Origin of the sequence: Micromonospora sp. NPDC047707 (assembly GCF_040704235.1) — a bacterium.
In the GTDB taxonomy this organism is placed as follows: Bacteria; Actinomycetota; Actinomycetes; order Mycobacteriales; family Micromonosporaceae; genus Micromonospora.
Map to the genome: position 1 here is coordinate 1 of NZ_JBEYSU010000020.1, position 56,867 is coordinate 56,867.

Below are 56,867 nucleotides of genomic sequence, written 5' to 3' on the forward strand. Positions count from 1 at the left end.
ACCGGGGCCGGGGGCCCTCGTGGTGCCGGGACCAGATGTAACGACCAGGCGGCCGCCATCATTCCGGGGCCGCTCACCCTGCCATCAAGGCGGGCCCTGCTCGATCGTCCAGGTGATGTAACGACCCCGCCCCCGCCACCATTCCACCCCCGGGATGCCGCCGACCACACCCCCAAACCAGACATTCGGCCTGACACGGCACAGGCCAGCCGGACATACCATCCAGCCAGCGCAGGTGACGCATCGAGATCATGGAAGAATTCGGCCCCTCCAGGGGGCCAAACCCTTCCAGATCTCGCCGCGACTCAGGTTCGGGGCCCTGTGTCAATGGGCGTTGGGTCCACCCAAGGGCGGAGCGGGTGCTGAGCGGCCCGGTCAGGCGGGTCGGTGGAACTCGGCGCGCCAGCGGCGTACGCCGGCGGGGTCTTCGAAGTCCTCGACCCGGACGGCGGTCAGGCCGCCCGCGGCGAACGCGTCGACCTCGGCCCGGGTGAACGGCCAGGGCGGTCCGGCCGGCGGATCCTCGTCCTCGGCGCGGCCGGCGGCGATCACGAGCAGCGTCCCGTCCGGGGCGACCAGGTCGCCGACGGCGCGGATCGCGGCGGCCCGGATCTCGGGTGGCAGCGCCTGCACGGTCATGCTCTCCACCACCAGGTCGAAGCCGTGCCGCCAGGCCGGGGGCGGGTCGAGCAGGTCGGCGCTGCGGTAGTCGACCGGCGATCCGGGGTGCCGCTGCCGGGCCGTTTCGACGGCGGTGGGGGAGATGTCGAAACCGATTGTGCGGTAGCCGAGGGGGGCGAGGTCCGCGTCGCGGCCGTAGCCGCAGCCGACCACGACGGCCGGGCCGCCGCGCCCTCGTGCGTCACCGGTGGCCTCCCGCGGGATCCGGCACCCCCGCCGGGGCGCGACCGCCGGTCAGCGTAGCGGGCCAGGCGGGTCCGCCGCGCTCCTCCCGCGGGGTTTCGCGACGTGGACCGACTGGGAAGGAGTGTCGCCTGGGTCACGGCCGGAATCACCCGGAGGCCGGGCCGGTTGCGCCGGTTGCGGCGGGTCGAGCGGGGCTCCCGGGCGTTGTCGGGGCCGGCGGCTAGGCTCGCTGCGGCGCGCCGCTTCCGGCCGATGCCCGCCGTCCGCGGCACCACACCGCCGAGACCTGGGAGTACGACCAGTTGACCGCAGAGCCTGAGACCCTGTACGGGGCCGACGACCTCACGCACCTCGAGGGGCTGGACGCTGTCCGCAAGCGTCCCGGCATGTACATCGGCTCGACCGACAGCCGTGGCGTGGGTCACCTCGTCAACGAGATCCTCGACAACTCCACCGACGAGGGCGTCGCCGGTCACGCGACGTCGATCGAGGTCACGCTGCACGCAGACGGTTCGGTCCAGGTCGACGACGACGGTCGGGGCATCCCCACCGACGTGCACGCGAAGTCCGGCATCTCGGGTGTCGAGCTGGTGCTCACCCGGCTGCACGCGGGCGGGAAGTTCGGCGGCTCGGGCTACAAGACGTCGGGCGGCCTGCACGGCGTCGGCGCCTCGGCGGTCAACGCGCTCTCGCGCCGGTTCGACGTGACGGTCCGTCGCGGCGGCAAGGTCCACGCGATGTCGTTCCGGCACGGTGTCCCCGGCGTCTTCGACGGCGACGGGCCGGACGCGCCCTTCACGGCGGGCCCGGGGCTCCAGGTGGTCGGCGGGATGAAGCGCGGCCAGCGCACCGGCACGTCGATCCGCTACTGGCACGACCCGCGCTACTTCGAGACCGGCGCGTCGCTGGACGGCGAGGCCGTGCGGATGAAGCTGCGCAACACGGCGTTCCTGGTGCCCGGCGTCCGCTACCTGCTGCGCGACCAGACCGGGGCGGAGTCGGTCGAGGAGCGGTTCCACTACCCCAACGGGCTGACCGACATGGTGGAGTTCCTCGCCCCGTCCGGTGACCGGCCGGTGTCCGGCACGCTGCTGGTGACGGGTGAGGGGACGTACCGGGAGAACGCGGCCGACGCCAACGGCGTCATGCAGTCCAACGTGCAGCGCCGCGCCGAGGTCGAGGTGGCGTTCCGCTGGGGCACCGGCTACGAGCGCACCGTGGAGTGCTTCACCAACACGATCCGCAACGCGCACGGCGGCACCCACCGGAAGGGCTTCGAGCGGGCGCTGGCGCGCGCCCTCGTCGACGCCGTCCGCAACGCCCGTGGCCTGCTCAAGGCCAAGGAGGAGCCGCCCACCCTGGACGACGTCCTCGAGGGCATGACCGCGGTGGTGCACGTGCGGATCCCGGAGCCGCAGTTCACCTCCCAGACCAAGGACGAGCTGTCCACGGCCGGCATCACGAAGGTGCTCCAGAGCCTCGTGGAGCAGCACCTCAAGGCCTGGCTGGAGGACCGGAAGACCAAGGCCGAGGCGCGCACGGTCCTGCAGAAGATCGTCGACGCGGCACGCGTCCGGCTCACCCAGAAGCAGCAGAAGGACGCGGCCCGCCGCAAGACGGCCCTGGAGGGCGCGTCGATGCCGGCGAAGCTGGTCGACTGCCGTTCGACCGGTGTGGACCGCAGCGAGCTGTTCATCGTCGAGGGGGACAGCGCCCTCGGCACGAGCCGGATGGCCCGCTCGTCGGAGTACCAGGCGTTGCTGCCGATCCGCGGCAAGATCCTCAACGTGCAGAAGGCGAACCTCCAGCAGGTTCTGGACAATGCCGAGTGCGCGGCGATCGTGCAGGTGCTGGGCGCCGGCTCAGGGCGGACGTTCGACCTGTCGGCGTTGCGGTACGGCCGGGTCCTGATCATGGCCGACGCGGACGTGGACGGCGCACACATCCGTACGCTGCTGATCACGCTCTTCGCCCGGTACATGCGACCGCTGATCGAGGCCGGTCGGCTGTACGCGGCGATGCCGCCCCTGCACAAGATCACCACCAAGGGGCGCAACCCGCAGACCATCTACACGTACACCCAGGCGGAGATGGAGTCGACGGTCCGCCGGCTGGAGAAGGCCGGCAAGCAGGTCGTCACCCCGATCCCGCGGTTCAAGGGTCTCGGTGAGATGGACGCCGACGAGCTGTGGGAGACCACGATGAACCCGGCCACCCGGGCGGTCCGCCGGATCACCCTGGAGGACGTCGAGGCGGCCGAGCAGATCCTGGAGCTGCTGATGGGTGAGAAGGTCGAGCCCCGCCGCAACTGGCTGATCGACTCGGCGGACCGGGTCGACCGGGAGGCGATCGACGCATGAGCGGGAACGCCGCGACCGCAGGCACGATCAGCGGGACAGTCCGAGGGGAAAGCTGAGTCATGGCACGCCGCAAGGAAACGAAGGTCGACCTCTCCGCGTTCGACCAGGCCGGCGCGCGGGTCTTCGACAACCCGCTGGTCACCGAGGTCTCCGACTCCTACCTGGAGTACGCGTTCTCGGTCATCCACTCCCGGGCCCTGCCGGACGCCCGGGACGGGCTGAAGCCGGTGCACCGGCGCATCCTCTGGTCAATGTACGAGCAGGGCCACCGCCCCGACCGAGGCCACGTCAAGTCGGCCCGGATCGTCGGCGACTGCTTTGTTGCAGGAACGCTGGTCTCGACGCCCGATGGTCTGAGGCCGATCGAGGATGTTGAAATTGGCGACTTCGTGTTGGACGGCGACGGGACCGCCGTCCCCGTGACTGCTGTTTATCAGAACCCGAATTCGGAGTTGGTCCGGGTCACCTGGAGCAACGGCCACACTATGACTGTGACCCCAGGGCAGCGGTTCCGTGTAATCGACGAGGACCTCTCGCTCCGCTGGGTTGAGGCGCGGGAACTTACCGGCCACCTCACCCTGGCCTACGGCAGCCGTCGCGGGACGGCTCTAGCGCCGGGCGGTGACGTCTATGACTACGTCCGCGGACTGGTCGTGGCAGAGGGCTTCGCCGTCGATCGGTCTCGTGAGGTTGACGGCCGCGTACGGCTGCACATGTGCGATGTTGAGCCGCTCGACGTCGCGCATGGTTGGGCGATCGCGAACGGGCTGAACGCCACCCGTGGCAAGCGTGAGCCGGCCAATCCCCGTCACCGGGCTCAACACATCCTCACGTTCGCTCGGCACGAGGGCCTGCTAGCGGCGGGTCAGCCGCTCAGCCACGCCAAGCATGTGCCGAACGACGTCATCGAGAGCCGTTCCGCGTGGGCGCCGTTCCTCGCTGGCTTCTTCGACGGTGACGGCTACGTTCGTAAGCGTTTCCGCGAGATCGTCTTCGTCAGCACCAGCGACATGCTGGTGCGGCAGATCTACTCCATGCTCGCCGATCTGGGTGTACACGGGCATCACTGGACCAGTAGGAGAACCGGGTATGAACCGCTTCTCGGTCTGTCGGTAAGCGGGCGCGATGCTGCTGTCCTCGCCGAGATGCTTCTGCCGTGGGTGCGGGTCGGTCATAAGAACGACGGCCTTCGCCGGGTAATGGAGTTGGCCTACCAGTACGGCGGCAAGCAGGGCAACGATCGGCTGCCATGCCGACCCGTGATCGGCGAATTCACGGCCGCTCACCGGGGCGGCGGATGGTTCCGGGATGAGGACGGCAACGCTTTCCGAGTGCCGCTGTCGGGTGACGGGGGCAAGGTCCGTTACGGTAAGGACCGCAACGGCGTGTCGCTGTCGGAGCGGTCATTCCCCCTTTGGCGCGCGGAGCGGGATGGCTGGGTTCGCAAACTCCGCCGTGTCGGCTCGCCTCTTGCCGGCCGGCTTGAGGCTCTGTCGGGTCGTTCGTTTCTTCGAGTCGTCTCGGTCGAGGCGGTCGCTGCCGCCACCACTTACGACATTCAGGTCAGCTCAGATGAGCACGCCTTCGTTGCCGAGGGCTACGTCGTCCACAACTGCATGGGTAAGTACCATCCGCACGGCGACACCGCGATCTATGACGCGATGGTCCGGCTCGCCCAAGATTTTTCGCTCAATGTGCCACTCATCGACGGGCATGGAAATTTTGGAAGCCCAGACGATGGACCGGCCGCGGCTCGTTACACCGAGGCCCGGATGTCCCGCGAGGCGATGCACCTCGTCGGCGAGCTCGGCGAGGACACGGTCGACCTGGAGCCCAACTACGACGGCTCGCTGACCCAGCCCACCGTGCTGCCGGCCGCCTTCCCGAACCTGCTGGTCAACGGCGCGTCCGGGATCGCCGTGGGGATGGCGACCAACATGATCCCGCACAACCTCGGCGAGGTCGTCTCGGCCGCCCGCTGGCTGATCAACCACCCGGACGCCACGCTGGACAAGCTCATGGAGTTCGTCCCGGGCCCCGACCTGCCCACCGGCGGGCTGCTGCTGGGCCTCGACGAGGTGCGCCGCGCGTACGAGAGCGGTCGCGGTGTGGTGCGGATGCGCGGCAAGGTGGAGATCGGCCCGGTGGAGGGCAGCCGCGGCCGGCAGGCGATCACCGTGGTCGAGTTGCCGTACGGCGTCGGCGCGGAGAAGGTCATCGCCGCCATCACCAACGAGGTGACGAAGACCAAGCGGCTCACCGGCATCGCCGACGTCAAGGACCTCACCGACCGGGAGAACGGCACCCGCCTGGTCATCGAGTGCAAGGTCGGGGTGAACCCGCAGGCACTGCTCGCCGACCTGTACCGGCTGACCCCGCTGGAGCAGTCGTTCGGCGTCAACAACCTGGTCCTGGTGGACGGGCAGCCGCAGACGCTGGGTCTGAAGGCGCTGCTGGAGGTCTTCCTGTCCCACCGGTACGAGGTGGTGACGCGGCGCAGCGCGTACCGCAAGCGCAAGCGTGAGGAACGGCTGCACCTGGTCGACGGCCTGCTGATCGCGCTGCTCGACATCGACCGGGTGGTCAAGCTGATCCGGGCCAGCGAGGACGCGCAGGCCGCGAAGGACGGCCTGATGCGGAGGTTCAAGCTGTCCGAGATCCAGGCCACGTACATCCTCGACACGCCGCTGCGCCGGCTCACGAAGTACGACCGGCTGGAGCTGGAGGCCGAGCAGGAGAAGCTGCGCGGCGAGATCGCCGAGCTGGCCCGCATCCTGGACGACCCGAAGGTGCTCCGGAAGGTCGTCTCCGACGAGTTGGCCGCGGTCGGGAAGCAGTTCGCCGCGCCGCGCCGCACCACGCTGGTCGACGGTGACCTGAAGGAGGTGCTGGCGGCGTCCGTGCCGGCCGGCCCGCTGGAGGTCGCCGACGACCCCTGCCAGGTGATCCTGTCGGCGACCGGCCTGGTCGCCCGCACCGCGGCCGAGTCGGAGGAGGCGGCCGAGGGGCGCCGGCGGCACGGCCGGGTGAAGCACGACGCGGTACGCGCCGTCGTCCACTCCACGGCCCGCGGCCGGGTCCTCCTGGTCACCAGCGCCGGCCGGGCCTTCAAGGTGGACGTGCTGCCGCTGCCGGTGCTGCCCGAGCAGTCCGGCACGGTCTCGCTGCGCGGCGGCATGTCCGCCGCCGAGCTGGTGCCGTTGGAGCCGGGGGAGACGGTGGTGGGCCTCGCGCCGCTCGGGTCGACCGCCGACGGGGCGCCGGGGCTGGCGCTGGGCACCCGGCAGGGTGTGGTGAAGGTCTGCGCGCCGGAGTGGCCGGTGCGTTCCGACGAGTTCGAGGTGATCAGCCTGCGGGACGGTGACGAGGTGGTCGGGGCGACCTGGCTGACCGACGGTGCCGAGGCGCTCGCCTTCGTCACGTCGGAGGCGTCGCTGCTGCGGTTCCCGGCCGGGCTGGTCCGTCCACAGGGGATCAAGGGTGGCGGCATGGCCGGCGTCACCCTGCCCGCCGGGGCGCGGGTGGTGTTCTTCGGCGCGGTGCGCACCGACGACCCGACCCACGGCGAGCCGATGGTGGTCACCTCGACCGGCGCCACGGTGAAGGTGACGCCGTTCGCGGCGTACCCCGCGAAGGGAAGGGCGACCGGCGGGGTGCGCGCCCAACGCTTCCTCAAGGGTGAGACCGACGTGGTCGTCGCCTGGGTGGGTCCGCGGCCGGTGGGATCGACGGCGAACGGCGAGCCGGTGGACCTGCCGGCGGCCGACCCGCGCCGCGACGGCAGCGGCTTCGCCGTGATGCTCGGCCCCACCGTGGTCGGCCACCAGGTCGACCGCGACTGACCGCGTACGGACGGCGGGGCCGGCGCCAGGCGCCGGCCCCCGCCGTCCGCGCTGGTCCGGCCGGACCGTCCTCGTCGATCATGAGGTTAGCGGGCTGGATCCGGGCATTTCTCCCCGCTAACTTCATGATCGAAGGGGGGTCGGGCGCCGACGGGCGGTCAGAGTTCGGGTTCGGGGGCTACCCGGGTTTGTGGGGTGGTGCCGCGGAGGCGGGCGACCAGGCGCATGCCGTGGTAGATGAGCAGGGCGGCGCCGGTGCCCAGGGCGATGCCGTTGAAGGACAGGTCGCCCGCGGTGAGGGTGTAGTTTGCGGCGCCGACGATCACCGCGACGGCGGCGGTCATCAGGTTGACCGGATCGTGGAAGTCGACGCGGTTCTCGATCCAGATCCGCGCGCCCAGGATGGCGATCAGCCCGTACAGGGCGGTGGTGGCGCCGCCCAGCACGCCCGCGGGCACGGTCAGGATCAGCGCGCCGAACTTCGGGCTCAGCCCCAGCAGCACCGCCGCCACGCCGGCGACCCAGTACGCGGCCGTCGAGTAGACCCGGGTCGCCGCCATCACGCCGATGTTCTCCGCGTACGTGGTGGTGCCGGAGCCGCCGCCGGAACCGGCGAGCACGGTCGCCAGGCCGTCACCGAAAAACGCCCGGCCCATGTCCCGGTCGAGGTTGCGGCCGGTCATCGCCGCGACCGCCTTGACGTGCCCGGCGTTCTCCGCGATCAGCACGAGGATCACCGGGATCACCAGCACGACGGCCCGCAGGCTGAAGCTCGGGGCGTGGAACTCCGGCAGGCCGATCCACGCCGCGTCCCGCAGCCCGTCGACGGCCTTCGGGTCGAGGTGCCCGAGCGCGGCGGCCAGCGCCCAGCCGACGGCGACGCCGAGCAGGATGGACAGCCGGGCGAGGAAGCCCCGGAAGGCGACCGTGGCGAGGAGGATCGCCACCAGCGTCACCACGCCGATCAGCGGTTGGGCTTTGACGCCGGTGCCGCTGCCGCCGCCGTCCCAGGCGACCGGCGCGAGGTTCAACCCGATCAGCGCCACGATCGCGCCGGTCACCACCGGGGGCATCAGCGCGTCGATCCACCGGGCGCCGGCGACGTGGACGACCACGCCGACCAGGGCCAGCGCCGCGCCGGCGACCACGATGCCGCCGAGCGCCGGGCCGATGTCCCCACCGGCCTTCGCCGCCAGCACCGGCGCGATGAAGGCGAACGACGAGCCGAGGTACGACGGCAGCCGGTTGCCGGTGATCAGCAGGAACAGCAGCGTGCCCAGCCCGGAGAAGAACAGCGTGGTGGCGGGCGGGAAACCGGTGATCAGCGGCACGGTGAAGGTGGCGCCGAACATGGCCACCACGTGCTGCACGCCGACCCCGGCCGTCCGCGGCCAGGACAGCCGCTCGCCGGGGTGCACCACGTCGCCGGGCCGCACCGACCGGCCGTCACCGTGCACGGACCACGGCGACCAGCGCGAGCGCGCCTCGGTGGGGGACTGGGTCATGGGGGTACCCCTTCGCGTCGTCGTCAGAAGGGGTTGATCGGACCCTGGACGTCGTTTCTAGCACGCCGGCGCGGCGCACCCGCCGCCGATCGGCGCACCTCGTGTCAGGCGACGTTGGTCGGGCGGAACTGGACGCTGACCCGGGGGCCGACCGGGCGCGCCGTCTTCGGGACGGCGTGCTCCCAGGTGCGCTGGCACGAGCCGCCCATCACGACCAGGTCGCCGTGGCCGAGCGGGAACCGCAGGCTCGCGCCGCCGCCACGGGGACGCAGCAGAAGCGCCCGGGGCGAGCCGAAGGAGACGATGGCGACCATCGTGTCGGTGTGGGCGCCCCGGCCGATGGTGTCGCCGTGCCAGGCGACGCTGTCGCGTCCGTCCCGGTAGAGGCACATGCCGGCGGTGACGAACGGCTCGCCCAACTCGGGCGCGTAGTGCCGGGTCAGCGCCGCCCGGGCGGCGGTGAGCACCGGGTGGGGCAGCGGGCGGCCGGCCGCGTACCAGCAGAGCAGGCGCGGCACGTCGACCTCCGCGTCGTACATCGTGCGGCGTTCGGCGCGCCAGGGCACCTCGTGCAGGAGATTGTCGAGCACCTGGTCGGAGCCGCGCACCCAGCCGGGCAGGTGGTCGACCCAGGCACCCCGGGTGAGCCGGTGCCGCGTGACCTGGCCGGCGAGCGGCCGGAGCGTCGGGCCGGCCTCGGCGAGATCCAGCATCGACGGCTGGTAGGCGACGTCCGGCACGGCCCCGAGCTTACCGCATCATCGAACAGACGTACGACTGGCTCTCGGTGCGGCACGCCGGTCACCGGACCGGCGGGTAAGGTCGCGGAGCGGTGCGGGCCGGCCGTCGGGCCGCCCACGACCCGAGAAGGAGAAGCCTGTGCAGGTGACCCCCACCGACCGGCCGGTACGCGCGGCGAGCCCCGCCGCACCGGGTCCGGGCGGCCGGCTGCCGTCGCTCACCGGGCTGCGGTGGATCGCCGCGCTGCTGGTCTTCGCCTTCCACGCCGCGACGATGGGCATCGTCGCCGAGCCGGCCTACAAGGGGGCCGTCGACCGGTTCTTCTCCCTCGGCCTGTCGGGCGTCCAGTTCTTCTTCATCCTCAGTGGATTCGTGCTGGTGTGGTCGGCCCGCCCCGGTGAGGCGAAGCGCACCTTCCTGCGCCGCCGCGTCGCGAAGATCTACCCGAACCACGTCGTCATGTTCGTGGCGGCGCTGCTGGTCGCGTACGCGTTCGCCGACCCGGTCCACCCCCGCGCCGCGCTGGAGAACCTGCTGCTGGTGCAGGCGTGGGACCCGACCCCCGGCATCTTCTACAGCGTCAACACGGTCAGCTGGTCGCTCTCCTGCGAGCTGTTCTTCTACGCCTGTCTGCCGTTCGCCCTGCCGCTCATCCACCGCATGCCGGCGGGCGCCCTGTGGGCCGTGGTCGTCGCCGTGCCGCTGCTCATCCTCGCGCTCTGGCCGGCCCAGGCCCTCGTACCGGAGGAGAGCCGCTGGTGGTTCACGCAGGTCTTCCCGGTGGTGCGCTCGCTGGAGTTCTGGCTCGGCGTGGCCGCTGCGGAACTGCTGCGCCGGGGCCGGTGGCGCGGCCCACGCCTGGGTGTGGCCAGCGTGGTCTTCGTGGTGACCTGGGTGGTGGCGAGCGCGTGGATCCGGGCCGAGCTGTGGGCGGCGCTGCTGTCGATCGCGTACGTCCTGGTCATCACGGCCGCCGCCGACGCGGACGTCCGGGGCCGGCGGACCCTGTGGGCCAGCCGCCCGATGGTCTGGCTCGGGGAGGTCTCGTTCGCCTTCTACCTGGTGCACGTCCTGGTCATGGTGAGCGTGCTCCGGCTCACCGGCCATCACGGCGTCGGGGTTCCCGGCTGGCGGGGGCCGGCCGCGGTGGTGGGCTTCCTGCTGGTCAACCTGGTGCTCGCGGCGCTGCTGCACCGCTACGTGGAGACGCCGATGATGCGGCGGCTCGGCCCACCCCGCCGGCCACGCCCGGCCGCGCCGGACGCCGGCGGCCGGGCGCACGCGGCGGCCGGGCCGGCGGGCCCGGGCGCCGTGCCGTCACCGCGGGTCGCCGAAGCGGACCACCCGAGGGAGTACGCGGGCGACCGCCGCTGACCCTGTCCACGCTGGCCGGTCCGGCGCGTCCCGGCGACGCGACACGCTGGTGACGGGTGCGGTCGGCCGACCGCGACGGTAGCGTGGCATCGTGCTTCCGGTCGCGCTCACCTGTCCGTTGTGGTGGGTCGCGCGCTGGGCTTCCCGGCTGCTCGCCGGTCTCGCGCTGACCGCCGGCCTCAGCGTCGGCGTCGCCGCTCCCGCCCACCCGGTCGGGACGGCCGAGGTGGCGGTGGCGTCGGCGGCCGGTGACTGCGTCGCGTTGCCCGCCCCGGGGGCGACGACCGGCACCGCGCCGGTGGCGCTCGACGCACCGGCGGCCGGGACCGCGCCGCAAGCCGCGCCGGCCTGGTCGGGGGCGGACGCCGCGCCGCCTGCCGCAGCCGTGCCCGGCGACGTCGAGCGGGTGACATCGGCGGCCACCGGCGAGTGCGGCTCCCTGGCCGGCCGGTTCCCCGCCGGTTCCGGCTCGCGGGCTCCGCCGCGCAACTGATCGACTCCCGGGCCGCGGCCCGCCGCGTGACGCTGGTGGCGCCCGCCTGAGCGGCCCCGTCCGTCGCCGTGTCTCTGCACCTGCCGCCGCCGGTGGTCCGCGCCCAGTTCGGGGCGGGCCGGCGTGTGTTGTCCCGTCGCGATCCGTTCCCCGTGAGGTTGCCGACATGAACACCGTCCTCCACGAGTTCCTCATCGACGTGCCCCGGGCGACCGCCATCTGGTCCGCGTTGCTCGTCCTCGCCCTGACCGCGCTCACCGTCGTCGCCGCGCGGCCCGAGCGGGACCAGCCGGCCGAGCCGCCGCCCGTCGACGAGACGGTCGACCTGCGCCGGTACGCCGAGGAGGTGGCGGTGGCGGCTGCCGGCGCGGCCCAGACCGCGCGTCGCCGGCGGGACGCCTGGCGCACGGCGCAGGAGGAGGCCGACCGTGCCTGGCGGGCGTACGACGAGGCCGAGAACGCCGCCCGCCGGCTCACCGCCGCCGCCGCGCTGCCCACCCCGCGCACGTCGCGTACGCCGGCCGAGTACGCGGCGCGGGAGCGGTGGTTGCACCGGGCCGCGGTGGCCGCCCACTGGCGGGGTGACCTGTCCGCCCGGCAGCTCGGCGACGTGTTCGGGCACCGGGACGGCTGGGACGCCCGGCTGCACCCGGTCGACCAGGAGATCGTCTTGACGCGGGCCGTACGCGACGGCAAGCTGGCCGCCTACCGGGCGGCGGCCGCCGCCGAGCGGGCCGCCTGGCGCGACGCGGAGGTGGCCGCCGAGGCGGCCCGTGCGCTCGCCGCCGAGGCGTACGCGGCGGCGGAGAGCCTGCGTCCGGCACTGCGGACGAAGCCTCGGACGGCGTGGACCGGACGGCCGGTCGCCGCCGCACGCTGGCGCCCCGCACGGGTCGGCTGACTTAATTCCGTGAGCCCGGTCACACCGACGTCGAACCGGTCAACATTCGCAGTCCGGTCGATTGTCTCCGCCGCTGCCGGGGTAATGTCCGCCGCTTGTCCCGTTGCCGCCCGGCCGCGTCGTTAGCACCTCCCGTCCCATTGAGCCGCGTCAGTGCGAAACTGCCCGCAAAATTGCTGCCATGATCGAGGTTTACGCAGCTCAGAGCGGGTTGGCAGGCCGGTTGACCGGCCAGTAGTGTCGGCGCGTCCGGTGCGGTAACCGATCGCAAGAGGCGACGCCGCGCCGACCCGCTCAATCGCCGCATGGCGAACCGGGGACCCAATCTGCACCTGGGGTGAATCCGCGATTGTCGCGGTAGGGCGTACTTCCCGCCCGAATCCGTCAGCTAACCCGGTAGGCGGCATCGGAAGGAGTCCCATCCTCGTGCAGTTCGAACCCAACCGTCGGTTCCATCGCCGCCTCCACGGCATCGCGGTGCCCGCGCCCGTCCGGCTCGCCGCCGGGCGCTGACCCACCGCCCTGCCCGGTCCCGCCGGGCTCGTCCCCTCGTGGCCACCTGCCGCCGGACCCGGTCCGGACGGCCGGCCCGCCGCTGCCCGCGGCCGGCCCGGTGCGCCGCCAGCCCCGACAGTCCGTGGAGGAAACCGTGAAGCAGCACCTCAAGCGTCAACTCCGTCGTCTCGCCACCGAGCGTCCGTACCAGGTGGCCGCCGCGTCCGCCGCCGTCCTCGTGCTGGCGACCGGCACCGGTGCCCTGGTCGCCGGCCCCGGCGACGCACCCGCGTCGGCGCAGACCCCGGCCGCCGTGGCAGAGCTGCGTGGCAACACCGCCGCCTCGCGCGGCGAGGCCCGTTCCGTGGCCGTCCCCCCGTCGAGCGCCGCCCCGTCCAGCGCCGCCCCGTCGAGCGGAGCCCCGTCCAGCTCACCGGCCGCGAAGGCCGCACCCGACCCGGACCTCACCAAGAAGCCCAAGCCCTCGAAGTCCAAGCTTCTGAAGTTCGACTACCAGGCTCAGATCAACTTCTACTACTGCGGCCCGGCCGCGGTCCGGAACGCCCTCAGCGCCACCGGCATCGAGCGGTCGCAGGACCACCTCGCCGGTCCGCTGGGCACCGACCAGTTCGGCACCGACTCGGCCGAGGACACCACCCGGGTGCTCAACGCCATGGTGAAGGGTGACCCGTACCGGACCCGGATGATCCCGGGCCGTGCCGCCACCCCGGCGCAGATGGACCGGCTCCAGGCCGACGTCGTCGACGCCATCACCGACGGGCGGGGCGTCGTCGTGAACATCGCCGGCTCCGCCACCGACACCAACGGCGGCTGGCACTCGTTCCCGGGCGGCCACTACATCGCCGTGACCGGGTACGACGACGAGGGCCGCCTGGTGCGGATCGCCGACTCGGCCAACCCCGCGACCGGGTCGTACTGGATGACCACGATCGCCCTGGCGAACTGGGCCGCGACCCGCGGCTACTCCGCCTGACCGACCCGCTCGCACGACGGGCGCCGGACCCCTTGGGGTCCGGCGCCCGTCGCCGTTCCGGCTGCCGGCGGGCCGAGAAGGGCTCACCGCTGCAGCCTCCGCTGCAAGATCCGCGCAACTTCACCGAAGATGCTGCCTCGGTTACGCCCGAGACGGCATTTTCCCCGAAGTTGCGCGGATCTTGTGCTGTCGGCCCGCCGGCGCGTGTCCCTTTTGCAGCACCGGATGTCACTGGCCGTTGTCGGCGTCCGCGTCACCCTTGTGCGGCCGCACGCCGGACGCACCACGGCCGACTCCCGTCACTGTTTCGACGGCTGTCGAGCTGCCCGCGTAGCTGGGGCAGGGCGATCGCCCCGAGATCGGCCGGTCGTGGACGGGCCGGACCCGGCCGACCGGACCCGGTCGCATGGATGGGCAGCTGGACAGCTCGGCGCGTGCGACAGCGAAGCGAAGCGCCCGCCCCCGGTACCGGGAGCGGGCGGCTTGTGTGTGTCTGCGGTTGGTCAGCCGCGCTCGGCGACCTGCGTGACGAAGGCCCGCCAGGCAGCGGGGGAGAAGGTCAGCGCCGGACCGGTCGGGTCCTTGGAGTCCCGGACGCCCACCACACCGGAAAGGTTGTCGGCGACCTCGACACAGGTGCCGCCGTTGGTGGACGAGCAGGAGGACTTCCGCCAGTGAGCGCCTGTCAGCTTGTCCATGTCTTTGCCGCTTCCTTGAGGATGTCGAGTGACTGCCCGAGCGGGAGAGCTTCGCCCCGAACCGCGTCCCACGACAAACCCAGACGAGTAACCGGGTCTGGCTGTCCCTTCGGTCTGCGATTTTAGTTGGTGGTCCACGCACCCGGCGCGCGAGCCGTCGGGCAGGTCAGCCAGGATGAACGCCCCGGCAAGTCCTGAGTAGATGCCAGCGGACAACGGCACGATGTGCAACTGAATATGGGGCTGTTCAGCGCACGTAAGCAGGTGTTCGAGTTGCTCGGCCATCACGTCACGGCCGCCGCACGCCCGCCGGACGACCATCTCATCCATCACGACGAAGAGCTGCGGACTCGGGTCGCGGGCGAGGACCGCTTGCCGCTCCATCCGCGCCGCGACGCGCTGGTCGAGCCCTGAGGCCGGTACGCGCGCTGCCCGGAATGTCGCGCGAGCGTATCCCTCGGTCTGTAGGAGCCCTGGCACGAAGGCGTGTTCGTACCAGCGCAGCGCCGTCGCTTCCCGCTCGATTTGTATCCACTCGCGCAGCCAGACCGGTGCGGCCTCACCCTTGACCAGCTCATCCCAGAGCGTCGCGAAGTGCCCGCCGGTGTTCAGCGCCTGGTCGACAGCGGTCAAGTAGGGCAGCGTCGGCGGTTTGGTCCCGGTCTCGATCGCGCTGACCTGAGAGTCCGAGCAGAAGACCAGCTCGCCGAGTTGGGCTTGAGTCAGCCCGGCGGCCGTGCGGCGTCGCCTCAGCTCACGGAGCAGGTACTCAGACGGCGAAATTCCCACGGCTTCCATACCCTTCCACGACTCTCCACATCGCTCCGCGCCGGTCCGGATTCGGCCGCTCCGTTCCGTGGTCGAGTGATGACTGTTCCGAGCGTAGGGGGTCACCGTCCAGGGTGAAAGGAGATGCGGCGCGAGCCGGTAGAGGACCCGAACTCGCCGGTGGCGCTGTTGGGGCCGCCCCCTTTAGGCAAGCGACCGGGGCGGCCCCCTTCCAACCCGTGAAGGAGGTTCCGCCGTGCGTCTCCGCTTCTGGCGCTGCAAGCCCACCGTGCCGTCGCTTCCCCGGCGAATCCGGGGCGCGAACCTGCCGGCCGCCCTGTTCGCACCCACCCGGCCGATCCCGACCGTCCAGCCGGGCCGCGCCGGGAGCTTGACCCGGGCGCAGGAGTACCGGGCGAACGGGGGCCGCTGGTGACGATCGCCGTCGGCCGCACGGTCCGGGTTCCCGAGGACGCCTACACGTTCGGCACCGGAACCCTGACCCTGTCCATCACCGATGTGATCAGCAGCGCGGTCGTCGACGGCGCGGTCTGGGTCCAGTTGAAGGGCCGCGAGGTCCGCCCGGACCGGTCGGTCGCTCCCCGCGAGCGGTACGCGGCGGTCCGGGTCGACGCCGTGACGGAGGTGGAGCCGGTGAGGGTCCGGTGACCCGACGCCGAGCCGAACACGTCCCGTCCCGGCCCACGTGGCGCTGCCGGGCGTGCGGGATCGCGTGGCCGTGCTCGCCCGCGAAGCTCCGCCTGCTCGGGGAGTACCGCGACGACCGGACGGCCCTGCTGGTCTACCTGGCGATGCTCCAGACCGAGGCCGCCGAACAACTCGCCGAATTGGACAGCACTCCACCGGCCGACCTGACCGAGCGTTTCATCGCCTGGGCCCGCGCCCGGTAGCCCTTCCGGCATCCCCCTGCCCGTGGTCTCTTGCGGTAACCGGGGAACTGTTGGAGAGTGAGCAGGTGGGAACCAGGAAGGAGATCAGCGAGTTGCCGCCGGAGGCCGACCTGGCCCGGGCCGACTCGCTGGCGCGCGAGATCTTCTCGGACGTCGCGAACAAGTGGGCGTTCCTGATCATCGAGTTCCTCGGGCAGCGCACCATGCGCTTCAGCGAGCTGCGCGACGAGGTCGGCGGGATCAGCCACAAGATGCTCACCCAGAACCTGCGCATGCTGGAGCGCAACGGCCTGGTCGAGCGGACCGTGCACCCCACCGTCCCGCCCCGCGTCGAGTACAACCTCACCGAGGCCGGCGAGGCCCTGCGCGGGGTCGTGGACGGCATGTGCGGCTGGACCCAGCGCTACCTGGGCCACATCGAGGCGTCCCGCAGCCGCTTCGGAGCTGCCCAGGGCGGGCCCTAGTCGAGGACGGCGGTCGCCTCGACCTCCACCAGGTGCTCGGGCATGTCCAGCGCCACGATGCCGAACAGCGACGCCGGCGCGGCCGGCGTCACCCCCAGCGTCGCCGCCGCCCGGGCGATCCCGTCCAGCAGTACGGGCATCCTCTCCGGCTTCCAGTCGACGACGTGGACGGTCAGCTTCACCACGTCGTCGAACGACGCCCCGACCCCGGCGAGCGCCGTCGCGACGTTGAGGTAGCACTGCTCGACCTGCGCGGCGAGATCCCCCTCGCCGACCGTCTTCCCGTCCGCGCCCCAGGCAACCTGCCCGGCGACGTGGACGATCTTCGACCCGGTCGCCACCGACACCTGCCGGTACACGTCGATCTCCGGCAGCCCGCTCGGGTTCACCAGTGTCACAGCCATGACGAAGTCCTCCTCCTACGCTCTCCAAAGGTTACTTAATAACCGTAGGAGACTGCCGCTGGCCTGGGAAGAAGGCACTTTTCCGAGACCCAGGCACCTTTGGGTGACCGTACCGGCGCGCGTCCATTCGATCAGGAATCGAGAAGCACCCGTGGTTACGGCAGGCCTAGCCTTCCCTCAGACGGCCGGGCAGCACGCCGGGCCTCGAACGGCGGAAAGGCAGCCAGAAATGACCGCGAAGAGTGCCAAGACCGAGTCCGACGGCTTCAGCGCCGAAGAGCGTGCCGCGATGAAGGAGCGCGCCGCCGAACTGCGCGCCGAGGGCAGGAAGGGCGCCAAGAAGGCCGACGGACTTCAGGCGGTCCTCGACCGGATCGCGCAGATGGCGCCCGAGGATCGCGAGCTCGCCGAGCGCGTACACGTGACCATCACCGCCACCGCTCCGGAGCTGACGGCGAAGACCTGGTACGGGATGCCCGCCTACGCGAACGAGGAAGGCAAGATCGTCGTCTTCTTCCAGGACGCGGGCAAGTTCAACTACCGGTACTCGACGCTGGGCTTCCAGGACACGGCCAACCTCGACGACGGGGACATGTGGCCGGCGTCGTACGCCCTCAAGGCGTGGAGCCCGGAGGTGGAGAAGAAGATCGCCGAGCTGGTGAAGGCCGCCGTCTCCTGACGATGCCACGCCAGCTCGGGCGGCGACCCCGGGTGGACCGGGGCTGCCGGCAGAGCGGTCTCGATTCAGCCGGGCGGCTCAGGGATCAGCCAGGTGTCGAAGGCCGATCCGAGAAGAACACCGAGGAAGCCGAGGGCGATGGAGGCGGCAATACCGATGAGGAACCCGGTCAGGCCGCGGTACCGGTTGTCCGTAGCCAGGCTCTGGCGAAGCCCCGGCGCGCCGCGACCCCGGGCGCTCGATGATCAGCCAGGTCGGCACGCCCAGTCCGAACGGAACTCCCGTACCGATCCAGAACCAGTACCATCGCGTACCCACGACCGGTGCCGGCCCGGCGATGAGGACGGCCAGACAGACCAGGCCGACGACCGCCGCCACATACCGGGAGCCGAGCTGCACGTCGGCGACGAGTGGCCGGCCGGAGTCGAGCACGGACGCCCTCACCTGCGCCCGGATCGACTCGGTCTGCTGGCCGAGTGGCTCGGAACTGTCCGCGAAGGAGGAGTGTTCGGGTGTTGCGGTGGGCCCGCCATCCAGCGCCGCGTAGTAGGTGCGGCCGTCATGGGTACGCCAGACGAACAGCGGGCCCTCGCGGCCCCAGGAGCGCAGCGTCGGCACAGTGCTCCCCCCCGGTCATTCGCCGCATGCTCCCAGGCGACGAATCGAACAGCAAGCGCCGGAGCCACGCGCAGGCCGGACGCCCACGGTCGCGGTAAGTTGAACCGTCATGGCCACGACCGCGGATGTCCGTCGCGAACTCGCCGGTCTCGCCGACCCCCGCCGGGCGGAGGGCGTGAGCCGGTACCTGCAGATGTTTCCGGGCGGGTACGGCGAGGGCGACCGGGCCATCGGCGTACCCGTGCCGGACCAGCGCAGGGTGGCCGGCCGGTACTGGCGTGACCTGTCCCTGGCCGACACGGCGACGCTGCTGACGAGTGATGTGCACGAAGAGCGGCTGACGTCGCTCCTCATCCTGGTCCGCAAGTTCGACAAGGGGGACGAGCGCGAGCGGGGCGACGTCTTCCGCCTGGTCCTGGCCAACACCGGCCGCATCGACAACTGGGATCTGGTGGACTCCTCCGCGCCCTACATCGTCGGCCCCTGGCTGATCGACAAGGACCGGAGCGTCCTGGACCGGTTGGCCGGATCGAGCCTGGTGTGGGACCGACGCATCGCCGTCATGGCGACGTTCGCCTTCATCAAGGTCGGTGACTTCCACTGGACCTTCCGGCTCGCCGAACGGCTCCTGCGCGACCCGCACGACCTCGTCCACAAGGCGGTGGGCTGGATGCTGCGCGAGGTGGGCAACCGGGACCGGACGGCGGAGGAGGAGTTCCTGGCCCGGCACCATCGGGCCATGCCACGGGTCATGCTGCGGTACGCGATCGAGAAGTTCGAACCACAGCGACGGCGGGCCTACCTGTCCGGCACGGTCTAGATGACCGATGCGCGCTCAGCGGGCCGGTCCGAACAGGTGGGCGTGCTCGACCGCCCAGTCGTCGAAGCGGCGCGGTGGACGGCCGATGATCTCGTGGACGGCGGGCCGTTGATCGAGGGTCCACCGGGTGAGTTCGGCGAGCCGCACGCCGTACTCCCGCAGGGCGTAGAGCGTCACATCGATGCCGCTGTCGGGCCAGCCGCGACGCCGCCAGGACGCGCGGCTGTCGTCGGGAGTCAGTTCGATGCCGTCGATGTCGCAGCCGATCGCCTTGGCGATGCCGGCCACGCGTGACCGGGTGCTGATCGGCAGCCCCACTGCCTCGAGCACGGTGCCGACGTAGCCGTCGGTTCGCATGGCCGCGGCCGCGACGGCGGCGAGGTCATCCTCGTGGATGAAGGGGTAGTGGCCGTCGTTGAGGAAGGCTTCCCGCACGACGCGCCCCTCCCTGACCGTGTCCGGCCAGTCCGACCCGGTGGCAGGATAGGTGCCCTCGATCACCGCCCCCATCACCGCCGACGGGCGAAGGTGCGTCCACTCCAGGCCCGAGCGTTCGACGGCGCGCTCGACAGCCAGCCAGAACCATGTCTCCGGTGGGTAGTCCTGCTCGTACTCCGGTCCGTGCGAGGACAGCACGACGACGCGGCCCGCACCCGCACGCTGGACGACCCGCAACGCGTCCTGCACTGTCGCCGGCACTGCGCCGGCCAGGAAGACATTGTCGACGCCGGCGAAGACCTCGGCGCGCTCCAGCGGCCGCGTGATCGACCCCTCGACAACCTCGGCACCGGCGGGCCAGCCGCTGAGCTGTCCACGTTCGGCGAGGACGCGAACCCGATCGCCCCCGTCGAGCAGTTGTCGCGCCAGACTCCGCCCGACAATTCCGGTCGGGCTGCTGCCCGCGTCCTTCCTGGCGGCTACGGCCGTCACCAGATGCAGGCGGGCTCGCGACGTGGTGATGGCGCTGTTGATTCCAGACATGGCAACCTCCCACGCGACAGGTGAGATCGTGCGCCGTCGCCGGTGGCCGGGCGAGGGTTGCGGATCCGGTTCGCCAAAAGTACCAGCCCGATGTGCCGCACGGGTCGACGCCGCTGTCGCCATGCTCGCCCGGGGGCCGGCACGGTGGCAGACTGCGCGCATGGTCGATGAGTCGGGTGACCGCGGTCCGGTGCTGGTGCTGCTGCACGGCATGGGTGGGACCGGCGAGGTGTGGCTGCCCTGGGCGCCGCTGCTGGAACGCCGGTGGGCCGGCCGCTGGCTGGCGCCCGACCTGGCGGGTCACGGCTGGTCCCCGCCGCTGCCGGCGTACTCGTTCGCCGGGCTGGCCGACCCGCTCGCCGCGACGCTGGCCCGCGAGGACCGGCTCGTCCTGCTGGGACACTCACTCGGCGGCGTGGTCGCGCTGGCGCTGGCGGCCCGGTCGGCCGGGCTGCCGGTCGACGCCGTGGTCGGGCTCGGCATCAAGGCGGTGTGGTCGCCCGCCGAGTTGGCGAAGGCGCAGGAGTTGGCTGCCCGGCCGGTGACCTGGTTCGCCAACCGGGACGAGGCCGCCCGGCGCTACCTGCGGGTCTCCGGCCTGGCCGGTCTGCTCGCACCCGACCATCCGGTGGTGGAGGCGGGCCTGCGGCAGGTCGACGGCCGTTGGCGGCTGGCCATGGATCCGGCCGTGTTCGGGGTGGGGGAGCCGAACCTCCCGGCCCTGCTGGCCGCCACCGACGTGCCGGTCCTGCTGGCCCGGGGCGAGCACGACCCGATGGTCTCCGACGCGCAGCTCAAGGAGTTGGGCGTGCCGGTGGCCACGTTGCCGGGCCTCGGCCACAACGCCCACGTGGAGGACCCGGCGGCGGTCCTGGCCCTGGTCGACGAGTACCTTCCGAGCCGTTGATCATGGGGTTAGCGGGTGGATTGATCTCTGAAGCACTCGCTAACCCCATGATCGACAGTGGCTTGGGGGTGGGCGCCCCGGCGGAGATCAGGCGGTAGCGGCCGGGCTGGCGGCGGGCTCGGCGTGGGGGGCCGGCACGGCCGCGTCGCCGTCCAGTTCCCGCCGGGCGGCGGCCAGGAAGCCCTCGGCGTACGACTCGGTGGGGAAGTCGCCGAGGTAGCGGGTCCGGGTGGCCCACCGGGTCTCGGCCAGCGGGTCGTCGCCCAGCAGCCGGTCCAGCACGTCGTCCACGTTGGACATGTCGCGTCGCAGCACGTACCCGGACGCCGCGAGGGGGAACTCCGCCGGGAACCGGGCACCCGCGTCCACCATGTCCGTCACCGCGTACGGCTTGCCGGAGTAGAGGTAGTCGGAGATGACCCCGGAGACGTCCGAAACCAGCGCGTCGGACCGGTTCACGCACTCGGTCAGGGTCAGCTCGCGGCTGGCCGCCGCCCCGAACACGTGCGCCCGCCCGGTGCGGGCCCGGTCGGCGGCGAGCAGGTCGTGCAGCCGCGCGAGCTGCCGCGCCGACGCCGGGTTCTGCGCGGTGTACGGGTGGGCCCGCAGGATCACCGTCGCGCCCCGCTCCAGCAGGCCGCGCAGCAGCGCCTCCCCGGCCGGCAGGGAGCAGTAGTTGGTGTCCGCGTGGTGCCCCGTCCAGGTCGGCGTGTAGAGAACGGTCGGCGTCGCGGCGGTCACCGGCCCCCGGCGTACCTCGATGCCCTCCACCTGCGGCCGGCCGACCACGACGAACTTCTCGGCGGGAATGTGGACGCCCGCGCGGGCGTACCGGTCGATCGCCGCCCGGCCGGCGACGAAGATCCGGTCGAAGATGCCGGAGACCGGGTTGGCGCTCGGCGCCTTGTCGCTGTCGCCGTGGTGCAGCTGCACGTGGGTGAGCTGGGTGTAGCGGATGCAGTGGCTGTTCTTCGCGCCGTGGTTGACGTAGAAGGCGACCCGCAGGCTCGGTGCCAGCGCCTCGTCCATCGCGCTGAGCGTCGGGCAGTAGACGACCGGTGCGGTGGTGGCCGCCGAGACGGTCGGCAGGAACTCCGGCTCGCGCAGCATGACCAGGAACGGCCGGCCGAGCCGCTCCAGGTACGGCAGCCACATGGTGACCTGGTACTCGGAGCCGGGCGGCGCGGAGAAGTAGAGCAGGAACTCGGGGCGGTGCCGGCGCAGCGCCCGGGCGACCGGTCCGCCTCCGGCGGCGGGGCGGAACCGCCGGCGGGCCAGGTCCAGCGCGACCGCACCGGCGACACCGCCGACCAGCAGGGCGGCGGCCAGGGCCACCCAGGCGGGCAGGGTCGCCGCGGCGGCCCCGGCGATCAGGGCGAGCAGCACGAGCAGGGCGACGGGCAGTTCGGCGGCGACCAGCGGGGTCCACCCGCGTACCGGCAGGTTGGCGGCGCGGATCTGGAGGTTGCCCGCCTGCCGCAGCGGGCCGACCAGCAGGGCCAGCCCGAGCACCACCAGCGCGGTGGCGGCCAGGGCGGGGTCGAAACCGTCGTCGAGACGCCGGGCGTACCCGGTCAGGATGCCCGCCGCGAGCAGGACGGTCTCCGCGACGCCGTCGGCCTGTGGCCGGACCCGGCGCTCCCAGCCGGCCGCGGCGAGCGCGGCCACCGCGAGCCCGAGCCCCCACGCCGTCGCGCCGGTGAGCGCCAGCACGACGAAGGCCAGCACCGCCAGGGCCGTGGCCAGGCCCCGGGCGATCAGCTTCCGGACGAGGTCACCACGCATTGCGGCCCGCTCCCACCTGGTCCGCCGGGCGCTCGTCGCGCTCCGGCCCGGCCGGTGCCGGCAGCACCGTCGACTCGGCGCCGGCCGCCGGCTCCGCGGCCTCGTCGCCGGAGCGGCGTACGTCGATCACCTGACCGGTGAGCCCGGACAGCAGCACGTCCAGCGACGCCCGGGCCACCGCGTCCGCCGAGAGCAGCGTGTGCGCCGGTTCCGCGCCGAACGCCCGGGTCCGCATCGGGGTCGCGGTCCGCTCCGGGTTCACGCAGTTGACCCGTACGCCGTCCTCCGCCCACTCGTCGGCGAGCGCCTGGGTGAGGTTGACCAGGGCGGCCTTGGTGGCGGAGTACAGCGCGTACCGGGCCCGGCCCCGGGTGTACGAGCTGGAGGTGTAGAGCAGCAGCTGGCCACGGGTCTGCCGCAGGTACGGCAGTGCCGCGCGGGCGACCGTCACCGGCCCGACGAAGTTGACCTGGAGCAGGCGGTCCATCGTGTCGGCGTCCATCTCGGCGAGCGCGCCCTTCTCCAGCAGCCCGGCGGTGACCACCACGTGGTCGATCCGCCCGGTCGCGTCGAAGGCGGACTTCAGGGCCGCCTCGACGTCCTCGGCGCGCTCGACGTGGGTGCCGGTGGCGGAGCGGCTGAACGGGAAGACCCGCGCGCCGAAGCGCCGGGCCAGGTCGGTCAGCTCCTGCCCGATGCCGTAGCTGCCGCCGAACACCACGATCGTGCGGCCGGTCAGCTCCTCGGTGTAGCCGCGGTGGTCGGCCAGCCGGTGCGCCTTGGCGGCGGCGAGCTGGAAGAGCTTGTCCGCCAGGTGCACGTCGACCGGGTGGGTGACCTTGATGTTCTCGTCCGCCCCGTCGATCACCTTGATCGGCGTGCCGGGCAGGTAGCGCAGCACCACGCCGCAGTCGTCGGTCGCAGCGAAGTCCGGGTCGCCCTCGGCCCGCCGGTACGCCTCCCGGATGGTGCCGGAGCGGAACGCCTGCGGGGTCTGGCCCCGGCGCAACCGGGAGCGGACGGGGATGTCGGTGATGCACTCGTCGTCGTCGACCTGGATGATCGTGTCCGCCGACGGGATGGCCACGTCGACGGCGGAGTACGTCCAGAGCGCGTTCACGCACTCGCGGATGATCCGGCCGCTGACCAGGGGACGCACCGCGTCGTGGAACAGGATGTTGCAGTCGCCGGCGCCGATCACGTCCAGCGCGAGGCGGGTGGTGGCGTTGCGGGTGTCACCGCCCTCGACGAGGGTCGTGACCTTGCGGAAGCCGGCCCGCTGGACGATCCGCTCGGCGTCGGGGACGTGCCCGGCGGCCATCATGACGACGATCTCGTCGATCTCCGGCGCGGCCTCGAAGACCGCGAGGGTGTGCTCGATGATGGGCTTGCCCGCGACCTTGAGCAGCTGCTTGGGGATGCCCAGGCCGAGCCGCGTGCCGGTGCCGCCGGCCAGGATCACCGCCACGGTCCGGGTGGGTCGCCACGGGCCTGGATCCGGCACGGTAGCCGGGTGCTGCGTCATGCGGGGCCTCACTGAAGTCGCGATCGTCGTCTGACTGTGCACGGAAGGCTCACCCGCCACCGGTGGCGGGAACACCCCCGGGCCGCACCGGCGAGGGCCGGGCGCCCGGGTCGTACGACCATAGCGCCCGGCCGGCCCGGCGGGCCCGGTCCGGACACCCCGCCGGGTGCGGGGTGTCCGGTCTCTACTTGGCGTTCGTGAACTCCTCGTACTGCGCGACGACCTCGCTGGTCGGCCCGTCGGCCCGGATCACGCCGGACTCCAGCCAGATGGTCCGCTCGCAGGTCTCCCGGATCGTGCTGATCTGGTGGCTGACCAGGAAGACCGTGCCGGCGCCCGCGCGCAGCTCGCGGACCCGCTGCTCGCTGCGCCGGCGGAAGCGCCGGTCACCGGTCGCGAGCGCCTCGTCGATGAGCAGCACGTCGTGGTTCTTCGCCGAGGAGATCGCGAAGCGCAGGCGGGCCGACATGCCCGAGGAGTACGTGCGCATCGGCAGCGAGGCGAAGTCACCCCGCTCGTTGATGCCCGAGAACTCGATGACCTCGGGCGTCTTCGCGCGTACCTCTTCCGGGGTGAAGCCCATCGCCAGCAGGCCGAGGGCCACGTTCCGCTCGCCGGAGAGGTCGTTGAGCAGGGCGGCGTTGACACCGAGCAGGGACGGCTGCCCCTGGGCGTAGACGGCGCCCTTGTTGACCGGCAGTAGCCCGGCGATCGTGCGCAGCAGGGTGGACTTGCCGGAACCGTTGCTGCCGATGAGGCCGATCGCCTCGCCCCGGTACGCGGTCAAGGTGACGCCCTTGACCGCGTGCACCTCCCGCACGGTGGGGGCCGGCATCCGGGTGACCAGCCGCTTCAGGGCGGTCACCGGCGAGGTGCCACCAGCCGGGCCGGCGCCGTGCACCCGGTAGATGACGTGCGCGTCGTCGACGATGACGGTGGGGATGCGCCGCCCGTCGGCCGTGGTGGTCGCCGAGCGGTCGAGGGTGGTGGGGTCAGCCACGGCCGTACTCCATTTCGCCGCGCCAGAAGTAGAGGAAGCCGCCGACGCCGATCACGACCGCCCAGATGGCGGCCATGAGCCACAGCTGGGGTGCCGGCGAGGTGAGCGGGGCGCCCTCCATCAGGGCGTGCCGGATGAGCTCGATGTAGATCAGCAGAGGGTTCGCGTGGACGATCTCGACCAGCACCGGGCTGGGCAGGTTCTCGGCGAACTTGTCGACGCTGTAGAGCACGCCGGAGCCGTACATCCAGGTCCGCAGGACGAACGGCATCAGCTGCTTGATGTCGGTGAGCTTCGCGCCCACCCGGGCCATCGCCATCGCCAGGCCGGCGTTGAAGAGCGACTGGAGCGCCACCGCCGGCACCACCAGCAGCCACTCGACGGTGATCGGCTCGCCGGTGGCGAGCACGATGCCGATCAGCACCACCATGGCGGTGATCAGGTGCTGGAGCTGGGTCAGGGTGACCGCCAGCGGAAGGCACCCGCGGGGGAAGTGCAGCGCCCGGACCAGGCCCAGGTTGCTGCTGATCGCCTGCACCCCGCCGGAGACCGCGGCCGAGGTGAAGTTGAAGACGAAGAGACCGACGCAGAGGTACGCGATGAAGTTCTCGACGCCGCCTCGAGTGCCCAGGATCACACCGAAGATGAAGAAGTAGACGGCCGCATTGGTCAGCGGTGTCAGCACCTGCCAGATCCGGCCGAGCCGGGTGGTGCTGAACGACGCCACCACCTTGGCGTTCGCGTACGCCGCGATGAAGTGTCGGTAGGACCACAGCTGCCGCATGTACGCGGCCAGAGTGGGCCTGTCCCCGGCGAAGCTCAGGCCGTACCGCGCGGCGAGCTGCGCCTGCGTCAGTCCTGAGTCGGGGTCGGCCACCGCCGTGTGGGCCATGGGTAGGCGCTCCGATCTTCTGGTGTGCGGGATGAGCGCGACAACGGACGGAGGGGCGGAAATGGACGCCCCGCCCGATCGCTGGACGCAAGGTAGTGCATGGTCGCGTCGGGACGCAACCGTTCCGTCCCTGCGCTACATTGTTCCACGTGACGACCGAGAAGAGGCGTGCTCCGGCTGGCGCGGCGGTGCTCCGGGACGACATCACCGCAGCCATCCGGGACGCCGTCATGCAGGAGCTCGCCGTCGTCGGCTACGCACGGTTGTCGATCGAGGCGGTGGCCCGGCGGGCCGGGGTGAGCAAGTCCGCCGTGTACCGACGCTGGAGTTCGAAGCTGGATCTGGTCCTGGAGATCGTCGGGTCGGTCGCCGGGCAGCGGTTCCTGCTTCCGGACACCGGCAGCCTCACCGGTGACCTCGAGCTGGTCTTCATGATCATGTCACGTGCCCTGCGCCACCCGCTGGCGTCCCAGATCATCCCGGACCTGCTGGCCGAGGCGGCCCGCAACCCGCAGATCGGGCAGACGTTGCAGGGTGCCCTGCGCACCTACCAGCAGGCGATGGGCGAACGCCTGATCAGCCGGGCGGTGGCCCGGGGTGAGCTGGCGGCGGGCGTCGACCACTCGGTCGCCACCGACCTGATCGTCGGCCCCCTCTACTGGCGGCTCGCGGTCGCCCGGGTGCCGCTGGAGCCCGCCGACGTGCCACGGCTCGCCGCGGCCGTCGTCGGCGCGCTGCGGGTCGCCGGCCAGCTCCCGGTGCCGAGCCAGAGCGAGTCGTCGTTGGCCCCCCAGCCACAGTGACTGGCTTCCCACTCGTCCCAGACGTACCGCATGTCCCATCCGAATCCGTACCGGTTAGCATCGCGGCCGGACGAGCTCCAACCGACAGGAGGCAGCCCATGCCCGGGCCTAATGCAGAGTTCATCCCCCCAGCCCGGCCGGTGATCGGCGAGGCCGAGATCGAGGCGGCTGTGCGGGTGCTGCGCAGCGGCATGGTGGTCCAGGGCCCTGAGGTGGCGGCCTTCGAGCAGGAGTTCGGCGACCTCGTCGCCGGCCGGCACTGCGTGGCCGTCAACTCCGGCACGTCGGCCCTGCAGCTCACCCTCATGGCGCTCGGCTTCGGCCCGGGTGACGAGGTCGTCGTGCCGTCGTTCTCCTTCGCCGCCAGCGCGAACGCCGTCCGCCTGGTTGGCGCGACGCCGGTCTTCGTCGACATCGAGCCCGGCAGCTTCTGCCTGGACCCCTCGGCCGTCGAGGCGGCCATCACGCCGCGCACGGTCGCCATCATGCCGGTCCACCTGTATGGCCACCCGGCCGCCATGGACCGCATCATGGCCATCGCCGAGCGGCACGGGCTGGCCGTCGTCGAGGACGCGGCCCAGGCGCACGGCGCCGCCCTGGGCGGTAGGCCGGTGGGCGCGTTCGGCACCGCCGGTTGCTTCAGCTTCTACCCCACGAAGAACATGCACAGCCTCGAGGGCGGCATGATCACCACCGCCGACGCCGGTCTCGCGCGCACCCTGCGCCTGCTCCGCAACCAGGGCATGGAGCAGCGGTACGCCAACGAGATCGTCGGTGCGAACATGCGGATGACCGACGTCGCCGCCGCGATCGGCCGGGTGCAGCTGCGCCAGCTGCCGGAGTGGACCGCGCAGCGCCAGGCGAACGCCAAGTTCCTCGACTCGAAGATCACCGGCATGGTGACCCCGCCGGTGGCCGACGGGGCGGTGCACGTGTACCACCAGTACACCGTCCGGGTTCGCGGTGACCGGGACGCGGCCCAGAAGCGCCTGACCGAGCTGGGCATCGGCAACGCCGTCTACTACCCGACGCCGATCCACCGGCTGCTGCCGTACCTCGACGAGAACGGCAAGCCCGGCCCGTGGGACCTGCCGGAGACCGAGCGGGCCGCCGCCGAGGTGGTCTCGCTGCCGGTGCACCCGTCGCTGAACCAGGACGACCTCGAGCGGATCGCCGAGGGCGCGAACCTCGCCGGGGGTGCCCGATGAGCGGCAAGCAGCTGCGCGCCGGCCTGATCGGCCTGGGCGCGATGGGGCGCAACCACGCCCGGGTGCTCTCCGGCCTCGACGGTGTGGACCTGGTCGGCATCGTCGACCCCGCCGGCGACCCGACCGGCCAGCTCCGCGCGCCGGTGCTGCCCACCCTGGACGAGCTGCTCGCCCTCGGCATCGACTACGCCGTGGTCGCCTGCCCCACCGCGCTGCACGAGCAGATCGGCCTGGAACTGGCCCGCAACGGCGTCAGCGCCCTGATCGAGAAGCCGCTGGCGCAGTCGGTCGAGGCGTCGGTCCGGCTGGTGGAGGCCTTCGAGTCGGCCGGGCTGGTCGCCGGCGTCGGCCACATCGAGCGGTACAACCCGGCCCTGCAGAACCTCCGGCTGCGGCTGGAGGCCGGCGAGTTGGGCGAGGTGTACCAGGTGGTCACCCGCCGGCAGGGCCCGTTCCCGCACCGCATCGCCGACGTCGGCGTGGTGATGGATCTGGCCACCCACGACATCGACCTCACCGGCTGGGTGACCGGGCGGGAGTACACCTCGGTGTCGGCCCGGACGGTGTCCCGCAGCGGCCGCCTGCACGAGGACATGGTCGCCGCGGTCGGGCAGCTGTCCGACGGCACGATGGTCAGCCACCTGGTGAACTGGCTGAGCCCCCTCAAGGAGCGCTCCACCGTGATCACCGGCGACCGGGGCTGCTTCATCGCCGACACGCTGACCGCCGACCTCACCTTCTACGCCAACGCGGCGATCGACATGGAGTGGGAGGCGCTGCGGACCTTCCGCGGCGTCGCGACGGGTGACATGATCCGCTACGCCATCCCGAAGCGGGAGCCACTGCTCGTCGAGCACGAGCGCTTCCGTGACGCCGTGGAGGGCAAGGAGAGCGACATCGTCACCCTGCGGCAGGGCCTGCGGACCGTCCAGGTCGCCGCAGCGCTGCTGGAGTCGGCGTCGGCGGGTGTGACCGTCTCGGTCGCGCCGGCGGACGACGCCGGCCCGCTGCAGGCCACCGTCACGTCCTGACGGCGGACGGTCGAGGAGACAGGGCAGCAGATGGAAGCTGGTAGCGCGCCGCGTCCGACCCGCGGCCGCGTCGTCATGCTCGTCGACAACGGGGTGCAGGGCGACTCGCGGGTGCAGAAGACGGCCCGTTCGGCCGCCGAGGCGGGCTGGGACGTAGTGCTGCTCGGCATCCTCGGCACGGGCGCGCAGGAGAGCTGGTCGATCGGGGACGCGCGGGTCCGGCTGATCCGCGTTCCCCGTCGGCTCGGTCAGCACCCCACCCAGTTGCACCGCTCGTTGCGGCGGCCGCTGGCGTACCCGCCGGGACGGCACGGCGGATACCGCATCGGGCGGATGAAGGCCTGGCAGGCGGCGATCGAGGAACGGCGGGTGGCCCTCGCGGTCGCCCGCCGCTCCGGCGAGGCGTCGCTGCCCCAGCGTCTCGGCGGCCTCGCCGCGCCCCCGGCCGCGCTCGCCGCCAAGGCGCTCGCCCGGTGGGCTCGGTTCCGGGGCGGCGAACTGCACCGCCTGCGGCTGCGCCAGCAGGATCCGAACGACCTCATCACCCGTACGTCGATCCGGTTCTGGCAGGCGGTACTGGGTCCGCGCAGCTGGCGCCGCCTGGACCGTGGTCTGTGGGACTACGAGCTGGCGTTCGGCCCGATGATCGACGAGCTGGAGCCGGACATCATCCACGCCAACGACTTCCGCATGATCGGAGTCGGCGCCCGGGCGACCCGGCGGGCCCGGGCGCGCGGCCGCGGAACCCGGCTCGTGTGGGACGCGCACGAATTCGTCGGCGGCGTCCTCGGTCGCGCCGACAACCCCCGCTGGCTGCCCGCCCAGGTCGCGCACGTGGAGGAGTACATCGGCGCCGCGGACGCCGTCATCACCGTGTCGGCGACCCTGGCCGACCTCCTCCAGCGCACGCACCGGCTCCCGGTCCGGCCCGACGTGGTGCTCAACGCCCCGCCCCGTCCGGTCCCGGGCGGGCTAGACGACGGCGACGTCCGCGCTCGGTGCGGTCTGGGCCCGGGGACGCCGCTACTCGTCTACGGCGGCGGCGTGAACCCGTCACGTGGTGTCGAGCTGATGATCGACGCCCTGCCGCACCTGGCCGGGGTGCACGTCGCCCTGGTCACGCTGCACCCGACCGCCAGCAACGCCGCCTCGGAGGCGCTGCTCGCCCGGGCCGTCGAGACCGGTGTGGCCGACCGGGTGCACCTGCTGCCGTACGTGCCGCACTGGCAGGTGCCGGCCTTCCTGGCGGGCGCCGACGCCGGGGTCATCCCGATCCACCACAAGCCGAACCACGAGCTGGCGCTGATCACCAAGTTCCTCGAGTACTCCCACGCCCGGCTGCCGATCGTCGTCAGCGACGTGCGGACGATGGCCGACACCGTCCGGGAGACCGGCCAGGGGGAGGTCTTCCGCGCCGAGGACGTCCCGGACTACGTCCGGGCGGTTCGGGCGGTCCTGGCCGACCCGGCCCGCTACCAGGCCGCGTACGACCGGCCGGGCCTGCTGGACGGCTGGACCTGGGAGGCGCAGGCCGAGGTGCTGGAGAGCGTCTACCGCCGGGTGCGTCCGGACCTGGCGCCGCCGGCCGCGGACCGGTCGGGCGCGGCAGTGGCCGCCGGCTGACGCCGCCGGAGGCGCAGACCGCGCCGACCCGGCCCCGATCGATGGCGCACCCGGAACGGCGGGGCCCGGCGCACTTTGCCGCCGGGCCCCGGGTGCAGCCCTGGCCTAGCCCTGGTGACCGGGCAGCAACAGCTCGTCGAAGTCGTGCCGGACGACCGACCAGTCCCAGGTCTTGGTGGCGGTTGCGGCCGCCGATGCGCCCTCCGCCCGCCAGACGTCCTCACGTGCGGTGGCCGCCCGGATCCGGGCCGCCGCCTCCTCCGGGGTCTCCACGACCCAGTCGGCGGGGAACAGCGTCCGGGCGCCGGTCGCGCTCCGGGCGAAGAATGGCCAGTCCCGGACGACCGGGACCGCGCCGCTGGCCGCCCCCTCGACCAGCGCGCAGTGGAAGCTCTCCCGCACCGAGCTGCTGACGATGACGCCGACGCCGCGCAGCACCTCCGGAACGTCGTCGACGTGCCCGATGCGGGTCACCGCGCCGGACGGCTCCAGCTCGGCGAGGTCGGCCGAGAGCGCCTGCTGGTACTGGCGGACGGACTCGCTCGCCGTCGGGTCGAGACCGCCGCCGATCAGCAGCAGCCGGTACCGGTCATCCTCCGCCCGCAGCCGGCGGAGCACCTCGATGGTCCACCGCGGGTCCTTCGCGACCGTGCTGGTGCCGATCAGGCCGAGCGTGAAACGGGCCGCCGGGTCCTTCGGACGGTCGAAGCTGCGCAGGTCCATGGCGTTCGGGATGACGTGCAGCGCCGGCGCCTGCTCCCCGGTGAGCGCCGGCACCACCTGGCGGGTGAAGTCCCGGAGGTGGTCGGAGACGAACACCAGGTCGTCCACCCGGGAGAAGTCGATCAGGTGGGGCCAGAAGCTGAACGCCTCAAAGCTGTGCAGCCGCATGACGATCCGGGTGTTCCCGGGATCGACCAGGGTGGTCATCCCGGCGGCGGCGACGCACCAGTCGACGAAGAGCGTGTCCGCCCAGTCGAGGTGCGGGCGCAGCCACTCCTCGACCCGGTTGCCGTACTCGCTGCGGCCCGTGACCAGGTGCTCGACGATCCCGCCCGGGTTGTGCGTGAGCGGCGCCGCGACCTCGTCGTCGGCCAGGTGCAGGTACCGCAGTTCCACCTCGGGCGCCTCCGCGTACCGCTGCCGGATCTCCCGCAGGAAGTGGGCGTTGCCGTTGGTCATGACGAGCAGACGCAGCGGCCGGTCGGCCGGGGGCCGCGCGGCGGCCGTCGCGCGGCCGCGCGGAGTGGCCAGCGCCCGGGCAGCGGCGCTGGCCCGCAGCGGCGCCAGGAACTCGGCCGGCCGCTCGGCCAGCGGCGAGGAGAGCTGGTCGAAGTGCGGTACCCGGTGGAACAACAGCCGCAGCGCCTTGTGCAGCGACTTCGCCGCGCGGGCCGGCTGCCGGGCGAGGAACTCGTCGGCGAGCGCCAGCTCGGCCGCGACCGCCTCGGGGAGGCAGACCGGGACGTGACCCAGGGCCAGCTCGTCGGCGGCCTCCCGGGTCAGCAGGTCGGCGCGGCTCTTCCGGCCGCCGACCCGGCCCGCGGCCGCGGCGGTGGTCGCCGCCGCCAGGCCGGGACGCCCGGCCTGCACCGAGCGCAGGTGCACCCGGTACGCGAGGGCCACGCGGACCCGCTCCGGCAGCCCGGGCGCGGCCACGGCCGAGCGCCAGAACCGCCCGCCCACGCGGCTGCGAAGCACCGCCGGGGCCATCGCGGCCTCCAGCGACTCTCGGGCTCCGGTCACGGCCGCCCGCCGCGCACCGCGCACCGCGATGCCGGCGCGGGCGGACAGCTGCTCCGCCGGACGCCGGGTCACCCGGTGGGTGCCCTCGTGCCGGGCCCGGACGATGCGGCCCGCCGCTCCGATCCCGTTGCAGGCGTCGGCCCTGGGCTGCCGCTGAGCCATCTCCCACACCGTGTGGACGGCGGTCGGGTCGAGCGCGACCAGCACGTCGGCCGTCCGGGTGCGGCGGCGCACCCAGGGATCCGCCCAGGCGCGCAGCCACAGGGCGCGGGACGGCTGCGGGGTCCGGGCCAGTGCCCGGCGGAGCTTCGGGTCCACCGGCTCGGCCGGCAGCGTACGGACCTCGGCGACGGCCGGATCCAGTCCCAGGTTCTCGGCGTCGACGTCCCCGACGACGCCGATCGAGGCACCCTGGTCACGGAACCGGCGCAGCGCGTCGCGCAGCACCGACACCTGCTGCGGCCGTTCACCGACCACGATGAGCACCTTCGTCATGCCTGTCCGCCTTCGCTGGGAACGCCGTCGGTGTCGCGCGCCGGTGCGCCGGTCACCAGCGCGGTCGCCTCCGCGACGGCCGGGGCGAGCTGCGCCCCGCGGGTGAACCGGAGGGCGTGCGCCCGGGCCGCGGAACGCTGGTCGTCGGTGGCCTCGACGGCCAGTCGTGCCGCCGTGATGAACGAGTCCGCGAGGCGGCGCGGGTCCAGGCCGACCGCACCGGTCCACAGTGGGTGCCCGGCGAGCACCCGCGCCGCGTCGTGGTCGACCTCGTGCGCCGAGAGCACGGGCAGGCCACTCGCGGCGTACTCGTACACCTTGCCGGAGGTCACGAAGCGGCCGCCCACCAGCATCAGCACCAGCGCGTCCCACCGGCCGTACGCGGCGGCGACCTCCGCCTTCGGCAGCGGCCCGCCGAACTCGACGCCGTCGCCCTCGGCGGCCCGCAGCAGCTCCATGTGCGCGTTCGCCTCGCGCAGCGCGCCCGCGCCGATGTGCCCGCGCACCTCGAACCGGCTGCGGGTGAGCAGCGGATCCTCCCGGCGGGCCAGCCGCCATCCGGTGAGCACGGAGTCGAGCAGGGCGGGCGCGAAGTTGATCGAACCGAGGTAGCCGAAGGTCAGCCCCGCGGCCGGGTCGGCGCGGTGCGTGGTCGCCGGGACGCAGTCCTCGTCGTAGCCGTTACGCACGACGCGTACGCGGCCCCGCAGGGCCGGGTACCGCTCACGGTAGAAGTCGGCGATCGGCTCGTTGACGCACCAGACCGCCCGGGCCTCGGCCAGCACCTTCGACTCCCAACGACCGGCCGGTGAGGTCTCGGCGAAGGCCGCCCGGCCGCCGATCACGTCCACCGACCAGCCGTCGCGGAAGTCCACCACGTACGGCACCCGGTACTCCTCCCACAGCCGCCAGGTGGCCGCCAGGTTGACGTACGGGGCGCAGGTGGTCATCAGCAGGTCGGCGGCGTGCTCGCGGTGGATGCGCAGCAGCGCCTTCTCCAGCTCCGGCCGCCAGCCGCCGAAGACCGGCTCCGGGAAGACCTGCAACTCCTGCCGGCGCTGCTGCTCGATCCACTGCTGCGGGTGCAGGGAGCGGGCCTCGGAGTACGCGCGGACGTCGGTCTCCAGGTCGGCCCGGGCGAGCGGCAGCCGCTCGACGACGATGCGCGGGTCGACGCCCTCGGAGAGGGTGTGGTCGACGCCGTACTCGCGTTCCCACGACTCGTCGGCGATGGTGACCACTGTGACGTCCCAGCCGCGCGCGGCGAACTGGTTGGCGGTCTCCCGCATCCGGTAAGCGGAGCTCTTGGCTGCGGGCGGGAAGCCGATGGCCAGGTAGATGACGTGCGGGCGGGCGCCCCGGCGGGGCCGCGGGCGGGCGGCCCGGGCCAGGGTGGCGAGGGGGGACAATCTGCTCGGCATGGTGGCGTTCGACGATCTCTTCCTGCGGGTGAGGGGCGGTGCGGGGGATCAGGCGAGGGCGTCGGCCAGGACGTTCACCACCCGGCGGGCGGCCCGCCCGTCCCCGAAGGGCTCGCCGCGGGCGGCGTCCGGCGCCGGTCGGGTGGCCGCCGCGGTCCAGGCCGCCGTGCCCATCAGGTGCGGGTCCGGGGCGAGGCGGTTCCAGTCTCCGTCGAGGGTCTCCGGCCACTCGGTCTCCGGCCGGAGCGTGGTGCACGGGCGGCCCAGCAGGAACGCCTCCTTCTGGAGGCCGCCGGAGTCGGTGAGCACGCCCACCGAACCGAGCACCGCCGCCACCATGCCGGCGTACGGCAGGGGACGGCCGGGCCGGAGCGCGCCGCGCTCGAGCTTGACGCCGTACTCGTCGGCGCGGGCGGACAGGCGCGGGTGGGCCAGCAGCGCCACCGGCACCGGCAGACCGGCCAGCGCGTCGACCAGGGCGGCCAGCCGGTCCGGGTCGTCGGTGTTCTCCGCCCGGTGAAGGGTGGCGACCAGGTACGGCTCGGCCGGATCGATCCCCTCCGGAAGGGCGGGGGCGGGTCGGCCGCCGGCGAGGACGGTGTCCCGCACGGCGAGGCAGACGTCGACCATCACGTCGCCGACCAGCACCGAGCGGCTCGCCAGGCCCTCGGCGGCGAGGTGCCGCAGGGCCTCCTCGGTCGGCGCGAGCAGCAGGTCGGCCGCGTGGTCAGTGAGCACCCGGTTGTGTTCCTCGGGCATCCGCCGGTTGAACGAGCGTAGGCCCGCCTCCAGATGAGCCACCCGCAGGTGCTGCTTGACCGCGGACAGGGCGCCGGCCAGCGTCGAGTTGGTGTCGCCGTACACCAGCACCCAGTCCGGCCGCTCGGCGGCCAGCACCGGGTCGAGGGCGGCGAGAGCGTGCCCGGTCTGCACCCCGTGGCTGCCTGAGCCGATGCCCAGGTGCACGTCGGGCGCGGGGATGCCGAGGCCGGTGAAGAAGACATCGGACAGGTCGACGTCGTAGTGCTGGCCGGTGTGCACGATGACGTGTCGGTGCTCCGTGCCCGCGAACGCGCGGGCGATCGGTGCGAGCTTGACCAGTTGAGGTCGGGCACCGACGACGCTGAGGACCTTCACGTGGCGGTACTCCAAGTCTCCGGGGGCCGGCGCGGCCGGTGTCGTGCCGCACGTTCGGTCGCCGGTGGAGGGGGCCGGCGTCGATCTTCGGCTGCGGTCACCTTACAGACGGAGTCTAGCCAGCCGGAGATGGTGGCTACCGTAGACTCGCCAGGCCCCGGGTGGGGACGACGATGACGAAAGGGACGCGGGCCGGATGATGTCCACAGGTGCCCGGCGCGGGCGGATCGTGATGCTCGTGGACAACGGTGTCAGAGGTGACTCCCGGGTCCAGAAGACGGCCCGGTCCGCCGCCGCCGCCGGTTGGGAGGTGATCCTCCTCGGCCGCTCCCCGTCCGGCCTGTCCGAGACCTGGCGGCTTGGTGACGCCGAGGTCCGGCTGCTGCCCGTCCCCGCCACCCTCGCCAAGCACCGGCACGAGTACCGCCGCCGTTGGCTTCGCGCGCCCCTCGCGTACCCGCCGGGCGGTCTGGCCGCCCACAGGCAGCAGTGGGTGCGGGCCTGGCGGGCCGATCTGGGCCTGCGCGCGGCCGGGTCCGGCTCCACGACCCGGCTGCGCGCCGAGGAGTTCGCCGCCGGTCTGCTTGAACGCTGGGTCGACTTCCGCGCCGCCCAGCGGAAACGCGCACCGCGGACGTTGCACGGCCCCTGGGACCGGGCGTACACGGCGTTCTGGCAGCGACTGATGGGCGACCGCGCGTGGCGGCGCCTGGCGCCCGGCCTGTGGGACTGGGAACTGGCGTTCGGGCCGGTGGTCGACCGGCTGGCGCCGGACCTCATCCACGCCAACGACTTCCGGATGCTCGGGGTCGGGGCGCGCGCCAAGATCCGGGCCCGGGCGCGGCAGCGTGAGATCAAGCTCGTCTGGGACGCCCACGAGTTCCTGCCCGGCGTCCGGCCGGTGGCGCACAACGCCCGCTGGCTCCCGGCGCACGCGGCCCACGAGCGGGAGTACGCGCCCTGCGCCGACGCGGTGCTGACCGTGTCGGACTCGCTGGCCGAGCTGCTGCGTGACACCCACGGCCTGCCCGAGCTGCCGACCGTCGTGCTGAACGCGCCGGAGGCGTACCCGGAGCCGGCGGCGAGCGACGACGCGCCGGGGCCGGACGTGCGGGCGCTCTGCGGGGTGCCGCCGGAGGTGCCGCTGCTGGTCTACAGCGGAGCCGCCGCCGAACAGCGGGGCCTGGGAACGATGGTCGAGGCGCTGCCCCTGCTGGACGGCGCGCACGCCGTGTTCGTGGTCAACCGGCCCACGGGTCCGTACGTCCAGGGACTCGTCGCCCGGGCTGCCGAACTCGGCGTGGCGAACCGGGTGCACGTGCTGCCGTACGTGGCGCACTGGCAGGTCGTGCCGTTCCTGGCCGCGGCCGACGTCGGGGTGATCCCCATCCACCACTGGCCCAACCACGAGATCGCGCTGATCACAAAGTTCTTCGAGTATTCGCACGCGCGCCTCCCCATGGTCGTCAGCGACGTGCGGACAATGGCGGCGACGGTACGGTCGACGGGGCAGGGCGAGGTGTTCCGGGCGGAGGACGTGGACGACTACGCCCGGGCGGTCCGGCTGGTGCTGGCCGACCCGGGGCGCTACCGGGCGGCATATCAGCGGCCCGGGCTGCTGTCCTCGTGGACCTGGGAGGCGCAGGCGGAGATCCTCGACGAGCTCTACGCCCGGCTGCTGCCCGCCGCAGCCGGCGACACCGCCGCCCCGGCCGACACGGCGGCCGTAGGGCACCATGTCGAGATGGGGAGCAGGCCCTCGGCCTGAGCGCCGCCCGACCCAAGGCCCCGGTGCCCCGCCGTGGCCACGACACCGAGCGAAGAAAGCGCGATGCGACGAGATGTGCAGCCCACCGGCCCCGCCGGCCGGCGTCCCCGCCTGCTCTACCTGGCCTTCTTCTTTCCGCCGAGCCGGGCCAGCGGTGTCTTCCGCGCCCGGGCGACGGCCAACCACTACGCGGAGGCCGGCTGGGATGTGACAGTGATCACCGCCCCCCGGGAGTTCTTCAGCTACTACCTGGAGGGCGGCAGCGACGAGACGCTGGAGGCGACCGTCGACCCGCGGGTACGCGTCGAGCGGCCGCCGATGAACACGTACCACTGGGAGACCGACGTCCGCCGGTTCAGCCGGCTCCGCAAGGCCGTGCCCGTGGTAGCCGACCGGTTCTACCGGCGGATGCAGAGCCTGTTCCTGCCGGAGCACTACATCGGCTGGATTCCGGGCCTGCTCAAGCGCGCCTTCGCGCTGCACGCCCGGAACCGTTTCGACCTGGTCGTCGCCACGGGCAACCCGTTTGTATCGTTCGCCGCCGCCTGGTTCCTGGGTCGCTCCTGGCGGGTGCCGTACGTGGTCGACTACCGGGACGCCTGGACCTTCAACCAGTTCACCGAGGAGGTCCGGTTCGGCCCGGGCACGCGTACGGCCACCTGGGAGGCGCGCGTGCTGCGGGACGCCGCCGAGATCGTGTACGTCAACGACGGCATGCGCCAGTGGTACGCCGAGCGCTACCCCTTCGCCGCCGACCGGATGACTGTCGTGCCGAACGGCTGGGAGCCGGAGTTCGTCGGCAGACCCGCGTTCCAGCCGCCCGCCCCGGACCGCCCGCTGCGCTTCGGCTACCTCGGCACGGTGACCCCGTACCTGCCGCTCGGCGTGCTGTTCGAGGGCTGGCGCAAGGCCCGGACCGACCCGGTCATGGCCGACGCCGAGCTGCACGTCCACGGCCACCTCGGCTTCTTCGCCCAGACCGCCGAAACGTTGCGGGAGCAGCTGCTCCAGCACGAGGACGTCGGGGTCCGATACCGGGGCTCGTTCGGCAAGGCCGACGTGGCGCAGGTGTACGCGGAGACCGACGTGCTGGTCTTCTGCGTGCCCGGCGCCAGGTACGTCACATCTGGCAAGGTCTTCGAGTACATGGCCTCCGGCAAGCCGGTCGTATCGGTGCACCGGCCGGACATCGCCGCCGCCGAGGTGCTGCAGGGCTACCCGCTGTGGTTCGCCGGCGAACGGTTGGACGCAGACTCCGTGGCCGAGTCGTTCGTCGCCGCCGCCAAGGCCGCCCGGGAGCAGGACCCGTCCCGGCACGCTGCCGCCCAACAGCATGCCGACATGTACACGAGGAGCGCGACGCTGCAGCCGTGGGAGGCCCGGATGCGCGCGCTGGTCGAGGAGTCCCGTTGAGTACCGAACCCCGTCAGGTCGTCTACCTCGCCCTCGGCCCGCACCGGGTCCGGGCGGCCGAGCAGCACGCGGCCCGGCTGACCGCCGACGGCGCGCGCGTCGCGCTCGTCGTGCCCGACATGCCTGAATGGAGTCACGTCGACCTGCCGGCGGGCGTTGCGGTGCACCGCGTGGAGAGCGGTGACCCGCGGGCCGCGTCCCGGGCCGCCCGGCGGCTGCTGCGCGACCGCAACGGCCCGCTGCGCGGCGCCGACCTGCTCGTCGTCGGCGACCCGTACGGCTTCCCCGCGGCCTGGGACGCGGCCCGGCGGTGGGCCGGCCTCGCCGTCACCTTCGAGCCGGTGCCCGAGCCGGGTCGCCGGCCCGCCCCGGCCGACCTGGCGGTCGTCACGCCCTGGTACCCGTCGGCGAACAACCCGCTGGCCGGTGCGTTCGTGGAGGCCACCATCGGCGCGGTCCGGGCGGAGCATCCGCGGGTGTCCGTCCTGCACACCGAGGACTGGCCGTACCGGTACGACGCCCCGGACGTCGAGGCGATCTCCCTCACCGCCGCGCGCCTGGCCGGACGGGTCGGCCCGCTGGTGCGGGACACGCCGGCGGGGGAGGTCACCCGGGTCCCGGTGCCCATCTCGTCCCGGCGTGACTACGCCGCCTGGGCCCTCGGGCACGTCGAGGCGATGCGCCGTACCCTGCCGACGGGCCAGATCGAGGCCCCGATCGTGCACGGCCACACCGGCATCTACGGCGGCGTGGTCGCCCAGCGGCTGGCCCGGCCCGACGCCCGGGTGGTGATCACCGAGCACGCCAGCTTCCTGCGGCCGATCTTCAAGCAGCCCGCCGCCCGCCGGCTCTACGAGGAGGCGCTGCACCGGGCCGACGTGTTCCTGTGCGTCAGCCGGTACCTGTACGACCAGGTCCGGGACGAGTTCCCGCACCACGAGCACAAGCTGCGCGTCGTTCCCAACGCCATCGACTTCGCCGACTTCGCGCCGCGCACCGAGCCGCCGCGGGACCTGCTGCGGTGGCTGTACGTGGGCCGGCTGAGCGAGCAGAAGGGCGTCGACCGGCTGCTGTCGGCGTTTTTCACCGTGGCGGCCGAGGAGCCGGCGGCCACGCTGACGCTGGTCGGCGCCGGGCCGCTCGTGGAGCGGATCCGCGAGGAGACCGCGCGGAGCCCGTACGGCGACCGGGTGGACCTCCGCCCGGCGGTGTCGCCGGCGGAGGTTCCCAGCCTGATGCGTGCGCACGACCTGCTCGTGCACGCCAGCCCGGCCGAGACGTTCGGGATGACCGTGGTGGAGGCCGTCGCCTGTGGCACGCCGGTTCTGGTGGCGGCGAGCGAGGGCCCGCAGGAGACGTTGAGCGGGCTCAACCGGCGGGCCGGCCTCCTGGTCGAGGTGAGCGAGGACCCGGCGGTGCTCGTGGAGGGCTACCGCGAGCTGCGCAAGCACATCGACGAACTGGACCTGCCGACGGCGCGGGCCACCCTGGTCGAGCGGTACGGGCGGGAGGCGGTCGCGACCCGATTGCGGGAGGTGTACGCGCCGGCCGAGGTGAGCGAGGCGGCCGAGGTGCTGGCGGCCGAGGTGCCCGTACCGGGCGAGGAGGCGGCGCCCGTGGTGGCCGCGACGGACGCCACCGAGGCGACCGGTGGGACCGTGCCGCCCGGTCCGCTGCCGCTGGACACGGGCGCGCCGCGGGTCGTGCTGGTCTCGATCAGCCCCCCGCAGTTCAAGCTCGTCCGGCAGTACGTCCAGCGCCTCCTCGACCGGGGCTACCGGGTCGATGTGATCACCAACGACCCGCTCCAGTGGCGTCGGTCCGAGGTTGACGAGCGGGTGCGCCTGCTGCCGATCGACGCCGGCGAGCGGCGGCGCCCGGTGTACCGGGCCGAGCAGTTGGCCGTCTACCGTGTCCCCGGCAAGGCGATCTCGGTGGCCCGGCGGCGGGCGAAGGGGAGCGAGGCGCTCTGGCCGGAGCTGGTCGTGTCCCGGTTGGAGCGCACCCACAGCTCGGCCGCCCGGTGGTTCCACACGTCGGTCTTCTACCCCGGTTACCGGATTGTGCGTCCCCGCGTGCTGTGGAAGATCGTCTGGCGGGATGTGCTGCCCAAGCTCGACCTCGCCCGTACCGAGCGCGTGGTGGTGGCCGGGGTGTTCGGCGTCTCGATCGGGTGGCAGCTGGGCCGCCTGCGCACCGACCTGACGGTCACCACGTCCCTCGTGCCGCCGGAGCCCGTGTCCCGCTGATCCGCGCGCCCGGCGCCCGAACCGCAGCTCAGGGCAGGGGCGCCGGGCGCCCGGTCGCGGGGTCGCGAGGTGGCGGCAGCTCGGGGTGCGCCTCGCGTAGACTCGCGGAGGCTCGCGGGCCGGCTCCGGCGTGATGAGCCGACGGTCCCGCTCGGTGCGGGCCGTCCACGAAGGCGAACAGCGGTCCGCAGGAGAGGCGGAAACGGGCACGATGGCGATGGACGGCGCTGCCGCGCAGCCGCGCGGGCGGGTGGTCATGCTGGTCGACAACGGTGTGAACGGTGACTCCCGGGTGCAGAAGGCCGCCCGCTCGGCCGCCGAGGCCGGCTGGGAGGTCGTCCTGCTGGGCCGCTCGCCCGTGACCGAGGAGCGGACCTGGCAGCTGGGGCGGGCGCAGGTGCGGTTGCTGTCGATGCCCGCACCGCTGGCGCGGCGGCGGCACGAGTTCCGGCGGGCCTGGCTGCGCTGGCCGCTGGCCTATCCGCCGAACGGCGTCGCCGCCCACCGTCAGCAGAGCGTGAAGGCGTGGCGGGCCGACCTCGCGGTCCGGGCCGCCCAGCTCGCCGTGGCCGCTCCCGGCACCCCCCGGCTGACGCTGCGCCGCCGGCTCCTGCGCGCCGAGCAGGGTCTCGCCAAGCTCTCCGCCACCTGGGTCTCCGGCCGCTACTGGATGTTGACCCAGGCCCGGACGCGGCGGAAGTTCCGCAACCCGTGGGACCGCGCGTACACGCTGTTCTGGGAGTCCGTGAAGGGCGACGGCGCGTGGCGGCGGCTGGAGCCGGGCCTCTGGGACTACGAGCTGGCGTACGGGCCGGTGATCGACGAGCTGGCGCCGGACCTGATCCACGCCAACGACTTCCGGATGCTCGGTGTGGCCGCACGGGCGAAGATCCGGGCCCGGGCGCGAGGCCGCGAGATCAACGTGGTGTGGGACGCCCACGAGTTCCTGCCCGGGCTCAAGCCGTGGCAGGACAACGCCCGCTGGCTGCCCGCCCACATGGCGCACGAGCGGGAGTACGCCCCGTACGCCGACGCGGTGGTGACGGTCTCCGACGGCCTCGCCGAACTGCTCCAGCGCGAGCACCGGCTCGCGGAGACGCCGGACGTCGTGCTCAACGCCCCGGCGGCCGGCTCCGAGGACCTCGACCCGGACGCCGCCGCGCCGGACCTGCGCGCCCGCTGCGGGGTCGGCCCGGACGTGCCGCTGCTGGTCTACAGCGGCGCCGCCGCCCGGCAGCGCGGCCTGGACATCATGGTCGACGCGCTCCCGCGGCTGCCCGGCGTCCACGTCGCGCTGGTGGTCAACAAGCCGGACGGCCCGTACGTGTCCGGGGTGCTGGCCCGCGCCCGGAAGCTCGGCGTCGCCGACCGGGTGCACGCCCTGCCGTACGTGGCGCACTGGCAGGTGGTGCCGTTCCTGGCCGGCGCGGACGCCGGGGTCATCCCGATCCACCACTGGCCCAACCACGAGATCGCGCTGATCACCAAGTTCTTCGAGTACTCGCACGCCCGGCTGCCGATGATCGTCAGCGACGTGAAGACGATGGCCGGCACGGTCCGCTCCACCGGTCAGGGCGAGGTGTTCCGGGCCGAGGACGTGGCCGACTTCGTCCGCGCGGTCACGGCGGTGCTGGCCGACCCGGAGCGCTACCGGGCCGCGTACGACCGGCCGGGCCTGCTCCAGAGCTGGACGTGGGAGGCGCAGGCCGAGGTGCTGGACTCGGTCTACCGCCGGCTGCTGCCGGGTCGCCCGCCCGCGCCGGGGCGCGCCGGCGAGCCCGCTCCGGGCGACCCGCGGCCCGCGCTCGGGGTCGGCACGTGAGCACGCCCGACGTCACGGTCGTCACCGCCGTCTACAACACGATGCCGTACCTGACCCGGTGCCTGACCTCCCTCGTGGAGCAGACGATCGGGCGGGACCGGCTGGAGGTCATCGCCGTCGACGACGGCTCCACCGACGGCAGCGGCCGGGAGCTGGACCGGTTCGCCCGCCTCTACCCGGGCACCGTGAAGGTGGTGCACCAGCCCAACTCCGGCGGCCCGGCCGCGCCGAGCAACCGGGCGCTGGAACTGGCCACCGGCCGGTACGTCTTCTTCATCGGCTCCGACGACTACCTCGGGCCGGAGGCGCTGGAGCGGCTCGTCGCCGCCGCCGACCGGTGGGACTCCGACGTGGTGCTGGGACGCCTGGTCGGCGTGAACAGCCGCTACATCCACCAGGCGATCTACGCGGAGACCAGCGCCGACGTCGACCTGTTCGACTCGGCCCTGCCCTGGTCCCTGTCGAACACCAAGCTGTTCCGCCGGGAGCTGATCGAGCGGTACGGCCTGCGCTACCCGGAGGACATGCCGGTCGGCAGCGACCAGCCGTTCACCATCGAGGCCTGCGTCCGGGCCCGCCGCGTCTCCGTCCTCGCCGACTACGACTACTACTTCGCGGTCCGCCGGCTCAACGCTCGCAACATCACCTACAAGAGCCGCCACCTCGAGCGGCTGCGCTGCGCCGAGGACCTGGTCGCGTTCGTCGCCAAGCTGGTCGAGGCCGGCCCGGAGCGGGACGCGGTGCTGCTGCGTCACTTCACCTGGGAGATCGCCAAGCTGCTGGAGAACGACTTCCTGCGGCTGGAGCGCGACGTCCAGGACCGGGTGGTCGCCGGCGTCCGGGCCCTCGCCGAGGGGCACCTCACCGACCGCATCCGCGACCGGCTCCCGATCGAGGCCCGGGTCCGCCTGGCCGCCGCCCGGTACGGCGACACCGACCACCTGCTCGCGGTGATCCGGCAGGACGCCGAACTGGGCATCCCGCCCGCGGTGGTCGACGGCGACCGCTGGTACGCCGGCTACCCGGGCTTCCGGGACCCGCACCTGCGCATCCCGGACGCCTGGTACGAGATCACCGACACCGCCGCCGACTGGGTCGCCCGGCTCGACACCGTCTCGGCCGCCTTCGAGGGGTCCCGGGCGCTGCTGGTGACCGCCCGCAGCCCGCGGCACGACCTGCCGGAGCTGGCGTCGGCCGTCCGGCTCGCCGCCGGCGACGTTACCGGCGTGACCGTCTCGGTCGTCCCGGACGCCACGGGCACGACCGTGCGGGCCCGTATTCCGTTGGACCGGTTGCTGGACGGCGCCGGCCCCGGCGGTGAGCTGCGCACCGTCCAGACGCACGTGGACGCGTTCGGCGCCACCGGCGTCGCCGCGCTGCGCGGCGCCCGGCGCCCGGTGCCCCAGCGGGCGGTGCTGCGTCGCGGCGCCCGGCTGCACGTCCTGACCACCACCACCAACCACAAGGGCCAGCTCGTCATCGCCGTAGCACCCGTAACGCCGCGCCGGTTGATGGCCCGCCTGCGGCGCAGGCTTCCACTAGGAGGAAAGTAGTAGTCATGAACATCTGCGTCGTCGCCCTCGGGAAGATCGGGCTGCCGTTGGCCGTGCAGTTCGCGTCGAAGGGGCACCGGGTCATCGGTGCCGACGTGTCCGAGCGGGTCGTGAGCCTCGTCAACGACGGTGCGGTGCCGTTCCCCGGCGAGACCGACCTGGACGTCAAGCTCAAGGAGGTGGTCGCCGCCGGTCTGCTGTCGGCCACCACCGACACCGCCACGGCGGTCGCCGAGTCCGAGGCCGTCGTCGTGGTCGTGCCGCTCTTCGTGGACGCCGAGGGCGTCCCGGACTTCGGCTGGATGGACGACGCCACCCGGGCCATCGCGCGGGGCCTCAAGCCGGGCACGCTGGTCAGCTACGAGACCACGCTGCCGGTCGGCACCACCCGCACCCGCTGGGCGCCGATGCTGGAGGAGGGCTCCGGCCTGACCGCCGGCAAGGACTTCCACCTGGTCTTCAGCCCGGAGCGGGTGTTCACCGGCCGGGTCTTCGCCGACCTGCGCCGCTACCCCAAGCTGGTGGGCGGCATCGACGAGACCTCGGCCGCGCGCGGCGTCGAGTTCTACCAGGCCGTGCTCGACTTCGACGAGCGCGCCGACCTGCCCCGCCCGAACGGCGTGTGGGACCTCGGCTCCGCCGAGGCCTCCGAGCTCGCCAAGCTCGCCGAGACCACGTACCGGGACGTCAACATCGGCCTGGCGAACCAGTTCGCGCGGTTCGCCGACAGCGTCGGCGTGGACGTGCTCAAGGTCATCGAGGCCTGCAACTCGCAGCCGTACAGCCACATCCACACGCCGGGCATCGCCGTCGGCGGGCACTGCATCCCGATCTACCCGCGGATGTACCTGTGGAACGACCCGGCCGCCACGGTGGTCCGCTCCGCCCGGGAGGCCAACGCGGCGATGCCGGAGTACGCGGTGGATCTGCTCGCCGCGGCGTACGGCGACCTGACCGACGTGGGTGTCCTGGTGCTGGGCGCGGCGTACCGGGGCGGGGTCAAGGAGACGGCGTTCTCCGGTGTCTTCCCGACCGTCGAGGCGCTGCGCGCCCGGGGTGCCAGGCCGTACGTGTCGGACCCGATGTACAGCTCCGAGGAGCTCGCCGCGCACGGCCTGCCGCCGTACGAGGGCCAGGAGGTCACGGCCGCGTTGATCCAGGCCGACCACGCGGAGTACCGGACCCTGGCCGCGAGCGACCTGCCGTCGGTGCGCGTGCTGGTGGACGGTCGCCGCGTCACCGACCCGGCCCGCTGGGCAGACGTGCGCCGCGTCGTCATCGGCGGCTGATCCCGCTCCGCCTTGGAGGGCCCCGACCGGCCACGGTCGGGGCCCTCCACTGTGGACGCGACGTCCCCCGGGTCAGGGCGGCATCCTCTACAGTGTCGAGGCAGGGCCACCCGTGCCGCCGCCGCTGCACGGCCCGATCCTCCGACCGATGAGGGGATGTGAGGTGATCGAAGAATTCGGCCGGGAGGGCCGAAGCGCCGAAGCCCCGGGCCCGGCTGTCGACGCCGACCAGCCGCCACCGGCGGAGGGCCGGGAAGCACCGGCGGCGGACCATTCGGACCCGTCGGCGCTGCGCTGGGGGATCTGGCCGGTCGTCGCGATGGCCGCCACCGCCGCCGCCCTGTGCGGCTTCTGGTGGTTCAGCCACCACCGGCCGCCGATCCAGTTCGGCGCCTTCAAGCGGCCCCCGATCTACGGCGTCTTCATCCCGGTGTGGGACGAGCTGGCCCTGACCGTGATACCGGCCGGCGTGGTCCTGGCCGCCGTCGCCTGGTTGATCACCACTCGACTACGGATGCCGAAATGGTCGGCACTCGCCCTCGTCGTCGTGTCCGGGGTGACGACGGCGGCCACGATCGCCCTGGTCCGGGGCGAATGGCGCCACCTCACCCGGGGACTGAGCACCGAGCCGGACCGGGTGGCGTACTACACCTCCGACCTGCACTTCGTGTACGAGCTCGGAGTGCGTGGCTTCATCGAGCAACACCCAGACCTCGGCCCGGAGTTCGACTCCTACAACTCCTGGACGCATCCCCCCGGGGTGCTGGTCTTCCTGTACCTGCTCTTCCGGGTCATCGGTGCGTCCCACCCCCTGCGGATCGCCGTCGCGATCGCGGTGGTCGCCTTCGCCGCGGCCGTCTCGGCCTGGCTGATCGGCCGGACCCTGGGCGGGGAGCGGGCCGGCCGGATCGGGGCGGTGCTCTTCGCCGCGGCACCGGGACCGCTCATGCTGTCCTACACCAACCTGGACACCGTTTTCGCGACGGTGATGACGATGAGTGCGGCCCTGTTCGTCCTCGCGATCCACCGGCGGTCCGCGCCGGTCGCCGCCACGGCCGGTGCGGTGCTCGGGGTGGGCACCCTGATGACGTTCGCCACGTCGTTCATCGTCATCGCGGCGACGCTGGCGGTGCTGATCCAGACCGGGCTGCGCACCGGAGCGCGGCTGCTGGGCGCGGCCGTGGCCGGTGGCGTCGCCGTGCTGGCCCTGGCGTGGCTCACGCTCGGCTTCGACGTCTTCGCCTCCTACCAGGCGTCACCACAGGCCGCCCGGCCCTACGACCCGTACTGGATCGTGGCGAGCCCGGCGGCCTGGCTGATCTACGCGGGTCTTCCGCTGGCCGTGCTGGGAATCGCCGGCCTCGTCGTGAAGGTGCCCGGCTCCCGCCGGCCGGTGCTGGTGCTCGTGCTGGTCCTCGTCATGCTCGTCTGGGCGTCGCTGCCGTCGGAACTGACCAAGCTGCGTCCGGGTGAGGTGGAGCGGACCTGGGCCTTCCTCTACCCGCTGGTCGCGGCCTCGGCAGGGCTGGTGGTCGACGCGTGGACCCGGAACCTGCCCCGGCGGTGGGCCGGTGGGGTCGTCGCCGGCCTGGTCGCGCTCTCGGTGGGCCAGGCGGTGTTCCTCCAAGGCCTCTACGAGAACTTCTACTGAACCCGACCGCCCGACAGGACGGGCCCCGACCGAAACGGTCGGGGCCGTCGTCGTCCGCGTGCTCAGCCTTCGGCAAGGCCGGCCGTCGTCGCGTCCGTCAGTGCTGCGCCGGCGGGTTGTCCACGTCGCGGGAGACCACCTCGCCCTTCTCGTTGACCCAGCCCCTCGGGCGGGCCGGGTTCCCGGCCACCAGCTGGTACGGCTTGACGTCCTTGGTCACCACGGACCCGGCGGCGATCATGGCGTACTCGCCGACCTCGATGCCGCAGACGAGGGTGGCGTTGGCGCCGATGGAGGCGCCCCGGCGGACCAGGGTCGGGGTGATGGTCCAGTCCGGGTTCTGCGCGCGGGGCCGGAAGTCGTTGGTGAAGACCGCGCACGGGCCGACGAAGACCTCGTCCTCGAGGGTCACACCCTGGTACACCGAGACGTTGTTCTGAATCTTCACCAGGTCGCCGACCGTCACCCCGGCGTCGACGTACACGTTGCGGCCGATGACGCAGCCCGCGCCCACCTGGGCGGTGGACCGGACGTGGGCCAGGTGCCAGACCTTCGTGCCGTCACCCACCTGGGCGCCGGCCTCCACGTCGGCACTGGGGTGGACGAAGACCGGCGGCCGGTCGTTGGTGTCAGTCATGTCATCTCGCATCGGTCTCGGGGCGCGGCGTCGCGCCACGTCGGGAGCGCCCGGGGGCGGCCAGCCGCGGCCGTCCGGGACGCCGTCACCGGCTCCGCCCGGAACGTCACGATCCGGGCGGACGGACTGGCGTAGCATAGCCACCCGCTCAGCGGCTCAGCCGACCAGCGCCGCCACCGCGTCGGCGACCGGGACGTCCGCCGGCAGCGCCGTCGCGGCCACCACCGCGGTGACCGGTAGCGGCCCGTACAGGTGCGGGAAGAGCGTGCCGCCCCGGGACGGCTCCCAACGCAGCCGCCCGCCCAGCCGGGCCGGGTCGACCGTCAGCAGGGTGAGCCCGGTGGCGCCGGTGAAGTGCCGCCGGGCGGTCTCGGCCACCTGGTCCGGCCCGGACAGGTGGACGAAGCCGTCCTGATGGTCCAGCGCGGTGCCGGTGAAATGCCCGGCGGCGAGCGCGTCGTCCCATTCCGTGGTGGCCAGCAGCTTGTAGATCACACCGGCAGCCTAAGGCTGCCCGCGACCGGCCCTCCCGCTCGGCGCCGCCGTCTGTCACCATTCGTGGTCGGCGGCGGAGACGATTGGGGGTACGCCGGTGCGCATCCTGCTGGTCGAGGACGACCGCCGGGTGGCTGCCGCGCTCTCCGCCGCGCTCACCCGGCGGGGCTACGAGGTGGAACACGCGGCGACGGTCGCCGCCGCGCTCTCCGCCGCCCCCTGCGACCTGGTGCTGCTCGACCTCACCCTGCCCGACGGCGACGGCACCGACCTGTGCCGCGAGCTGCGCCGGCGCAGCAGCCAGCTCGGCATCATCGCGGTGACCGCCCGGGGGGAGGAGCGGGACCGGGTGCTCGGGCTGCGCCTCGGCGCCGACGACTACGTGGTCAAACCGTTCTCGATGGTGGAGCTGCAGGCCCGGATCGAGGCGGTGCTGCGCCGCGCGGCGCACGCGGCCCCGGAGCGGAACCTGATCGAGGTGGGGCCGGTCCGAATCGACGTTGGGGCCCGGACGGTCCGTGTCGACGACCGGGAGGTGGCGCTGACCCGCAAGGAGTTCGACGTGCTGCTCTCCCTGGCCCGGCAGCCGGGCGTGGCCGTGCCCCGCGACCGGATCCTGCTGGACGCCTGGGGCACCACCTGGGCCGACCGGCACACCGTCGAGGTGCACGTGGGTTCGCTGCGCGGCAAGCTGGGCGATGCCCGCCTGGTGGAGACCGTACGCGGGGTCGGCTACCGGCTGCGCGGCGAGTGAGGCGCGGTGCGACGCCGTCTGGTGATCAGCTACCTGCTGCTGATGGTGCTGGTCCTGATCGCCCTGGAGACGCCGCTGGCGGCTACCCTGGCCAGCCGGGAGACCGAGCGGGTCCGTGCGGACCGGCTCGCCGACGCCACCCGCTTCGCCTCGCTGGCCGGGCCGGCGCTGCGCGGCGGCGTCCCCGGCCCGCTGAACAACGAACTGGACAGCTACGACGATCTGTACGGCATCGGCGCCGCCGTGGTGGACCGCGACCGGCGTACCGTCGTGGCGTCGGCGAGCTGGCGCCCCGCGCCCGGCACCCGGGCCGCCCTCGACGTGGCGCTCTCCGGCCAGCAGGCCAGCGGACCCGAGTCGGTGTGGCCGTGGGTGGACGGGCCGATCGTGGTCGCGGTGCCGATCAACGACGGCGGTGAGGTGCTCGGCGCGGTGGTCACCACGACCTCCGCCGCCACGGTCCGGCGGACCGTCACCACCTGGTGGCTGGTGCTCACCGCCGCGGGCCTGCTCGCCGTGCTGGCCTGCGTGCTGACCGCGTTCGGGCTGGCCGGGTGGGTTTTGCGCCCGGTCACCGAGCTGGACGTGGTGACCCACGAGATCGCCGAGGGGGACCGGAACGCCCGGGTGCAGCACCGGCTCGGGCCGCCGGAGCTGCGCCGGCTGGCGGCGAGCTTCAACAACATGGCCGACGCGGTCTCGGACGTGATGGACCGGCAACGGGCGTTCGTGGCGCACGCCAGCCACCAGCTCCGCAACCCGCTGACCGCGCTGCGGCTGCGGGTGGAGGAGCTGGGAACCACCCTCACGGATCCGGACGGCCGCACCGAGCACCGGCTCGCGCTGGAGGAGACCGACCGGCTGGCCCTCGTCCTGGACGCCCTGCTCACCCTGGCCCGGGCGGAGCGCACCGAGAACCTGCGGGTCACCGTCGACGCGGCGGCGATCGCCGCCAGCCGGGTCGCGGCGTGGGATCCGCTCGCCCGCCGGCGGTCGGTCACGCTGCGCCTCGCCGCGGGCGACGCCCCGGCGTACGCCCGTACCGTGCCGACCGCCGTCGACCAGGCGCTGGACGCGCTCATCGACAACGCGGTGAAGTTCAGCGGCGCCGGGGGCGAGGTCACGGTGGCGGTCCGGCACGGCGACGGCGGCACGAGCCTGGAGGTACGCGACACCGGCCCGGGTATGACGGCGAGCCAGCTCGACCAGGCGACCGAGCGGTTCTGGCGGGCGCCGGAGGTCCAGAACATCGACGGTGCCGGGCTCGGCCTGACCATCGTCGCGGTCCTCGTGGACGCCTCCGACGGGCGGCTCACCATGCGCCCGAACTCGCCGCGCGGCCTCACCGCCACGCTGTGGTTCCCGGCGCCGCCCGACGCCGGCGACGCCCCACCCGCCCCCAGCGACGGACGTTAGGAAGGGACCCTTCTACTACCTCAGGCGTTAGGAGGGGACCCTTCCTTACGGTTTCGCGGCGCGGTACCAGGCGGCGGCCCCCGGGTGCAGCCGCAGGGGGGTGGTGGTGATGGCCGAGCGGGGGCTCATCCGGCCGGCCGCCGGGTGGGCCGCGGCCAGTTCCTCCCGCCGTTCCATCAGCAGCCGGGTCACCTCGCGGACCAGCCACTCCGGCAGGTCCGCGCGGACGATCAGGAAGTTGGGATTGGCGACGGTGGTGATCGGCTCCACCCCGTACACCGAGCGCGGGACGTCCCGGGAGACGTAGACGCCGGGGTGGCGGGCGCGCAGCGGCTCGGTCCAGCCACCGAGGTCGACGATCCGGACGTGCCGGTCGCGGGCCAGTTCCGCCACCCCCCGCACCGGGAGGCCGCCGGAGAAGAAGAACGCGTCGATCTGACCCGCACGCAGCGCGGCGACCGAGTCGTCCAGGCCGAGCCGCTCCCAGCGTACGCCCTCGCCGCCCAGCCGTGCGACGTCGAGCAGCCGGGACGCGGTGATCTCGGTGCCGGAGCCCGGCGCGCCCACCGACACCCGCCGGCCGCGCAGGTCGGCGAGCGTGCGGATCCCGCCGGCGGCGTTGGTGACGAGGTGCAGCAGGTCGTCGTACACCCGGGCGACCGCGGCCACCGACGGGTCGGCCCCCGGGGCGGCGGGCAGTACGTCGGCCTGGGTGAAGCCCAGCTCGGCCGAACCGGCGCCGACCCGCCGGACGTTCTCCGCCGACGCCGGGGTCACCACCACGCTGGCGTGGACGTTCGGCAGCTCCCGGTTCAGGATGGTGGCCAGCGACTGCCCGAAGGCGTGGTACACGGCGGTGGGGCTGCCGGTGGCGATGCGGATCTGCAGCGGCGGGGCGGCGTCGTCCCGGCACCCGGGCAGCACGGCCGCCAGCGCCAGGGCCAGCAGCGCCGCGGTGGCTCGGCGGGCACGTGCGTTCACGGGCTGCACTGTGCGCCGTCGGGACGGTCGACCGCAAGCTGGCCCGCCCGGTTCGCCCCGATGCGGCCCGTCAGTCCGCCTCGCGGGGGGCGCCCAACTCGGCGGCCTCCAGGATGCGCTCCCGGTCCGGGCCGTGCGCGACGCTGACCAGGAAGCAGCCGGTCCCGGGACGCAGCAGGGCCGGGACCTCCAGCAGGGCGGCGCCCCGGACGAGCACCGCGGCCAGTTCCCGGTCGGTGAGGCGGACCCCGAGGATGTGCCGGCGTACGTGCCGACCGCCGGCCAGCAGCGCGGCACGCCAGGCCGCCGCCGCGAGGCGGGGCCGCCACACGCGCCGGGCGGCCGACGCGCCGGGCACCGGGCCGCCGAGCAGCTCCCGCCGTCCCTGCCGCCAGCCGGCCTCCAACGCGGTCGCGTACGCGTGCCGCCGCGCCACCGGCACGGTCAGCCGGTGCAGTTCGAAGCGGCGGCGCAGACCGCCCACGGCACGTTCGTGCGTCACGGGCACGTCGAGCCGGTCGAGCAGCTGACGCATCCGCAGGGCGGCGTCCTCGCGGTTGAACTCGACGATCCCGGGCCGGTACGCCGGGGTGGTCCGCCGGGGCCCGGCCACCGTCGGCGGGGTCACGCAGAGCAGAAGGCAGGCCGCCTCGAACGCGTCGGCCAGCGTCAGCCAGTCCAGCGGTGGCGGGATCGACGGCGGCCGGGGTCGGTCGAGCAGGATGGGTTCCACCTCGGGACTCCTTCGGGCGGCGTCGGGGTTCCCCTACCGTGGCCGCTGCCTGCCGCCGGCGGAACACATCCGGCCGAGCTTTGAGGAAATCTTGCGGGAGGCTTGTCCTACAGCTCGGTGACGACGACGTCGACCGCGCGCGGCCGGCCCGCCGCCGACGGCTGCTCCACCACCGTGTACTTCAGGTCCCGCAGCGCCGCCACCAGCCCGTCGGCGGTCCGTGGCCGGGCCCCGGCGGTCAGCAGGTCCCGCACGAGGCGACCCTTGGTGGCCTTGTTGAAGTGGCTGACCACCGACCGGACCGGCACCCCGTCGACGTCCCGCTCGTGCAGCACCCGCACCGTCACGGTCCGGCCGGCGACCGCGCCACGCGGGGTCCAGGTCGCCGCGTACGCGCCGGAGCGCAGGTCCAGCACCGGTCCGTCACCGGCCGCCGCCGTCAGCACCGGCGCCAGCGCCCGCCGCCAGTACGCCGACAGCGCCCCGACACCGGGCAGCCTCGCCCCGACGGGGCACCGGTACGGCGGGATCCGGTCGGTTAGACGGACCGCGCCCCACAGGCCGGAACTGATCAGGACCGTCCGGCGCGCGGCGCGCACCGCGGCCGGCGGCAGCGTGGCGAGGTCGAGGGCCTCGTAGAGCACCCCGGTGTAGAGGCGCTCGGCCGGCGCGGTCGCCGCCTCCCGCAGCCGGGCGTTGCGGCGCAGTTCGCCGCGCTGACCCGGGCTCAACCCGAGCGCGGCCAGGGCCGCCTCCTCGTCGCCGCTGGCGGACACGCCGACCAGTGCCGCCGCCGCCTCCTCGCGGGCCGGGGTCAGCTCCGGCAGCGAGAGGCGGGAGAGGTCGAGCCGTCGGCCGGTGCCGGCGTCGGCCTTGCCCTCCGAGGGCGGCAGCAGGATGAGCATCGGGGGACTCCTCGCTCCCGGTGCCCGCGCACCGGAGGAGGCCAGGGTACGTCCCCGCCCTACCGCCAGGGCCGGACCGGCGTCTCCGGGTGGTACACGCGATACCCGTGGCGACGAGCGCGGCGTCGGCCCGGTCCCGGAGCAGCCGGCTCGGCCCGGCGAGGGCGACCAGGGGACGGCCAGGTCGCCTCCAACATCCCCAGGTAGCGCTGGCCGTACAGGAAGACGGAGTGTTCCGGCCCTCGGCGATGTGCAGGGCGGCGAGCCCGACGGTGGCCTCGTCGCTGTTCGACACCGGAATGGTGTGCAGCGTGAGGACCAGTCGGTAGGCGACGCGGCCACCACGAGCACCAGCGCAACGAAATCGCCTCGCATGGCCGACGTGCGCCGCTTGTGGCAGGGTTGCAACGTGCCACCCACTGCCGCAGGCCAGCTGGCCGTTCCCCAACTGCACCGGGCCGCGCGGCTCGAGGACGCCGTCCACCACCTGGTCGAACGCCGCCTGCGCCGGACCGGCTGGCGGACCAACATCGTCGCCTACACGGGTTACGGCGCGCCCGGTTGGGTCCGCGTGATGTGCCGCGTGCTGCTGGGGCGGCCGGACACCCGGCAGCGGGGCCGGCTGGAAAAGGTCCGGGGCTGGCGCAGCTTCACCACCCTGCCCGCCAAGTACGTCACCGTGACCGTCGAATCGGGCGGGCAGCGGCACGAGACCCGCACCGACCGCAGCGGCTTCGTCGACACCGTGGTCGAGGCGGACCTGCCCCCGGGCTGGGGCTCGGTACGGATCAGCGCGCCCGAGGCGGAGCCCGTCGAGGCGCCGGTGCGCATCCTCGACCCGCAGGTGCGCTTCGGCATCCTGTCCGACATCGACGACACGGTGATGGTCACCGCGCTGCCCCGGCCGCTGCTCGCCGCCTGGAACACGTTCGTCCTGGACGAGCACGCCCGCGCGGCGGTGCCCGGGATGGCGGTGCTCTACGAGCGGCTGGTGACCGCACACCCCGGCGCTCCCGTCTTCTACCTGTCCACCGGGGCGTGGAACGTCGCGCCGACCCTCACCCGCTTCCTGTCCCGGCACCTCTACCCGGCCGGACCGCTGCTGCTGACCGACTGGGGCCCGACCGCCGACCGGTGGTTCCGCAGCGGCCGGGAGCACAAGCGGGCCACCCTGGCCCGGCTGGCCCGCGAGTTCCCCGAGGTGAAGTGGCTGCTGGTCGGCGACGACGGCCAGCACGACCAGGAGATCTACCGGGAGTTCGCCGCCGCCCACCCCGACAACGTGGCCGGGGTGGCGATCCGTCGGCTCTCGCCCACCCAGGCGGTCCTCGCCGGCAGCCTGCCCCACCCCGCCGGTGACAGTTCGTCCGCCGGCCCGCTGGGGCAGAAGTGGCTCTCCGCGCCGGACGGCGCCGGCCTGTGGAAGCTGCTGCGGGACGCGGGCCTGGTCTGACGCCCGTCGCGGCGCTGCCTGTGGAGGGTGCTGCGGGACGCGGAGCCGGTCTGACGGCCGTGCGCCGGCGCCCGCGTCCCGCAGGGCCTCAGTTGGCGCCCGGCACCTCGACCTGAGCCGTGCAGCCCGCCGCAGCCCGGCGCTGCTGGATCAGGTCGACGACCGCCTGCCGGTTGGCGATGCGGGCCGCCGACTGGGCGTCCGGGTTCTGCCGCTGCGCGGCGATGAAGGTCAGGTTGTTGCGCAGCGCGGTGTCCAGACCCTGGCAGCTCTCGGCCGCCTGCCCGGTGCCGGTCGCCACCGCGAACGCCACGCCCGTGGTGACCACGACCGCGGCGAGACCCGCGATCTTGCGCTGCCGCGCGGTCGCCTTCCCGCCCCTGTTGGTTGTGCCCGTCGCCCACGCCATCGAAGCTCCTTCACGTCCCTCGTAACGGCCCGGCATCGGTGAGCGGTACGGGCGGCGCACGCGGATCGTTCAGGGCCGTGCACGCCGGCGCCCACAAGATCAGCAGTGTGTCGCCACCGGCGTCACGGCCAGTGACCGAAGTGACGAGGCGCGACACGTCGACCCGCCACCCGCCTCACAGATCTTGGAAGCTTCCGGCCCCTCCACAGGGGCCGACTCCTTCCAACATCGCCGACGGTGTGCACAAGCTGGGGCGGGGCGTGGGCCAGGTCGGTCCTGGCCCACGCCCCGCTGAGCGTGCTCTTCTCCATGCCGCCGGCATCACGCCTTCCGGCACCCGGTGACAGCCCCATGCCGGCGGCATGGAGTCGATCTCAGTTGTCGTTCAGGCAGCCAGCCGGGCTGGGGTCGTCCACCATGACGGGAGCCGTGGCACCGCCGGCCTTGCCGTTCGCGTTGCCGGCGCCTGCCTTGCCGTTTCCGTTTGCCTTGCCGTTGCCGTTCGCTCCCGCCTCGGCGTCGCCCGCGCCGGCCTCGTCGCCCGCTCCGGCCGCATCGCCAGCGGCGTCGCCCGCACCGGCGTCACCGGCCTCGGCATCGGCGTCGCCCGCACCGGCCTTGTCGCCCGCAGCGTCGCCCGCAGCGTCGCCCGCACCGGCGTCACCGGCCTCGGCGTCGCCCGCACCGGCTTCGGCGTCGTTGCCCGCGTCGGCTTCCTCGCGGGCCTGCTGGATAGCCTCCACGAGCGCTCTGATCTCCTGGATCAGGGCCCGTACCTCCGCCAGTTGGGCCGCGATCTGGTCCGCCGCGTCCTGCTCGGCACCGGCGTCCTCCTCAGCACCGGCACCCTGCTCCGCGCCAGCGTCGGCGCCCGCCTCGCCGTCCTCGCCAGCTCCGGCGTCGTCCGTCCCCGTCTCGCCGGCACCGGCCTCACCCGCGTCCGCGTCAACTCCGGCGTCGCCGGCCTCCTGACCCGCTGCGGCGTCGCCGGCCTCCTGACCGGCGCCCGCCTCGACGTCCGCGTCGGCTCCGGCGTCCTGGCCCGCCTCCTGGTCGGCCTCAGCTCCGGCGCCCGCCGCCTCCACCAGTCCCGCGATCTGCTGGATCAGGCCGCCGATCTGGCCCACGATCGCCGCGGCCCGCTCGGCCCCGCCTCCCGGCGCCGCCGCCTTCCCGGACGCCCGCTGCGCGGCACGTTCGCGCGCCTGTTCCACGATCCCGCCGATCGAGTCGACGATGCCGTCCACCTGCTGCACCCGGGCGGCGGTCGCCCGCGGGTCGTCGATCCGGCCGGCCCGTTCGGCGCGCAACCGCTCGGTGGCCGCCCACGCCTCGTTCGCCCGCGCCGCCACCGCGACGTCCCACGGCACCTCCGGGCAGACCGCACCGGCGACCTCCACCTGACCTGTGCAGCCGGCGGCGGCCCGCCGCTGCTGGAGCAGGTCCACGACCGCCTGCCGGTTGGCGATCCGCGCCGCCGAGTTGGCGTCCGGGTTCTGGCGCTGGCTGGCGATGAACGTGAGGTTGTTGCGTAGGGCGGTGTCGAGCCCCTGGCAGTTCTCCGCCGCCTGGCCGACGCCGGTGGCCACGGCGAACGCCGCTCCGGTCGTCACCGCGATCGCGGCGACCCCGGCGATCTTCCGCTGCCGCGGCGTTACCGTCGTCCTGCTGCTGGTGCGTCTCGTCCACGCCATCGAAGCTCCCTCCGCCTCGTCCGTCAGGAAGTGGCCGGCATCCGATGTGCGGTACGGCAGGGCAGCGGACGGAGTTCAGACAATCTACGCCTGAAGGCCAAACTATCCACTCAGCGTGACGAACTGGGCGACTCAGCGGCACCCGGAGTGACCGTCG

Annotated in this window: 48 protein-coding genes, 3 pseudogenes and 1 riboswitch; of the genes and pseudogenes, 29 read left to right on the top strand and 22 right to left on the bottom strand. The window is 73.1% G+C overall.

Annotated elements, in window-relative coordinates; all coding sequences use genetic code 11:
- Positions 1-375: 375 nt before the first annotated feature.
- A complete protein-coding gene (locus tag AB0873_RS20800; RefSeq protein WP_366601414.1) occupies positions 376-834 on the bottom strand; it encodes a class I SAM-dependent methyltransferase in 459 nt (152 codons plus the stop codon).
- A 335-nt stretch (positions 835-1,169) separates the two neighbouring features.
- Here AB0873_RS20800 and AB0873_RS20805 point away from each other — a divergent pair, with 335 nt between their 5' ends.
- The 4 genes and pseudogenes from AB0873_RS20805 to AB0873_RS20820 all read left to right on the top strand — a co-directional run bounded on the left by AB0873_RS20805 (position 1,170) and on the right by AB0873_RS20820 (position 7,069).
- A complete protein-coding gene (locus tag AB0873_RS20805) occupies positions 1,170-3,227 on the top strand; it encodes a DNA topoisomerase IV subunit B (protein ID WP_366601416.1) in 2,058 nt (685 codons plus the stop codon).
- Between the two features lie 59 nt (positions 3,228-3,286).
- A pseudogene (locus tag AB0873_RS20810) lies at positions 3,287-3,541 on the top strand (DNA gyrase subunit A); the annotation flags it as partial.
- A gap of 171 nt (positions 3,542-3,712) precedes the next feature.
- Positions 3,713-4,342, top strand: a pseudogene (locus tag AB0873_RS20815) (LAGLIDADG family homing endonuclease); the annotation flags it as partial.
- Positions 4,343-4,426: 84 nt separating this feature from the next.
- Positions 4,427-7,069 (top strand): DNA topoisomerase IV subunit A, encoded by a 2,643-nt coding sequence (locus tag AB0873_RS20820; protein ID WP_366601522.1) that lies wholly within the window; start codon positions 4,427-4,429, stop codon positions 7,067-7,069.
- A gap of 158 nt (positions 7,070-7,227) precedes the next feature.
- Here the strand turns inward: AB0873_RS20820 and AB0873_RS20825 are convergent, their stop codons facing one another.
- Together AB0873_RS20825 and AB0873_RS20830 are read right to left on the bottom strand one after the other, a co-directional pair.
- Positions 7,228-8,574 (bottom strand): solute carrier family 23 protein, encoded by a 1,347-nt coding sequence (locus AB0873_RS20825; protein WP_366601418.1) that lies wholly within the window; start codon positions 8,572-8,574, stop codon positions 7,228-7,230.
- A 104-nt stretch (positions 8,575-8,678) separates the two neighbouring features.
- The gene (locus tag AB0873_RS20830) at positions 8,679-9,287 is read right to left on the bottom strand and encodes an alpha-ketoglutarate-dependent dioxygenase AlkB (RefSeq protein ID WP_366601524.1); all 609 of its coding nucleotides are present in this window, start codon (positions 9,285-9,287) and stop codon (positions 8,679-8,681) included.
- A 166-nt stretch (positions 9,288-9,453) separates the two neighbouring features.
- On the opposite strand from AB0873_RS20830, the gene AB0873_RS20835 reads away from it, so the two are divergent.
- From AB0873_RS20835 to AB0873_RS20850, 4 genes are all read left to right on the top strand, one after another.
- A complete protein-coding gene (locus tag AB0873_RS20835) occupies positions 9,454-10,689 on the top strand; it encodes an acyltransferase (protein WP_366601420.1) in 1,236 nt (411 codons plus the stop codon).
- A gap of 91 nt (positions 10,690-10,780) precedes the next feature.
- Positions 10,781-11,182 carry a hypothetical protein gene (locus tag AB0873_RS20840; protein WP_366601421.1) on the top strand — a complete coding sequence of 134 codons (402 nt, stop codon included), beginning with the start codon at positions 10,781-10,783 and terminating at the stop codon, positions 11,180-11,182.
- Between the two features lie 166 nt (positions 11,183-11,348).
- A complete protein-coding gene (locus AB0873_RS20845) occupies positions 11,349-12,083 on the top strand; it encodes a hypothetical protein (RefSeq protein ID WP_366601423.1) in 735 nt (244 codons plus the stop codon).
- Between the two features lie 281 nt (positions 12,084-12,364).
- A riboswitch (cyclic di-AMP (ydaO/yuaA leader) is annotated at positions 12,365-12,501 on the top strand.
- A 219-nt stretch (positions 12,502-12,720) separates the two neighbouring features.
- The gene (locus AB0873_RS20850) at positions 12,721-13,572 is read left to right on the top strand and encodes a C39 family peptidase (RefSeq protein ID WP_366601425.1); all 852 of its coding nucleotides are present in this window, start codon (positions 12,721-12,723) and stop codon (positions 13,570-13,572) included.
- A 503-nt stretch (positions 13,573-14,075) separates the two neighbouring features.
- On the opposite strand, the gene AB0873_RS20855 is transcribed toward AB0873_RS20850, so the two are convergent.
- Complete coding sequence (locus AB0873_RS20855; protein ID WP_366601427.1) at positions 14,076-15,068, bottom strand: Scr1 family TA system antitoxin-like transcriptional regulator; 993 nt, start codon at positions 15,066-15,068, stop codon at positions 14,076-14,078.
- A 226-nt stretch (positions 15,069-15,294) separates the two neighbouring features.
- Here AB0873_RS20855 and AB0873_RS20860 point away from each other — a divergent pair, with 226 nt between their 5' ends.
- The 4 genes from AB0873_RS20860 to AB0873_RS20875 all read left to right on the top strand — a co-directional run bounded on the left by AB0873_RS20860 (position 15,295) and on the right by AB0873_RS20875 (position 16,413).
- The gene (locus AB0873_RS20860) at positions 15,295-15,474 is read left to right on the top strand and encodes a hypothetical protein (protein WP_155332977.1); all 180 of its coding nucleotides are present in this window, start codon (positions 15,295-15,297) and stop codon (positions 15,472-15,474) included.
- Positions 15,471-15,707, top strand: coding sequence for a hypothetical protein (locus tag AB0873_RS20865; RefSeq protein WP_366601429.1), 237 nt, complete (start codon positions 15,471-15,473; stop codon positions 15,705-15,707). Before AB0873_RS20860 ends, AB0873_RS20865 begins: the two co-directional genes overlap by 4 nt.
- On the top strand, positions 15,704-15,949 hold the full coding sequence (locus AB0873_RS20870; RefSeq protein ID WP_366601430.1) for a flavin reductase: 246 nt from the start codon (positions 15,704-15,706) through the stop codon (positions 15,947-15,949). The genes AB0873_RS20865 and AB0873_RS20870 overlap by 4 nt, the downstream gene beginning before the upstream one ends.
- A 65-nt stretch (positions 15,950-16,014) precedes the next feature.
- Positions 16,015-16,413, top strand: coding sequence for a helix-turn-helix domain-containing protein (locus AB0873_RS20875; protein ID WP_366601432.1), 399 nt, complete (start codon positions 16,015-16,017; stop codon positions 16,411-16,413).
- On the opposite strand, the gene AB0873_RS20880 is transcribed toward AB0873_RS20875, so the two are convergent.
- A complete protein-coding gene (locus AB0873_RS20880; RefSeq protein ID WP_366601433.1) occupies positions 16,410-16,817 on the bottom strand; it encodes a RidA family protein in 408 nt (135 codons plus the stop codon). The genes AB0873_RS20875 and AB0873_RS20880 overlap by 4 nt on opposite strands.
- 229 nt (positions 16,818-17,046) lie before the next feature.
- Between AB0873_RS20880 and AB0873_RS20885 the strand changes: the two genes are divergently transcribed.
- The gene (locus AB0873_RS20885; protein ID WP_366601435.1) at positions 17,047-17,496 is read left to right on the top strand and encodes a hypothetical protein; all 450 of its coding nucleotides are present in this window, start codon (positions 17,047-17,049) and stop codon (positions 17,494-17,496) included.
- Positions 17,497-17,574: 78 nt separating this feature from the next.
- Here the strand turns inward: AB0873_RS20885 and AB0873_RS20890 are convergent, their stop codons facing one another.
- Positions 17,575-18,114, bottom strand: coding sequence for a hypothetical protein (locus AB0873_RS20890; RefSeq protein ID WP_366601437.1), 540 nt, complete (start codon positions 18,112-18,114; stop codon positions 17,575-17,577).
- A gap of 109 nt (positions 18,115-18,223) precedes the next feature.
- On the opposite strand from AB0873_RS20890, the gene AB0873_RS20895 reads away from it, so the two are divergent.
- Positions 18,224-18,934 (top strand): DNA alkylation repair protein, encoded by a 711-nt coding sequence (locus tag AB0873_RS20895; RefSeq protein ID WP_366601438.1) that lies wholly within the window; start codon positions 18,224-18,226, stop codon positions 18,932-18,934.
- Positions 18,935-18,949: 15 nt separating this feature from the next.
- Here AB0873_RS20895 and AB0873_RS20900 read toward each other — a convergent pair whose 3' ends face one another.
- Positions 18,950-20,038, bottom strand: coding sequence for an NAD(P)H-binding protein (locus tag AB0873_RS20900; protein ID WP_366601439.1), 1,089 nt, complete (start codon positions 20,036-20,038; stop codon positions 18,950-18,952).
- A 37-nt stretch (positions 20,039-20,075) separates the two neighbouring features.
- Here AB0873_RS20900 and AB0873_RS20905 point away from each other — a divergent pair, with 37 nt between their 5' ends.
- Positions 20,076-20,822: an alpha/beta hydrolase gene (locus AB0873_RS20905; protein WP_366601440.1), complete on the top strand. Its 747-nt coding sequence runs from the start codon at positions 20,076-20,078 to the stop codon at positions 20,820-20,822.
- Positions 20,823-20,909: 87 nt separating this feature from the next.
- On the opposite strand, the gene AB0873_RS20910 is transcribed toward AB0873_RS20905, so the two are convergent.
- From AB0873_RS20910 to AB0873_RS20925, 4 genes are all read right to left on the bottom strand, one after another.
- Positions 20,910-22,607, bottom strand: a complete 1,698-nt coding sequence (locus AB0873_RS20910) for a CDP-glycerol glycerophosphotransferase family protein (RefSeq protein ID WP_366601442.1) — start codon at positions 22,605-22,607, stop codon at positions 20,910-20,912.
- Entirely contained in the window at positions 22,597-24,132 is a 1,536-nt protein-coding gene (locus tag AB0873_RS20915; RefSeq protein ID WP_366601444.1) for a bifunctional cytidylyltransferase/SDR family oxidoreductase, read from the bottom strand. Before AB0873_RS20915 ends, AB0873_RS20910 begins: the two co-directional genes overlap by 11 nt.
- Before the next feature lie 184 nt (positions 24,133-24,316).
- On the bottom strand, positions 24,317-25,132 hold the full coding sequence (locus tag AB0873_RS20920) for an ABC transporter ATP-binding protein (RefSeq protein WP_155332965.1): 816 nt from the start codon (positions 25,130-25,132) through the stop codon (positions 24,317-24,319).
- Complete coding sequence (locus AB0873_RS20925; RefSeq protein WP_155332964.1) at positions 25,125-26,024, bottom strand: ABC transporter permease; 900 nt, start codon at positions 26,022-26,024, stop codon at positions 25,125-25,127. The genes AB0873_RS20920 and AB0873_RS20925 overlap by 8 nt, the downstream gene beginning before the upstream one ends.
- Positions 26,025-26,173: 149 nt before the next feature.
- Between AB0873_RS20925 and AB0873_RS20930 the strand changes: the two genes are divergently transcribed.
- From AB0873_RS20930 to AB0873_RS20945, 4 genes are all read left to right on the top strand, one after another.
- The gene (locus tag AB0873_RS20930; protein ID WP_155332963.1) at positions 26,174-26,827 is read left to right on the top strand and encodes a TetR/AcrR family transcriptional regulator; all 654 of its coding nucleotides are present in this window, start codon (positions 26,174-26,176) and stop codon (positions 26,825-26,827) included.
- Between the two features lie 98 nt (positions 26,828-26,925).
- On the top strand, positions 26,926-28,035 hold the full coding sequence (locus AB0873_RS20935) for a DegT/DnrJ/EryC1/StrS family aminotransferase (RefSeq protein ID WP_155332962.1): 1,110 nt from the start codon (positions 26,926-26,928) through the stop codon (positions 28,033-28,035).
- A complete protein-coding gene (locus tag AB0873_RS20940; RefSeq protein ID WP_155332961.1) occupies positions 28,032-29,066 on the top strand; it encodes a Gfo/Idh/MocA family oxidoreductase in 1,035 nt (344 codons plus the stop codon). The genes AB0873_RS20935 and AB0873_RS20940 overlap by 4 nt, the downstream gene beginning before the upstream one ends.
- A gap of 30 nt (positions 29,067-29,096) precedes the next feature.
- A complete protein-coding gene (locus tag AB0873_RS20945) occupies positions 29,097-30,689 on the top strand; it encodes a glycosyltransferase family 4 protein (RefSeq protein ID WP_366601446.1) in 1,593 nt (530 codons plus the stop codon).
- A 105-nt stretch (positions 30,690-30,794) separates the two neighbouring features.
- Here the strand turns inward: AB0873_RS20945 and AB0873_RS20950 are convergent, their stop codons facing one another.
- From AB0873_RS20950 to wecB, 3 genes are read right to left on the bottom strand one after another with little or no spacing between them, the layout of a single operon-like run.
- A complete protein-coding gene (locus tag AB0873_RS20950; RefSeq protein ID WP_366601447.1) occupies positions 30,795-32,930 on the bottom strand; it encodes a glycosyltransferase in 2,136 nt (711 codons plus the stop codon).
- Complete coding sequence (locus tag AB0873_RS20955; RefSeq protein WP_155332958.1) at positions 32,927-34,351, bottom strand: glycosyltransferase; 1,425 nt, start codon at positions 34,349-34,351, stop codon at positions 32,927-32,929. The genes AB0873_RS20950 and AB0873_RS20955 overlap by 4 nt, the downstream gene beginning before the upstream one ends.
- A gap of 48 nt (positions 34,352-34,399) precedes the next feature.
- On the bottom strand, positions 34,400-35,488 hold the full coding sequence (gene wecB / locus AB0873_RS20960; RefSeq protein ID WP_155332957.1) for a non-hydrolyzing UDP-N-acetylglucosamine 2-epimerase: 1,089 nt from the start codon (positions 35,486-35,488) through the stop codon (positions 34,400-34,402).
- A 232-nt stretch (positions 35,489-35,720) separates the two neighbouring features.
- Between wecB and AB0873_RS20965 the strand changes: the two genes are divergently transcribed.
- From AB0873_RS20965 to AB0873_RS20995, 7 genes are all read left to right on the top strand, one after another.
- Complete coding sequence (locus AB0873_RS20965) at positions 35,721-37,256, top strand: glycosyltransferase family 4 protein (protein ID WP_366601526.1); 1,536 nt, start codon at positions 35,721-35,723, stop codon at positions 37,254-37,256.
- 63 nt (positions 37,257-37,319) lie between these two features.
- Complete coding sequence (locus AB0873_RS20970; RefSeq protein WP_366601449.1) at positions 37,320-38,669, top strand: glycosyltransferase; 1,350 nt, start codon at positions 37,320-37,322, stop codon at positions 38,667-38,669.
- Positions 38,666-40,918 carry a glycosyltransferase gene (locus tag AB0873_RS20975; protein WP_366601451.1) on the top strand — a complete coding sequence of 751 codons (2,253 nt, stop codon included), beginning with the start codon at positions 38,666-38,668 and terminating at the stop codon, positions 40,916-40,918. Before AB0873_RS20970 ends, AB0873_RS20975 begins: the two co-directional genes overlap by 4 nt.
- A 256-nt stretch (positions 40,919-41,174) precedes the next feature.
- Complete coding sequence (locus AB0873_RS20980; RefSeq protein ID WP_366601528.1) at positions 41,175-42,740, top strand: glycosyltransferase family 4 protein; 1,566 nt, start codon at positions 41,175-41,177, stop codon at positions 42,738-42,740.
- Positions 42,737-44,293: a glycosyltransferase gene (locus tag AB0873_RS20985; protein WP_366601452.1), complete on the top strand. Its 1,557-nt coding sequence runs from the start codon at positions 42,737-42,739 to the stop codon at positions 44,291-44,293. Before AB0873_RS20980 ends, AB0873_RS20985 begins: the two co-directional genes overlap by 4 nt.
- A gap of 5 nt (positions 44,294-44,298) precedes the next feature.
- Positions 44,299-45,582: a nucleotide sugar dehydrogenase gene (locus AB0873_RS20990; protein WP_366601454.1), complete on the top strand. Its 1,284-nt coding sequence runs from the start codon at positions 44,299-44,301 to the stop codon at positions 45,580-45,582.
- A 163-nt stretch (positions 45,583-45,745) separates the two neighbouring features.
- Entirely contained in the window at positions 45,746-47,233 is a 1,488-nt protein-coding gene (locus AB0873_RS20995; protein WP_366601456.1) for a glycosyltransferase family 39 protein, read from the top strand.
- Between the two features lie 97 nt (positions 47,234-47,330).
- Here AB0873_RS20995 and AB0873_RS21000 read toward each other — a convergent pair whose 3' ends face one another.
- Both AB0873_RS21000 and AB0873_RS21005 read right to left on the bottom strand, forming a co-directional pair.
- On the bottom strand, positions 47,331-47,870 hold the full coding sequence (locus AB0873_RS21000) for an acyltransferase (RefSeq protein ID WP_155332952.1): 540 nt from the start codon (positions 47,868-47,870) through the stop codon (positions 47,331-47,333).
- A gap of 156 nt (positions 47,871-48,026) precedes the next feature.
- The gene (locus tag AB0873_RS21005; RefSeq protein WP_366601457.1) at positions 48,027-48,365 is read right to left on the bottom strand and encodes a DUF952 domain-containing protein; all 339 of its coding nucleotides are present in this window, start codon (positions 48,363-48,365) and stop codon (positions 48,027-48,029) included.
- Positions 48,366-48,462: 97 nt separating this feature from the next.
- On the opposite strand from AB0873_RS21005, the gene AB0873_RS21010 reads away from it, so the two are divergent.
- Both AB0873_RS21010 and AB0873_RS21015 read left to right on the top strand, forming a co-directional pair.
- Positions 48,463-49,119 carry a response regulator transcription factor gene (locus AB0873_RS21010; RefSeq protein ID WP_366601459.1) on the top strand — a complete coding sequence of 219 codons (657 nt, stop codon included), beginning with the start codon at positions 48,463-48,465 and terminating at the stop codon, positions 49,117-49,119.
- 6 nt (positions 49,120-49,125) lie between these two features.
- Positions 49,126-50,535, top strand: a complete 1,410-nt coding sequence (locus tag AB0873_RS21015) for an ATP-binding protein (RefSeq protein ID WP_366601460.1) — start codon at positions 49,126-49,128, stop codon at positions 50,533-50,535.
- A gap of 45 nt (positions 50,536-50,580) precedes the next feature.
- On the opposite strand, the gene AB0873_RS21020 is transcribed toward AB0873_RS21015, so the two are convergent.
- The 4 genes and pseudogenes from AB0873_RS21020 to AB0873_RS21035 form a co-directional block, all read right to left on the bottom strand.
- The gene (locus AB0873_RS21020; RefSeq protein WP_366601461.1) at positions 50,581-51,516 is read right to left on the bottom strand and encodes a TAXI family TRAP transporter solute-binding subunit; all 936 of its coding nucleotides are present in this window, start codon (positions 51,514-51,516) and stop codon (positions 50,581-50,583) included.
- 70 nt (positions 51,517-51,586) lie between these two features.
- A complete protein-coding gene (locus AB0873_RS21025) occupies positions 51,587-52,249 on the bottom strand; it encodes a hypothetical protein (RefSeq protein ID WP_366601462.1) in 663 nt (220 codons plus the stop codon).
- A gap of 107 nt (positions 52,250-52,356) precedes the next feature.
- The gene (gene yaaA / locus AB0873_RS21030; RefSeq protein ID WP_366601464.1) at positions 52,357-53,154 is read right to left on the bottom strand and encodes a peroxide stress protein YaaA; all 798 of its coding nucleotides are present in this window, start codon (positions 53,152-53,154) and stop codon (positions 52,357-52,359) included.
- A 148-nt stretch (positions 53,155-53,302) separates the two neighbouring features.
- A pseudogene (locus AB0873_RS21035) lies at positions 53,303-53,529 on the bottom strand (hypothetical protein); the annotation flags it as partial.
- On the opposite strand from AB0873_RS21035, the gene AB0873_RS21040 reads away from it, so the two are divergent.
- Positions 53,528-54,607, top strand: coding sequence for a phosphatase domain-containing protein (locus tag AB0873_RS21040; protein WP_366601466.1), 1,080 nt, complete (start codon positions 53,528-53,530; stop codon positions 54,605-54,607). The pseudogene AB0873_RS21035 and the gene AB0873_RS21040 overlap by 2 nt on opposite strands.
- An 88-nt stretch (positions 54,608-54,695) precedes the next feature.
- Here AB0873_RS21040 and AB0873_RS21045 read toward each other — a convergent pair whose 3' ends face one another.
- Both AB0873_RS21045 and AB0873_RS21050 read right to left on the bottom strand, forming a co-directional pair.
- Complete coding sequence (locus tag AB0873_RS21045; RefSeq protein WP_366601468.1) at positions 54,696-55,016, bottom strand: hypothetical protein; 321 nt, start codon at positions 55,014-55,016, stop codon at positions 54,696-54,698.
- A 374-nt stretch (positions 55,017-55,390) separates the two neighbouring features.
- The gene (locus AB0873_RS21050) at positions 55,391-56,710 is read right to left on the bottom strand and encodes a hypothetical protein (protein ID WP_366601470.1); all 1,320 of its coding nucleotides are present in this window, start codon (positions 56,708-56,710) and stop codon (positions 55,391-55,393) included.
- Positions 56,711-56,867 lie beyond the last annotated feature (157 nt).

Coding starts and splice junctions, on each gene's coding strand:
- AB0873_RS20830 (WP_366601524.1), bottom strand. CDS start 9,287: ATGCTGGATCTCGCCGAGGCCGGCCCGACGCTCCGGCCGCTCGCCGGC.
- AB0873_RS20925 (WP_155332964.1), bottom strand. CDS start 26,024: ATGGCCCACACGGCGGTGGCCGACCCCGACTCAGGACTGACGCAGGCG.
- AB0873_RS21045 (WP_366601468.1), bottom strand. CDS start 55,016: ATGGCGTGGGCGACGGGCACAACCAACAGGGGCGGGAAGGCGACCGCG.
- AB0873_RS20820 (WP_366601522.1), top strand. CDS start 4,427: ATGGAGTTGGCCTACCAGTACGGCGGCAAGCAGGGCAACGATCGGCTG.
- yaaA (WP_366601464.1), bottom strand. CDS start 53,154: ATGCTCATCCTGCTGCCGCCCTCGGAGGGCAAGGCCGACGCCGGCACC.
- AB0873_RS20945 (WP_366601446.1), top strand. CDS start 29,097: ATGGAAGCTGGTAGCGCGCCGCGTCCGACCCGCGGCCGCGTCGTCATG.
- AB0873_RS20990 (WP_366601454.1), top strand. CDS start 44,299: ATGAACATCTGCGTCGTCGCCCTCGGGAAGATCGGGCTGCCGTTGGCC.
- AB0873_RS20845 (WP_366601423.1), top strand. CDS start 11,349: ATGAACACCGTCCTCCACGAGTTCCTCATCGACGTGCCCCGGGCGACC.
- AB0873_RS21040 (WP_366601466.1), top strand. CDS start 53,528: ATGGCCGACGTGCGCCGCTTGTGGCAGGGTTGCAACGTGCCACCCACT.
- AB0873_RS20905 (WP_366601440.1), top strand. CDS start 20,076: ATGGTCGATGAGTCGGGTGACCGCGGTCCGGTGCTGGTGCTGCTGCAC.
- AB0873_RS20955 (WP_155332958.1), bottom strand. CDS start 34,351: ATGCCGAGCAGATTGTCCCCCCTCGCCACCCTGGCCCGGGCCGCCCGC.
- AB0873_RS20915 (WP_366601444.1), bottom strand. CDS start 24,132: ATGACGCAGCACCCGGCTACCGTGCCGGATCCAGGCCCGTGGCGACCC.
- AB0873_RS20935 (WP_155332962.1), top strand. CDS start 26,926: ATGCCCGGGCCTAATGCAGAGTTCATCCCCCCAGCCCGGCCGGTGATC.
- AB0873_RS20880 (WP_366601433.1), bottom strand. CDS start 16,817: ATGGCTGTGACACTGGTGAACCCGAGCGGGCTGCCGGAGATCGACGTG.
- AB0873_RS20910 (WP_366601442.1), bottom strand. CDS start 22,607: ATGCGTGGTGACCTCGTCCGGAAGCTGATCGCCCGGGGCCTGGCCACG.
- AB0873_RS21000 (WP_155332952.1), bottom strand. CDS start 47,870: ATGACTGACACCAACGACCGGCCGCCGGTCTTCGTCCACCCCAGTGCC.
- AB0873_RS20825 (WP_366601418.1), bottom strand. CDS start 8,574: ATGACCCAGTCCCCCACCGAGGCGCGCTCGCGCTGGTCGCCGTGGTCC.
- AB0873_RS20940 (WP_155332961.1), top strand. CDS start 28,032: ATGAGCGGCAAGCAGCTGCGCGCCGGCCTGATCGGCCTGGGCGCGATG.
- AB0873_RS20965 (WP_366601526.1), top strand. CDS start 35,721: ATGCTCGTGGACAACGGTGTCAGAGGTGACTCCCGGGTCCAGAAGACG.
- AB0873_RS20970 (WP_366601449.1), top strand. CDS start 37,320: ATGCGACGAGATGTGCAGCCCACCGGCCCCGCCGGCCGGCGTCCCCGC.
- AB0873_RS20885 (WP_366601435.1), top strand. CDS start 17,047: ATGACCGCGAAGAGTGCCAAGACCGAGTCCGACGGCTTCAGCGCCGAA.
- AB0873_RS20950 (WP_366601447.1), bottom strand. CDS start 32,930: ATGACGAAGGTGCTCATCGTGGTCGGTGAACGGCCGCAGCAGGTGTCG.
- AB0873_RS20900 (WP_366601439.1), bottom strand. CDS start 20,038: ATGGCGACAGCGGCGTCGACCCGTGCGGCACATCGGGCTGGTACTTTT.
- AB0873_RS20895 (WP_366601438.1), top strand. CDS start 18,224: ATGGCCACGACCGCGGATGTCCGTCGCGAACTCGCCGGTCTCGCCGAC.
- AB0873_RS20980 (WP_366601528.1), top strand. CDS start 41,175: ATGCTGGTCGACAACGGTGTGAACGGTGACTCCCGGGTGCAGAAGGCC.
- AB0873_RS20855 (WP_366601427.1), bottom strand. CDS start 15,068: ATGGAAGCCGTGGGAATTTCGCCGTCTGAGTACCTGCTCCGTGAGCTG.
- AB0873_RS21050 (WP_366601470.1), bottom strand. CDS start 56,710: ATGGCGTGGACGAGACGCACCAGCAGCAGGACGACGGTAACGCCGCGG.